The sequence below is a fragment of the Glycomyces sp. MUSA5-2 genome, assembly GCF_037034145.1.
Classification (GTDB): Bacteria; Actinomycetota; Actinomycetes; order Mycobacteriales; family Micromonosporaceae; genus Glycomyces; species Glycomyces artemisiae.
In genome coordinates this window covers 341,489-399,159 of record NZ_JBAGKG010000004.1, presented here as the reverse complement: position 1 = coordinate 399,159, position 57,671 = coordinate 341,489, and the positions used below count along the sequence as shown (strand labels likewise).

The following is a 57,671-nucleotide window of genomic DNA, read 5'->3' as shown; positions in this document are numbered from 1 at the left end:
CACGACGGTAGGCTCACCCCAATCCACAAGCGGCACAAAAGGAGTCAACCCGGATGGAGCGCGTCGCGCCCTGGCTCAGAGCCGTCAACACGGTACTCACCCCCGCCATCGCAGGCCGCCGCAAGAAGGTCGACCGCCTCATCGAGCGCGCCGTCCGCGACGCCGAGAGCCGCACCGGCTCCACCGCCCGCGGCGACGACGAGTTCACCGACGACATGCGCACCCTCCTCCACGCCTACGCCGAGGTCCCCGGCCTCACCCCCGTCGGCTGGCTCGGCGCCGTCCAGGAGGTCACCGACCGCATCGAGAACCGCCTGCGCATCCGCAAGCTCCACGCCCTCAACCCCGAGATCGCCGACGAGCGGATCGACCGCCCCATCGTCGTCACCGGCGTCCCCCGCACCGGCACCACGCTCCTCCAGCGCCTCCTCGCCGTCCCCGCCGGCAACCGCTCGCCCCTGCTCCACCAGCTCATGCACCCCGACCTCCCCGGCGCCCCCGACCACGACCACCGCCGCCGCACCGAACGCACCGTCGACGCCATGCACAAGGCCGTCCCCACCTTCGGCGCCCTCTACGACATGCACCCCGACAAGCCCGACTCGTGCATCTGGGTCCTCCCGCACGGCGTCGGCCACCTCGTGCGCATCCACCCGCCCGGCTACGTCCAGTGGATGCTCGACCGCGACGCCGCCCCCGACTACCGCTACCTCAAGCAGACCCTCCAGGTCCTCCAGCACGGCGGCCCCAAGCGCCGCTGGGTCCTGCGCGCCCCCGCCCACCTGTGGAGCCTCGGGCCCCTCATGAAGGCCTTCCCCGACGCGCAGATCGTGTGGACCCACCGCGAGCCCGCCGACGCCCTCGCCTCGCTGTGCTCCATGACCGAGACCGCCATGGCCGTCAACACCACCGAGGCCGACCCCGGCGACATCGGGCGCCTGTGGCTCGGCCTCCTCGCCACCGGCACCGACCGGGCCCGCACCGAGCGCGCCCGCCTCCCCGCCTACACCGTCATCGACGTCCCCTACCGCCACCTCACGACCGAGGCGCCCCGCCAGGTCCCCGCGCTCTTCCAGCGCCTCGGCCTCCCCTGGGGCCTCGCCGAGCAGGCCGCCCTCGACGCGGCGCTCGCCACCCGCCCCCGCGGCCACCGCTACGACCTCGCCCGCTACGGCCTCGGCCAGGCGGAGGTCGACTACGCGCTGGCCGACTACAAGCGGATCTACGGGGCGTTCCTCTAGCGGCGGGGCTCCGGGGCCTCTAGAGCCGCAGGGAGAACGCCCACAGCCGCACGTCCGGCAGCGGCGACCAGTCGAGCGCGGGCTCGCGTTCGAACCCGAGCTTCCGGTAGATCCGGTGCGCCGTGGTCATCGTCTGCTGCGAGCACAGCACCATGCGCTTCGTGCCGGCCTCCCGCGCGAGTTCGACGCACGCCGCCGCCAGCGCCGACCCGACCCCGCGCCCGCCCGCGGCCGGGTCGACGGCGAGCATCCGGATCTCGGCCTCGCCGTCGCCGCCCAGCTCCATGAGCGGGCTTCCGGGGAACGCGAGGGTCACGCCGCCGAGCAGCCGCTCCCCGTCGACGGCGACGAGCACGGTGGCGTTGGCGGCCCGGTGCGCGACGTCGCGCAGGTGCGGTGTGTAGCCGTCGTCGAGCCCTCCGATGAGGAAGCCGCCCTTGAGGTAGGAGTCGACGGTGAGGTCGCCGAGGGCGTCGTGCTCGCTCGGGAGCACCGGCCGGATCTGGAACGCGCTGTCAGAAGTCACCCGGGAATTCTGCCCCGCCGGGCCGGTATCCGCCATCGGGAATCCGACGGGGGTTCCGGCCGGTGGCGCACCTGGTCACAGCGCCGATGCATGATCCGCGTCCGAAAGGGTATCCGTTCGTATGACCGCACCGAAGGGGGTACGGAAACCATGGGCGCTTTCGACAAAGCGAAGGACCAGGCCGAGCAGATGAAGGGCCGCGCCAAGGAGAAGTTCGGTGACGCCACCGACAATGAGAGCCTCGAAAACGAGGGTCGCGCGGACGAGCTCAAGGGCAAGGCGAAGGAGAAGTGGCACGACCTCAAGGAAGAGGCCGGCGACAAGCTCCACGACGCCAAGGAGCGCATAGCCGGCAGGGACCGGGACGAGCGCTGACCGAGACGCTGAAGGGGCCGGGGCGAACACGTCCCGGCCCCTCGCGTGCGTCTACTTGCGGCGCGGGGGCGCCACGGTCTCGCGGACCACGATGTGGGTGCCGAGGACGACCCGGTCCTCCACTTCGGGTCCCCTGTGGAGGGCGAGGCGCACGGCCTCGCGACCCAGCTGCTCGTGGGGGACGTGCACCGTCGTCAGCGCAGGCGTCAGGTCCGAGGCCAGGGGGATGTCGTCGAAGCCGACGACGGACATGTCCTCGGGGACGCTCACGCCCGCTTCGCGCAGGGCCTTGAGGACCCCGGCGGCGACCATGTCGGTGGCGGCGAAGACCGCGGTGACGTCGTCGCGTTCGGCGATGAGCTTCCGGGTCAGCTCGTGCCCGCTGGCCTTGGAGAACGACCCGGGGAGGATGAGCGACTCGTCCACTTCCACGCCGTGGTCGGCATGGGCGCGTTTGAATCCGCGGATGCGCTCGTCGGTGGTGGTCAGGCCCTCGCCGAAGCCCATGTAGCAGATGCGGCGGTGCCCGGCCGACAGCAGGTGCGAGGCCATGGCGTACGCGCCGCCCTCGTTGTCGTAGTGGACGACCGTGGCGGGCACGTCGTCGCCGGGGGAGGGCCGCCCGCACAGGACGAGGCGCGAGCCGGAGCGGTCGAGCGCGGTCGCGAAGTACCGCATGCGCTCCTGGTAGTGCTCGTTGTCCCAGGCGCCGCCGACGACGATGACGGCCTCGGCGTGCTGCTCGCGCATGAGCTCGACGACGGCGAGCTCCCGCTCGGGGTCGCCGTGGGTGGTGCACAGGAGGCACAGGCGGCCTTCGGAGGCGGCCTGCTGCTCGACGCCGCGCGCGATGTAGGCGTAGAAGGGCCCGGTGACGTCGTCGACGACGAACGCGACGGTCTTGGTGGTCGCGCCCGCGAGGGCCCGGGCGTGGGCGTTCACCACGTAGTCGAGGTCCCGCATGGCGCGCAGGACCTTCGAGCGGGTCGCGGGCGCCACCGGGTAGTTCCCGGCGAGGACCCGCGAGACCGTCGGCACCGACACGCCCGCGCGGGCGGCGACGTCCCTGATGGTGGGGCGCTTCGCGGTGTCGGCATTCGACTTCTTGGGCACAGGGGTCCTTCTCTCACCGGTTGGGATGCGACGGGTCCGCACTCAGGGTAGTTCACACGGTGGACGACCGCGGAGCGCGAACCCGCCGCATCGTGTTTACTCGCCCGCTCGGAAGCCCAGCGTGAACGCGGTGGCGCGCGGCAGGAGGCGGTGCTCGGGGAGCACGCCGGGGCCGCACGCGGCCGAGCCCATGCCCTGGAGGTCCGCGTCCAGGTTCACGTAGACGCGGTCGCGTTCGACCAGGTCGGTGCGGTGGCGCGCCGCCTCCAGGTCCTCGCTCGTCCACGGCCGCACCGTGAGCGCGAACTGCGGCGCGCCGTAGACGGTGAGCGCGGGGCCGTCGGCGGCGGCCAGGCGGGCCCAGCGCACGTCGATGCGGGAGCCGTTCTCCTGCGGGAACACGTACGGCGTCTGGAGTCCGGCCACGGTGGACCGGAACCGGCCGACCCGGGCGGCGTCCCTCGTGTCCGTGTAGGCTTCCCCGGGGCCGCCGCCGAACCACGTGACGTCGTCGAACGCCTTCGGCAGCGAGGCGCGCACGCCCAGGCGCGGCAGCGGGAAGTCCCACTCGCCTTCGGGGTCGACTTCGACGGTGAGCCACAGGACGCCGCCGGTGCGGGTCCACCGGTAGACGGCGCCCATGCCGATCTCGGCGCCCCCGGCGGCGACGCGGGTGGTGACGGCGAGGCCGTCGTCCCCGGCGTCGATCCCGAGGACCTTGTGCTCCAGGCGGTGCAGGCCCACGGCGTTGTCGCGCCACTTGTCGGCGAGGGGCGCGTGCCAGGACCGGAGGTCGTTGTCGGTGGGCGCGCGCCACAGGTCCAGGCGCGGCCCTTCGATCTCCAGGCCGCCGAGCGCGGTGAGGCGCCCGTACGCGTCGAACTCGGCGTCCCCGAGCAGGTACCCGCGGTCGGCGGCGGACGCCGCGAGCGTGGCGGATCCAGGCGCGGGCGCGGGCGCGGCCGCGAGTTGCCCTTGGCCCCAGGCGATCTCGTGCCCGGCGGCGGCCCACGGCTCGTCCTTCGCGAGGACGGCCCGCACGGTCAGCCACCGCTCGCCGCGCGGGTCGGCGAGCTCGCCGACGCCCGCCGGGAACGGCACGATCGCGGCGTTCCCGGGCGCGAGCGCCGGAAGGTCGAGGCGCCCTTCGTGCTCGGGCTCCCCGCCGTCCTCGACGGCCCACGTGAACTCCAGGTCGCCGGTGTCGGCGAAGTCGCGGAGGTTCTCCACGGTGATCCGCCGCGAGCCGGCGTCCACGGTGATGCGGACGGGCTCGACGACCTTCTTGAACTCGACGAGGCCGGGGGAGGGCTCGCGGTCGGGGAAGACGAGGCCGTCGACGACGAAGTTCCCGTCGTGGAGCGGCTCGCCGAAGTCGCCGCCGTACGCGAACCACTCGCGGCCGTCCGCGGTGCGCATGCGCACGCCGTGGTCGATCCACTCCCAGATGAACCCGCCCTGGCAGCGCTCGTGCTGCTCGAACAGGCGCTGGTACTCGGTCATGCCGCCGGGGCCGTTGCCCATGGCGTGCGCGTACTCGCAGAGGATGAACGGGATGTTCCGGCGGTGCTCGTCGAGCGCGGGGTCCTTCGTGGGCGCCTCGGTCTTCTGCCCGATGCGGTCGGTCTCGGCGTGGTCGGCGTACATGCGGGAGTAGACGTCGACGTACCCGGAGTCCCAGTCGCCCTCGTAGTGGATGGGCCGGGACGGGTCGCGGTCCTTGGCCCACGCGGACATCGCGGCGAGGTTCTGCCCGGTGTGGGACTCGTTGCCGAGCGACCACATGATGACCGACGGGTGGTTCTTGTCGCGCTCGACCATGCGCGCCATGCGGTCGAGGTACGCCTCGCGCCACATCGGCACGTCGCTGGGGTTGTCGCGCCAGTCGTAGAAGAAGAACCCGTGGGTCTCCAGGTCGCACTCGTCGACGACCCACACGCCGATCTCGTCGCACAGGTCGAGGAACCGGCGGTCCGGCGGGTAGTGGCTGGTGCGCACGGCGTTCACGTTGTGCCGCTTCATGACCTCCAGGTCGCGGCGCATCGTCTCGACCGAGAGGGTCCGGCCGTGGTCGGGGTCCCATTCGTGGCGGTTGACGCCGCGCAGGAGGATCCGCTTGCCGTTGACCTTGAGGAGGCCGTCCTCGATCTTCACGGTGCGGAACCCGATCCGCAGCGAGACGCGCTCACTGGCGGTCGCGACCTCGGCGTCGTACAGGCGGGGCGTCTCGGCCGTCCACGGCTCCACCGCCAGCGAGACGGTCTCCCCTGCGGCGATGTCGATCCCCAGCTCCGGGACCGTGACCCGCGCGCCCTCGGGGGCCTCGACGCGGAGCGTCCCCTGGCCGGTGCGGTGGTCGTAGTCGGCGTGCGCGAACACGTCCTCGATGCCGCCTTCGGGGCGGTGCACGAGCGACACGGGCCGGAAGATCCCCGACAGCCACCACATGTCCTGGTCCTCCAGGTACGAGGCGGCCGACCACTGGTGGACGCGGACGGCGACGGTGTTCTCGCCCGCGCGCACGTGCTCGGTGGCGTCGAACTCGGTGGGCAGGCGCGAGCCCTTGCCGTCGCCGAGGCGGACCCCGTTGACCCACACCGCGAACGCCGAGTCCACGCCCTCGAAGCGCAGCACGGTGCGGCCGGTGGAGGGCCAGTCGGCGGGGAGGGTGAAGACGCGGCGGTACTCGCCGGTGGGGTTCGCGTCCGGGACCCGCGGCGGGTCGACCGGGAACGGGTAGACCACGTTCGTGTAAGCGGGCTTCCCGTACGGCGCATCGCCGTCGAGGTCGTGCATCTGCCACATCGACGGGACCGCGAGGACGTCCCACGCCCCCGCGTCGAACCCGGGGTCCTCGAACCCCTCGGCGACGTCGTGGAGCCCCGCGGCCAGGCGGAACCGCCAGTCGCCGTCGAGGCTCAGCGCGGCGGCGTCGGAGGCCAGCGCCGCCCGGGGACCGCGCCGCCCGCTGCCGGGGCTAACGCTTTCCACGTAGGTGAAACCGGTCTGACTCATGAAATCAGCTTCCCTCTCCAGTAAATGGGCCGTTCCCGTCGGGCTGCCGCGCTCCAGCACGGCCGCCTCGTCTCGGTCCGACGGGAGGAGTCCGACCATTGTCCGCCATGATCCGGCCGACCGCATCCGCCCTGGCCCCGGCGCTGCCGCACCCGTAGATACCGTTTTCCATCCTAGGGTCCCCGCCCCCGGCCGCCGCAACCCGGGGTCCCGCGCCCAGTCGATCGACGGATACGGAAGTCGGCCGCCGGTGCTACCTTGACGCAGGCGCGAACCGCGCCACGCCCGCACCCGCAGCACACCCCGCCTGCGCCCGTCCGCCCGAGGAGCCCGCCCATGAGCGAGCGTTTCAACACCCGCGCCGCACTCGCCGTCGTCGTCACCGTCTTCTGCTGGGCCTCCGCGTTCGTCTCCATCCGCGACGCCGGACAGCACCTCGACGCCGGCCCCCTCGCCCTCGGCCGCGCCGCCACCGCCGCCGTCGTCCTCCTCGCCGTCTGGGCCCTCCGCCGCGAAGGACTCCCCAGCCGCAAGGCCTGGCCCGGCATCGCCACCGCCGGCGTCCTCTGGTTCGGCGTCTACATGGTCGCCCTCAACTGGGGCGAGCAGCTCGTCGACGCCGGCACCGCCGCCCTCATCGTCAACATCGGGCCCATCCTCATGGCCCTCCTCGGCGGATGGATCCTCAAAGAAGGGTTCCCGCCCCGCCTCTTCCTCGGCATCGCCGTCGCCTTCGCGGGCGTCGCCGTCGTCAGCCTCTCCATGAGCCGGCACGGCACCACCTCCGTCCTCGGCGTCCTCCTGTGCCTCGTCTCCGCAATCGCCTACGCCGTCAGCGTCGTCGTGCAGAAGCCCACCCTCAAGCACTGCACCTCGCTCCAGTTCACCGCCTTCGGCAACGCCATCGCCGCGGTCCTGTGCCTCCCCTTCGCGCCGCTCCTGTTCCGCCAGCTCGGCGACGCCCCGGCCTCCGCGACCCTCCACGTCCTCTACCTCGGCCTGTTCCCCACCGCGCTCGCCTTCCTCACCTGGGGCTACGCGCTGCGGTTCACCACCGCCGGGAAAATGGGCGCGACCACGTACGTCGTCCCCGCGATCGTCGTCCTCATGTCCTGGGCGCTCCTCGGCGAGATCCCCACCTGGCTCACCCTCACCGGCGGCGCGCTCGCCCTCGTCGGCGTCGCCATCTCCCGCTCCGGCGGCCGCGCCGACAAGAAGGCCGCGCCCCCCGCCGCACCCGCCGAAGAGGTCACGACCACCTAGGGGCCCTTCCCTACTCGAACCGCTCCGCCAAGCGGCCGAGGCGCTCCTTCCAGGCCGCCTTGGCCGCCGCGGCCGCCTCCGCCGACGCCAGCTTCGCGACCTCCACCTGCACCGCCGTCCGGTCGCCCTTCGCCGTCAGGTTCGCGTGCACCCGGCTCCCGTCCGACGCGTCGAACCGCACCGACTTCGGCGGCGACGCGCTCCGCTGTGTCAGCTCCACGTCCCCCAGCCACACCGCCTGCGCCTCCGGGTCGGCCAACTGCTCGAACGCCGCCCCGATCGGACCCGCCACGGTCTTCGACGCCGACGCGCTGAACGTCCCGTCCGGCCGCTGCCCCGGCTCCCGCAGCCCCCGCTCCTGCTCGTACCCCACGGTGATCGACTGCGCCCACCACCCGTCGATCTCGAACTCGCCCACCAGGAGCCGCGCGATCGCCGCATGCTCCAGGTCCGCCGCGCCCCGCTCGTCGAGCAGCCGCAGCCACGTCTGCCAGTCCGCGCCCGTCGCCTCGATCAGGGCCTGGTCGGACATCGAATCCCGCCGCCGCGCCGTCGAATCACCCATGCGCCCAGCCTAAAACCGACCGCGCCCACAGACGCCCGAAAACGTGATTCCTCCGCATAACAAGGGTTCCATCCCTATTCGCGAATGAAGGGCAATAAAGTTCCGTCTCATACCGACTCGGAACGGAGCCCGAATGAACCCTGCGCGCCTCGCGGCCGCGGCGCTGGCCGCCACCGCCGCCCTCGTCCTCCTCCCGGCCGCCGCCCAGGCCGAGCCCTGGCCCGCCGACTATGCGGCCCTCGGCGACTCGTACTCCTCCGGGACCGGCGCGGGGGACTACTTCGACGAGGAGTGCCTGCGCTCCGACCTCGCCTACCCGCGACTGCTCGCCAACGGCCTCGGCGCGGACCTCCAGTTCGCCGCGTGCTCGGGCGCGACGGCCGCCGACCTCCTCGCCGAGCAGCTCGGCGCGCTCGACGCCGGGACCGACCTCGTCACGGTCACCATCGGCGGCAACGACATCGGCTGGACCGAGGCCGTCGCCGCGTGCCTGACGCCGCTCATGGACTGCACCGGCAAGATCGAGGCCTCCGAGACGCTCATGCGCGGCGAGCTGCCGGGCCTGCTCGACGGCGTCTACGGCGCCATCGCCGACCGCGCCCCGCGCGCCGAGGTCCTCGTGCTGGGCTACCCGCGGCTGTTCAACGCGCGCACCACGTGCGGCGCGCTCCACCAGCCGTCGGTCGCCGAGCAGGCCCGGATGAACGAGGCCGCCGACGTCCTCGCCGAGGTGCTCGGCGCCGCCGCCGCGGACCACGGGTTCACCTACGTCGACGTGCGCGAGTCCTTCGCCGACCACGCGGTCTGCGACGACGTGCCCTACCTGCACGGACTGCGCTACCCGGCCGCGGAGTCGTTCCACCCCAACGCCCTCGGCCACGCCAACGGCTACTACCCGGCCGTCGCCAGGGCCCTGTGAGCGAGCGGCGGGGTGGTTCGCCCGCCCCGCCGCACCCACCGCTAGAACGATAAGTGTAAATTTCCCGATTTGTTGGCGTCCGAGGGTTCCCCGCAAGTTACCGGTGAGTTCACAATATGGGCACGTCTTCCCCCGACTCGCGAAGGACCTCCCATGGACCGACTCAGACGATCAACGGTGACCGTCGCCGCCGCCCTCGCCGCCCTCCTCCTCGCCCCCGCCGCCGCGGCGCAGGCGCAGCAGACCGAGTACGTGGCCCTCGGCGACTCCTACTCCTCCGGTTCGGGCGCCGGGCCCTACACCGACGCGGCCTGCCAGCGCTCGAACAAGGCCCATCCCGCGCTCCTCGCCGCCGACCTCGGCGCCGAGTTCACCTTCGTCGCCTGCGGCGGCGCCACCACCGACGACGTGCTCGCGAACCAGGTCCAGGCCCTCGACTCAGGGACCGACCTCGTCACGATCGGCATCGGCGGCAACGACATCGGCTGGACCGACGCCGTCATCGCGTGCATCACCCCGTTCAAGAACTGCACCCCCGCGATCGAGGAGTCCGAGCGCCAGGCCACCCAGGAGCTCCCCGCGAAGCTCGACGCGGTCTACTCGGAGATCGAGTCGCGCGCCCCCGACGCGGAAGTGCTCGTCACCGGCTACCCGCGGCTGTTCGCCGCCCGCAACACCTGCGACGCGCTCGGGTCGATCAGCATCGCCGAGCAGGCCCGCATGAACCAGGGCGCCGACCTGCTCTCGGGGGTCATCCAGGCCGCCGCCGAGGACCACGGGTTCACCTATGTGGACGTGCGCGACGAGTTCACCGGCCACGAGATCTGCTCGCGCACGCCGTGGCTGCACGGGTTCACGATCCTCGACGTCCCCTACCACCCGAACGCCGCCGGGCACGCCTCCGGCTACTACCCGGCGCTCCTCGGCGCACTCTAGAGGCGCTCCTCGAACCGGCGCCTCCCAGACTGCGCCTCCCAGACCGCGCCTCCTCGAACCTGTCTCCTCCTCCGAAAAAGCGGGCCCGGACGCTTCGGCGTCCGGGCCCGCGATCGTCTACGCCTGCAACGCGAGCGTCAGCGGATGCACGGCCGCCGCCCCCGCCTCCCGCAGCCGCATCGCCGCCACGGTCGCCGTCCACCCGGAGTCGCGCACGTCGTCGACGAGCAGGAGGCTCGCCGCCGGGACCGGGAAGTCCACGGTGAACGCGTCGAGCACCTGGTGCAGCCGCTGCGCGCTGTTCGCGCGGTGCTGCCCGGACATCGCGCCCGGCGTGCGGCCCAGCGCCCCGAGGTACTCCATGCGGCCCAGCTTCGCGATCCGCTCCGCGAGTCCGTTCACCAGGCGCGGGCGCGACAGCGACCCGGTCGAGACGACCGCGGAGGGCCGGTCGGCCCAGTCCCACGCGGCGAGGACCTTGACGACCGCGCCGAACACGTCGTCGGGCACGTCCCGGTCCGCGCCGTCGCCCAGCAGCGCCCGCAGCGGCCCGCCCCAGCCGATGTCCGACAGCCGCGCGAGCGCCCGCCCCGGCTCGGCCCCCAGCTCCGGCGCGATCTTCCCCTTCAGGTCGACCCCCATCGCCTGCATCCCCGTGGGCCACATGCGCTTCGGCTCCACCGCGACACCGGGCTTCGACAGCGCCGCCGCCGCGCCCTCGGCGGCCTCCGACGACACCGCCGCGGTCGCGCGCTCGCCCGTGCAGTTGTCGCACCGCCCGCACGGCGCCGCCTCCGCGTCGTCGAGCTCGGCCCGCAGGAACTCCAGGCGGCACCGGTCCGTGGCCTCGTACGCGAGCATCCGCTGCTGCTCGTGGCGCCGCGCGGCGGCGACCTTCGCGTACCGCTCGCCGTCATAGGTCCACGGCATGCCCGTGGCCTCCCAGCCGCCCTTGACGCGCCGCACCGCCCCGTCCACGTCGAGGACCTTGAGCATCATCTCCAGCCTGGTGCGCCGCAGGTCGACCCGCGTCTCCAGGGCCGCGGTGGACAGCGCGCGGCCCTCGGCTTCGAGCACGTCGAGCGTGCGCCGCACCGCGTCCTCCGCGGGGAACGACAGCGACCCGAAGTAGTCCCAGATCGCGCGGTCCTCGGCACCCGGCAGGAGCACCACCTCGGCGCGGTCGCGGGCGCGGCCCGCGCGGCCGATCTGCTGGTAGTACGCCACGGGCGACGACGGCGCTCCCAAGTGGACGACGAACCCGAGGTCGGGCTTGTCGAAGCCCATGCCGAGCGCGCTGGTGGCGACGAGGGCCTTGATGCGGTCGTTGAGGAGGTCGTCCTCGCGGGCGAGGCGCTCGGCGTTGTCGGTGCGGCCGGTGTAGGAGGCGACGGCGTGGCCGCGGCTGCCGAGGTAGTCGCTCACTTCCTCTGCGGCGGCGACGGTGAGCGTGTAGACGATCCCGGACCCGGCGAAGCGGGGGAGGGCCTCGTCGAGCCAGGCGAGGCGGTGCGCGTTGTCGGGGAGGTCGGCGACGGCCAGGTGGAGCGACTCGCGGTCGAGGGTGCCGCGCAGCACGAGCGTGGGCGTGCCGGGCCGGTCGAGCTGCTCGGCGATGTCGTCGGAGACGCGGGCGTTCGCGGTCGCGGTGGTCGCCAGGACCGGGACGCGCTCGGGGAGGTCCTCGATGAACGTCGCGATGCGCCGGTAGTCGGGCCGGAAGTCGTGGCCCCAGTCGGAGATGCAGTGGGCCTCGTCGACGACGAGCATCCCGCACCCGGCCGCGAGCTTGGGGAGCTGGTGGTCGCGGAACGCCGGGTTGTTGAGGCGCTCGGGGCTGATGAGGAGCACGTCCACGGCGTCCTCGGCGATGGCATCGGCGATGGCGTCCCAGTCCTCGGGGTTCGCGGAGTTGATGGTGCGGGCGCGGATGCCCGCGCGCTCGGCGGCCTCGATCTGGTTGCGCATGAGCGCGAGGAGCGGCGAGACGATGACGGTGGGGCCGGCGCCGCGGCGGCGCAGCAGCGCGGTCGAGGTGAAGTAGACCGCGGACTTGCCGAACCCGGTGCGCTGCACGAGGAGCACGCGGCGACCGGGGTCGTCGGGCCCGCCCGTGCAGAGCGATTCGATCGCCCTCCACTGGTCGTCGCGCAGGCGCGCGTGCTCGCCCGCGAGCGCGCGGAGCAGCGCTTCGGCTTCGTCTCTGAGTGTCTCCGTGGTGCTTCCCGCCATGGCCACTGTTCTACAGCACTGGTACGACGGCGGTGGGACCCGCTAGGCTCGGGCCGATGCACATCGACGCACCGATCGAAGTCCCGTGGAAGTCCGGCGCCTGGACGTCGCTGCCGGTGTCGGCCGAGGAGGCCGGGGGGCGGCTGCGGGTGACCGCGGCCGAGGGCAGCGACGCGTGGCGGCACACCGGCTACGGGTTCGTCCACGACAACGAGCACGCGCTCCTGGAGGAGTGGGACCGGGAACGGGCCGTGGAGGTCTCATTTCTGGCCGACTACGACGCGCAGTTCGACCAGGCGGGCCTGATGGTCCGCATCGACGCCGAGCGGTGGATCAAGACCGGCGTCGAGTACGCCGACGGCGCCCTCCAGCTCGGCGCGGTCGTCACCGACGGCCGCTCCGACTGGTCCACCGCGCCGGTCCCCGAATGGGCGGGCCGCGAAGTCACGATGCGCGCCACGCGCTTCGGCGACGCGGTCGTCGTCCGCGCCCGCGCCGCGGGCCCCGACGGCGCCCCCGAGCCCTGGCGCCTGGTCCGCCTCGCCCCGCTCGACCCGGGCGCCACCGCCTCGGCGGGCCCGTACTGCGCCGCGCCCACCCGAGCGGGCCTCACGGTCTCGTTCACCTCATGGCGCCTCACCGAACCCGACGCCGACCTGCACTGACGCGCGGCCGCTCTGCGCGGCCCGCCGCCTCGCCGGGCGGGCGCCATCGCCGCTCCGCGCGATCCGCGTCGCCGCATCGGGCGGCCCGCCGCGGCTCCGCGCGGCGCGGCCGCCCGCATGGCACTGCGCAGCCTCGCTCGCCTCGCTGCGAGCGCGGCTCGCGTTTTCGCCTGCGGCGCTTGATGTCGGACCCCTGGGGTACTTTTGCGCCAGGGGTCCCTTAGACCGGGCAAATCATGATTTATCGGGTTATGTCTGGTCTTCTGTGTCGGCGGGTGCCTCGTCGTCCAGTTCGGCGGCGAGGAGCTTGAGGTCGTAGACCGACATGCGCTGCGACTTGTCGGCCCGGCCGCGGGTGTTCACCGTCACGCCGTCCTCGCGGAGGAGGTCGGGGACATTCCTGCCCGTGCGGCCGTCGGCCCAGCGGAAGCCGTCCGAGACCGTGCCGCCCGCCGTCAGCACCCGGTAGGCCCGGGTCACGTCGCCGTCGCGCATGTACGCCCCCACCTGCCGTGGCCCCGTGCCGATGAGCTCGGCGAGGTCGCCGTACGAGGTCCAGGTGCCGTCCGGCAGCGCTTCGACGACCCGCTTCACCAGGTCCCAATCCTGCTCGCTCGTCATGCCCGCGAGCCTAACGGCCCGCGGCGACACGCCCGCCGGGGCCGCACCCGGCCCCGCCGGGCAGCGGTCCGCGAGGCCGCCCATCTGCGCCCCGCGCGGCCGACCGCCCGCCCCTTCGCGACCCACCGGCCGCGCTCCGCGCGACCGGCCCGCCGCGCCCGGGGCCACTGGTCCGACCGCGGCCCGCTACCGGCGGCCCACGTGGTGTTAACGTCGATGCAGACAGGGGAGCCGAATGGCTGAGAGTGCGGAACCGACCGCAGACCCTCACACCTGATCCGGGTAATACCGGCGGAGGAAGTCGTCGTGTGCCGCTGTCGCGCTGTGTACCCATCACTTGAAAGGCAAAGCCCATGCCTGCTGACAGCACCCTCCACGCCCCCGGACGCTGGCGCACCGTCGACATCCTCACCTGCGCCGTCCTCGCCGTCGCCTTCGGCGTCGTCTTCTGGGCCTGGAACTTCGTCTGGGCCGGCGTCGACCCCGCGCTGACCTTCTTCCCGCCGCTCGCGGGCATCCTCTACGGCGTCTGGCTCATCCCCGCCGTCCTCGCCCCGCTCATCGTCCGCCGCGCCGGCGCCGGCCTGCTCACCGAAGCCCTCGCCGCCACCGTCTCCGCCCTCCTCGGCTCCGTCTGGGGCCTCCTCGTCGTCTACCAGGGCCTCGTGCAGGGCCTCGGCGGCGAACTCGCCTTCGCCGCGGGACGCTACCGCCGCTTCGGCACCGCCGCCGCCGTCGCCGCGGGCGCCCTCGCCTGCTTCGCCGCCACCCTCTGGGACGTCTTCGTCTACTACCCCACCTACGACCTCTGGGCCTACAAGGTCCCCTACATCGCCTTCGCCATGCTCTCCGGCGCGATCGTCGCCGGGCTCGGCTCCAGGGCCCTCGTCAAGGCCATGCTCCCCACCGGCGTCCTCGACCGCTTCCCCGCCGGGCGCGAACGGGCCCGCATCTGACGTGATCCCCGTCGAGTTCCGCGGCTTCGCCTGGCGCCACGCCGGACGCCGCGCCCAGGCCGTCACGGACGTCGACCTCCGCGTCGAGCCCGGCGAGCGGGTGCTCCTGCTCGGCCCCTCCGGGTCGGGCAAGTCCACCCTGCTCGCCGCGCTCGCCGGACTCCTCACCGACGACGCGGGCGACCAGGACGGCGACGTCCTCCTCGACGGCAAGCCCGCCGCCGACCAGCGCGGCCGCGTCGGCATCCTTTTCCAGGACCCCGAGACGCAGCTCGTCATGGCCCGCGCCGGAGACGACGTGGCCTTCGGCCTGGAGAACCAGGCCGTCCCCCGCGGCGAGATCTGGCCCCGCGTCCACGACGCGCTCCGCGCCGTCGGCTTCCCCTACGGCCCCGACCGCGACACCCACGCCCTCTCCGGCGGCGAGCAGCAGCGCCTGGCCCTCGCCGGGGTCCTCGCCCGCCGCCCCGAGCTGATCCTCCTCGACGAACCCACCGCGAACCTCGACCCCCAAGGCGCCCAAGACGTCCGCGACGCCCTCCGCACCGCCCTCGCCGACTCCGGCGCCACGCTCATCGTCGTCGAGCACCGCGTCGCCGACATCCTCGACCTCGTCGACCGCGTCATCGCCCTCGGACCCGGCGGACGGCTCCTCGCCGACGGGCCCGCCGCCCGCGTCCTCGCCGAGCACGGCGAGACCCTTGCCGCCCAAGGCGTCTGGGTGCCGAACGCGCCCCTCCCGCACCGGCCGCCGGGCACCCCCGGCGACCTTGCCCTGCGCGCCGACGACCTCGCGCTCACCCACCCCGGCGCCCTGCAGCCCGCCCTCGACGGCGTCTCCTTCGACCTCCGCGCAGGCGAGCTCCTCGCCGTCACCGGCCCCAACGGCGCCGGGAAGTCCACCCTCGCGCTCCTCGCCGGGGGCCTCGCCCGGCCCGACCGCGGCGCCGCCACCGTCCCGGGGGAGCGGCGGCCCCTCCACCGCCTGCCCGCGCGGCGCCTCGCCGTGCGCGTCGGCTCGGTCTTCCAGGACCCCGAGCACCAGTTCGTCGCCCCCACCGTCCGCGACGAACTCGCCTTCGGCCCCAGGCAGGCCGGATGGGCCGCCGACCGCATCGACGCCCGCGTCTCGGAGCTCCTCGAACGCCTGCGCCTCGCGCCCCTCGCCGCCGCCAACCCCCACACGCTCTCCGGCGGCGAGGCCCGCCGCCTCTCCGTCGCCTCCGCGCTGGCCGCCGCGCCCGGCGTGCTCCTGCTCGACGAGCCCACGTTCGGCCAGGACCGCCGCACCTGGGGCGAACTGGTCGACCTCACCGCCGGCATCCGCGACGAGGGAACCGCCCTTCTCGCCGTCACCCACGACCGCGACTTCGCCGCGGCCCTCGGCGCCCGCGAACTCGTCCTCAAGGACGGCAGGGAGGCCCCGTGCTGACCCTCGCGCCCGTCTGCGGCCCCGAAGCGCCCATCGCCCGCGCCAACCCCGTCGCGAAACTCGCCGCCGTCGCCCTGCTCACCACCGTCGCGCTCGTCGCGGCGGACTGGCTCACCCCGCTGCTCCTGCTCGCGTTCGTGGCGGCGGTCCTGCCGTTCACCGGCATCCGCCCCGGCCCGCTCGCGGTGCGGCTGCGCTGGCTGTGGGCCGCGGCGGGCACGGTCGTGCTCGTGAACGCGGTCTTCGCGGCCGAGCAGACCGGCCGCACCCTGGTCGCGTTCGGGCCCGTCGAGATCAGTACCGGGGCGCTTCTGGACGGCACCGCGATCGGCCTGCGCGTGTGCGTCGCCGCCACCGCGGGCGTCCTCGTCTTCGCGACCACCGACCCCACCGACCTCGCCGACGCCCTCACCCAGCAGCTCAAGGCCCCGGCCCGGTTCACGATCGGGTCGCTCGCGGCCCTGCGGCTCCTGCCGCTCCTCGCCGCCGAATGGCGCCAGATCACCACGGCCCGCCGCGCCCGCGGCCTCGAAGGCGGCTGGAACCCGCTGCGGCGCACCAGGCTGTTCGCCTCCACGATGTTCGCGCTCCTCGTCGGCGCGATCCGCCGCGCCGGACGCCTCGCCGCCGCCATGGACGCCCGCGGCTTCGACACCGAGATCCCCCGCACCCACGCCCGCGAGCAGCGGATGCGCCCCGCCGACTGGGCCCTCATCGGCCTCGCCGCCGCGGCCGGGGCCGCGGCCGTCGCCATCAGCGCCGCCACCGGCACGTTCACCGTCTAGCCCATTGCCGGAACGGCCCGCCGCGGCCCGGCCCCGAGTCATACTGTGTGACCATGCGACTCACCAAGTTCGGCCACTCCTGCGTCAGGCTCGACACCGGCCAGGGCCTCATCGTCATCGACCCGGGCGCCTACTCCGACCCGGCGGCCCTCGACGACGCCGACGCCGTCTTCATCACCCACGAGCACGCCGACCACGTCGACGAGGCCCGCCTCCGCGACTTCCACGCCGCCCGCCCCGACGTCCCCGTCTTCGGCCCCGAGGCGCTCGCCGCGACCCTGGGGGACCTGAAGTTCACATGCGTCAGCCCGGGCGACGCGATCCCCGTGGCGGGCACCGAGGTCAAGGTCTTCGGCGGGCGCCATGCGGTCATTCATCCTGACATCCCGCTCGTCGCGAACGTCTGCTACCTCGTCGACGGCGTCTACCACCCGGGCGACTCGCTCACCGTCCCCGACATGCCCGTGCGGACCCTCCTCGTCCCGGTCGCCGCGCCCTGGCTCAAGCTCTCCGAGGCGATCGACTTCGCCCGCGCCGTCGACGCCCCCGCCGTCCACCCCATCCACGACGCGATCCTCAGCGACATCGGCCTGGGCCTGCCCGACCGCCTCTTCCCGCTCCTCGTCGGCGACTCGTACCGGCGCATCGCGAACGGCGAGACCGCGACCGTCTGACCCCGGCCGACTGACCCGCGACCACATAGGATATATCCTATAGGATATAGGATTCCGCGACTGAATCGTACATCCTATATCCTATAGGATGCACGATTTCCCGGCCTTGGACGCGCGGCGGCGCCCGGAGCCTGAAGGCTCCGGGCGCCGCCGTCGTTCGGGCCCTGGTTTCCGTTGCAGTGCACCGAGTCTTATGCGCGGGCCGGCGTCGCGACGACGTCCTCCTCCTCGACCGCGGGCTGCGCGAACTGGGCCTCGTAGAGCCGCGCGTACGCGCCGCCCGAGGCGAGCAGCTTCTCGTGCGGGCCCTGCTCGACCACCGTGCCGTGCTCCATCACCACGATCACGTCGGCGTCGCGGATCGTCGACAGCCGGTGCGCGATCACGAAGCTCGTGCGCCCCTGCCGCAGCGCCACCATGCCCTGCTGCACGAGCATCTCGGTGCGGGTGTCCACCGAGGACGTCGCCTCGTCGAGGATCAGGATCGACGGGTCGATCAGGAACGCCCGCGCGATCGTCACGAGCTGCCGCTCTCCCGCGCTCAGCCCGCCCTCGTCGGCGCCCACGATCGTGTCGTAGCCGTCCGGGAGCGTCCGGATGAAGTGGTCGGCGTGCGCCGCCTGCGCGGCCCGCTCGACCTCCTCGCGGGTCGCCTCGGGCTTGCCGTAGGCGATGTTCTCCGCGATCGTCCCCTCGAACAGCCATGTGTCCTGGAGGACCATGCCGATCCGCCGCCGCAGCCGCTCGCGCTCCACCGTGGACACGTCGACGCCGTCGACGGTGATCCGGCCCGCGTCCAGGTCGTAGAAGCGCATCAGCAGGTTCACGAGCGTGGTCTTCCCCGCGCCCGTCGGCCCCACGATCGCCACCGTCTGCCCCGGCTCGGCCTCCAGCCACAGGTGCTCGATGAGCGGCTCGTCCGGCAGGTACCGGAACGACACGTCCTCGAACGCCACCCGGCCCTCCACCGCCGCCAGCGCGTCGCCCGCGCCCTGCGGCTCCGGGGACTGCTCCTCGGCGTCGAGCAGCTCGAACACCCGCTCGCCGGAGGCGACGGCGGACTGGATCTGCCCGAACATCGCCGCGAGCATGTTCAGCGGGTTCGAGAACTGGTTGGTGTACTGGATGAACGCCTGGATCTGCCCGAAGCTGAGCAGCCCGGCGGCGACCTGGAGGCCGCCGACGACGGCCACGAGCACGTACGTGACGAGCCCGAGGAAGGCCATCGCCGGGCCGAGGAGCGCCGAGACCCACTGGGCCCGCACGGTGTTCTCGTACAGGTCGTCGTTGTACCGCTTGAACACGGCCGCGCCCTCGGCGCGGCGCCCGAACAGGGTCACCAGCTGGTGGCCGGTGATCATCTCCTCGACGTGCCCGTTGAGCTTCCCGGTGGTGGCCCACTGCTGCACGAACCGCGGCTGGCTGCGCTTGCCGATGAGGCGCGCGGCGAGCACCGTGAGCGGCAGGGTGAGGACCACGACGAGCGTGAGCAGCGGCGAGATGGTGAGCATCATGATCGGCACGCCGATGAGGAACAGCAGGCCCTGCACGACCCGCTGGGTCACCTGGCCGACGGTCTGCGTCAGGTTGTCGATGTCGTTGGTGACGCGGGAGAGGACCTCGCCGCGCGGCCGGGAGTCGAAGTAGGACAGCGGGAGCGCCGCGACCTTCCGGTCGGCCTCCTTGCGGAGGTCGTACGCCATGTACTGGGCCATCTTGGCGATGGTGCGGCCGTTGGAGACCGTGATCCCGAAGGTGGCGACGGCGATCGCGATGGCGAGGCCGAGGATCTTCGCGAGGCCCGCGAAGTCGACGTCTCCGGCGGCGGCGCCCGCGATGACGTGGTCGGTGGCGCGGCCGAGGACCGTGGGGACGGCGAGCATCCCGAGGACCATGAGCACGCCGAAGCCGATCACGGAGGTGAGGCGGAGCTTGTCGCGCCACAGGAGCCCGACGATGCGGCGCACGGTGCCGCGGAAGTCGTCGGCCTTCTTCAGGGCCGGGCCGGCGAGGCCGGCGGGTCCGCGCATGGTCACAGCGCCTCCTGAAGGGTGAGTTGGGAGTTGACGATCTCGGCGTACACCGGGTTGTGTTCGAGGAGTTCATCGTGGGTGCCGGTGCCCACGACGCGGCCGTTGTCGAGGACGACGATGCGGTCGGCGTCGCGGATGGTCGAGACGCGCTGGGCGACGATGACCTGCGCGGCGTCGGCGATGTCGCGGGCGAGCGCGGCGCGCAGGGCCGCGTCGGTGGCGGTGTCGAGCGCGGAGAACGAGTCGTCGAAGAGGTAGATCCTGGGGGCGGCGACGATGGTGCGGGCGATGGCGAGGCGCTGGCGCTGGCCGCCGGAGACGGTGGTGCCGCCCTGGCCGAGGAGGGTCTCCAGGCCGTCGGGCATGTCGCGGACGAAGTCGGCGGCCTGCGCGGTTTCGAGTGCGCGCCAGAGGGTCTCGTCGTCGGCGTCGGGGTTGCCGTAGCGGAGGTTCGCGGCGATGGTGCCGGAGAACAGGTAGGCGCGCTGGGGGACGAGGCCGACGGTGCGGGCGATGAGGGCCCGGTCCATGCTCCTGACGTCGACGCCGTCGATGCGGACGGCGCCTTCGCCGACGTCGAACAGGCGGGGGATGAGGTTGAGGAGCGTGGTCTTCCCGGCGCCGGTGGAGCCGATGACGGCGGTGGTCTGGCCGGGCCGGGCGACGAGGTCGACGCCGCGGAGGACGGGCTCTTCGGCGCCGGTGTACCGGAAGGTGACGGCGTCGACGTCGAGTTCGCCGCGGCCGGGGAGCTCATGGACGGCGTCGGCGGGGTCGGTGATGGTCGGCTCGGTGCCGAGGACCTCGCGGATGCGCCCGGCGGCGACCTTCGCGCGCGGGGCCATCATGAACACGCCCATGGACATCATCACGGAGCCGAGGATGAGCCCGGCGTAGGTGAGGAACGCGATGAGGTCGCCGATCTGGAGGCTGCCGTCGGCGATGCGCCCGGCGCCGATCCACACGATGACGATCGAGGTGATGTTGCTGCTGGCCATGGCGGTGGCGCCGAAGAACGCCTGGACGCGGCCGACGCGCAGCGAGGCGTCGGTGAGCTTGTCGTTGGCCTCGTTGAAGCGGTGCTGCTCGTGGTCGTCGCGCACGAACGCGCGGATGACGCGGATGCCGGTGATGTGCTCGCGCATGACCTGGTTGATGCCGTCGATGGAGCGCTGCATGGCGCGTCCGGCGGGGACCATCGAGACCACGATGAAGTAGATGATCAGGGCCATGACGGGGATGGCGGCCAGGAGGATGCCGGTCATGGGCACGTCGAGGGTGAGCGCCAGGGTGAGGCCGCCGATCGCGGTGATCGGGGCGACCATGAACAGGGTGAGCCCCATGACGAGCATGGTGACGACCTGCGTGACGTCGTTGGTGGTGCGGGTGATGAGCGAGGGCGCGCCGAAGCGGTCCATCTCGGTGGTGGAGAAGCGCTGCACCTGCGCGAAGAGGTCGGCGCGGAGGTCGCGGCCGAGGCCCATGGCGGCGCGGGCGCCGAAGTAGACGCCGAACGCGGCGGCGGCGAGCTGGACGACGGTGACGGCGAGCATGAAGCCGCCGTGGCGGAGCACGTAGCCGGTGTCCCCGGCGGCGACGCCGTTGTTGATGAGGTCGGCGTTGAGGGTGGGCACGTAGAGCGACGCGACCGTCTGGACGAGCTGGAAGACGATCGCGAGGGTCAGCGGCCTGCGGTGGGGGCGGAGGTAGTCGGCGAGGAGGCGGAGGATCGAGGCCTCGGGTGCCGCCTCCCCGCCGGCGTCCGGCGCCGGCTTGCGGGGCCGGTCGGCGGGTGGGTTTCCTGTCATGTCGGCGAGCGTAGCACCCGATTTTGACCGGGTACAACTTTTTTCCGGGAAGAATTTTTGGCCGGGTCAACGATGAACTGGTACAGTGGCGGGATGGAACGACACCGAGGCCTGCGCGAGCGCAAGAAGAACGCCACGTGGGGACTGCTGAAGACCACGGCCCTCCAGATGTTCCTGGAGCGCGGGTACGAGAACGTGTCCGTCGCCGAGATCGCCGCCGCCGCGAACGTGTCGAAGGCCACGGTGTTCAACTACTTCCCGACCAAGGAAGACCTCGTCATCGGCGGCATGCGCCACCACATCGAGGACGCCGCCCGCGTCGTCCGCGAGCGCCCCCGCGGCACCACCCCGCACGCGGTCCTGCGCGACCGGTTCCTGGAGCTGCTGGAACACCGCGCCCCCCAGACCGGCCTCAGCGACAAGCCGATGTTCCTCAAGGTCCAGCAGCTCATCCAGGCCACGCCCTCGCTCGTGGTCAGCGCCATGGACTACCGCCGCCGCTCGGGCGCGATGCTCGCCGAGGTCCTCATGGACGAGGGCCACCCGAAGCTCACCTCGCGCCTGGTCTCCTCGCAGCTCCTGCACACCCAGCACATCCTCGTCGAGGCCAACGTCCACCTGATCCTGGAAGGCCGCCCGATCTACGAGGTCGCGGCCATGGCCTACTCCGCCGCGCACCACGCGTTCGGGCTCCTGGAGAACGGCATCGGCGACGTCATGCGCCGCGAGACCGAGCCGCCCGCCGCCGACCCGGCGTTCACGCCCGAAGGCTGCCGCGTCGGCTACGACCCCGGCCAGGGCGAGGCCGAACGCGTCCTCGAACAGGCCGCCGAGCGCGTGCTCGCCGAACCGGGCGACGAGATCCTCGAAGCCCTCGTCGACCCCCGCCGCGCCTGACCGGGGCGGTGCGGTTTCAGGACGGCCGTTACGGCTGTGGCGCTTCGTGACTAGACTCCGGCCCATGTCCTCACTCGACCACCTCGTCCTCGCCACGCCCGACCTCGCCGCCACCGTGAACGAAGTCGCCCGCCTGACCGGGACGCGACCCGTCCCCGGCGGCGTCCACCAGGGCCTGGGCACCCGGAACTTCCTGCTCGGCGTCGGCGAGGGGGCCTACCTGGAGATCATCGGACCCGACCCCGAGCAGCCGTCCCCCGACAAGTGGCGGCCCTTCGGCATCGACACCCTCACCGAGGCCCGCCTCGTCACCTGGGCCGTGCGCACCGAGGACATCGACGGCGCGGTCGCCGCCTCCCGCGCCGCCGGGTACGACCCCGGCGAGCCGTGGGAGATGACCCGCCGGACCCCCGAAGGCGCCGACCTCGCGTGGCGCCTCACCCTTGACAAGGAGGGCCGCCACCGCGGCCCCGTCCCGTTCCTCATCGACTGGGGGAGTACCCCGCACCCCGCCGCCGGCCTGCCGATCGTCCCGCTCGTGAGCATCGAGGCCGTGCACCCGCACCCCGAGCGCGTCGAGCCGCACATCGAGGCCGTCGGCGCGAAGCTCCCCATGAAGGCCGCCAACCGCGGCGCGCTGGCCGCCACCCTCTTCGGCGAGGCCGGGCTCGTCGTCCTCATCTGAGGCGCAAAGAGGCCCGCGACCATTGCGGTCGCGGGCCTTTCCCCTGCTCCTAGCTGTCGCTCGACGACTCTTCACTGCCCGGCGGGGTCCCGCCGGGGCCGCCCTCGCCACCGCCTTCGGGCATGCCCCCGCCGCCCGAGACCGAGCCGCCGCCCGCCTCGGTGGACGTGTCGACGCCGACGGGCAGCGTGATCGCGAATCCGCCGTCCACGTCGCCGGAGACGGATGGGAGCTGCGAGGCCCCGCCGTCGTCGCTGAAGATCCCGTCGGTCTCCAGGGAGACCTTCGAGAGGTTCTCCACGGACTGCTCGTAGCCCTCCTCGGCGTACACGGTGTCGCACGTGTCCTGCGGGAGCGCGATCTGCGACGTGGCGATCGCGTTCGCCGAGTCGGTGATCGAGTCGACGTCCGGGTAGACCTCGAAGTGGATGTGCGGCCAGCGGCCGTCGTAGCAGGCCGGGAAGATGCTCGTGAACTTCACGACCCCGTCGGCGTCGGCGACCTGCACGCCCCGCAGGTAGTTCTCGTTCACGATGGCCTCGGAGTACATCGAGTACTCGCCGTCGCGGTTGCAGTGCCACAGGTACACGGCCGCGCCCTCGAAGCGCGCGTTGTCGTTCGCCATGTCGTAGAGCGTCAGCTCGATGTCGAGCCCCACGCCCTCGGCGGCGGTGGTGCTGTCGCCGAAGCTGGAGCGGATGTCGCTGCGGACCACCCCGCTCTGCTCCAGGATGTCCGGCCCGTTCGACCCGTCGCCCGGGTACGGCCCGGCCGTCTCCTCGGGGATCTCCGTGAGGTCCTCCGCGGAGGCCGCGGTGGTCGTGCCACTCCCGGAGGAGTCGCCGCTGTTCGAGCACGCCGCCAGGCCCAGGGCCGCGGCCCCCGCCCCGGCGAAGAGCACGCCGCGGCGGCTCAAGAGCGTCCCGATGTCGAACTGGAGTCCCTGGTCGACCAGTTCCTCCTCCGGCTTCGCGTACGGGCGGCCCTCGTAGCTCGGCGTCTGCTGCTTCGTCTTCACGGCTTTCCTCCTTGGCGGTTCGTCCTCCACATTCTTCGGGGACGGACCCGGCTTCCGGTGAAGGAAAGGTCAGAGGAAGATCGGAAAACTAGCGCGCGACAGCCGTCACACCCGGGACGCCTTGAGCGAGTACATCAGCGGCGTGCGCGGCGCCCCCTCCGGCCACCGGTAGCGGCCTTCGCGCTGCTCAAGGGGGCCGAGGTGCTGGAACAGCGTCCAGTCGAACTCGTGCACGAACTCGATGCGCAGGCCGTTGCGGGCCAGCGCCGAGACGACCTCGCTCACCGGGTGGGTCCACTGGAAGTTCAGATTGCTCTGAGTTTCGGCGTCGCCGTCGGTGTAGGTGCCCGGCTCGTCGAAGACCATCGGCTCGCCGTCGAGGTAGCCGCGCTCGATGCGCCTGCCGGTCTCCCAGTCGAGGACGTCGACCAGGGGGTGGAACTCGGCGAGGTACAGGAACCCGCCTGGCGCGACCAGGGACGCGGCCACGTCGGCCCAGCGCTCGGCGTCCGGGAGCCAGCAGAGGGCGCCGAGCCCGGTGTAGACGATGTCGAAGGTCCGCCCGCCGAGCGCTTCGCGCGCGTCGTAGACGTCGGCAGCGACGAACGAGGCCCGGTCGTCCAGGTCCAGGTCCTTCGCGAGGCCGCGCGCGACCGCGACGGCCGGTTCGGAGAAGTCGAGGCCCACGACCTCGGCGGCCCCGCGCCGCGCCCACGACAGCGTGTCCTGCCCCATGTGGCACTGGAGGTGGACGAGGCGCTTGCCGGTGACGTCGCCGACCTCCTCGGCCTCGAACGCGTTGACGTCGCCGCTTCCGGCCCGGAAGCCGTCCTGGTCGTAGAAGCGGCTGGCGGCGTGGATCGGGACGCGCTCGTCCCACATGGCCCGGTTGGCGTCGCGCCAGGCGGATTCGGAGGTCATGCGGCCACTCTCGCAGCGGTCCGCATGACCGGCAAGCGATTTACGCCGCTTTGGAGCGGGCGCCGGGGAAGTCGGAGACGAACGTCCAGCCGAGGTGCTCGTACAGGGCGCGGCCCTCGTCGCTGGCGACGAGGAGCCCGTACCGCATGCCGAGCGCGTACGCGTTGAGCGACAGGGCCCGCATGAGGGTCGAGCCGAGGCCGCGGCGCTGGTGGTTCGGCGCGGTGACGACCTTGTCGAACACGCCGAAGTCGCCGTCGCGGCCCAGGCGCGCGGAGGCGGCGTGGTCGCCGTTGGCGTGGAACGCGCGGGCGACGGTGAGCGGGCCCTCGGTCTCCACGACGAGCCGGTAGTCGGCGGGGACGGTGTACGGGTCCTGCGCGAACACGACGGTCATGAGGTGCCCGCCCTGGTCCATGGTCCAGGTCGCGGGGATGGCGGACCGCAGGAGCGCGTCGGGTCCGGCGATCATGAGCTGGTGGCCGGGAGTGTCGAGCGCGGCGGCAGTCTCGGCGAGGAACTCGGGCGTGTAGGTGTGGTAGACCTTGCGGACCTCGGTGCTGGGCGGGCCGACGGCGACCTCGTAGCCGCCGTCGATCGGCTCGGGCTGGGCGGTGATGCGCGAGTGGGCGCGGCCGCGGCCCCAGGCCATGACCAGTTCGGGGAGGGTGTGGCCGGTGGGATCTGCGTTCACGGGTGCTCCTTCGGGGGACGTGGGGACTCTATTGCAACTATCTTGCAACAAGCCACCGACATCCCGGTCCGCGGGACGTGTCGGACCCGGCGCGTAGGCTCGCGACGGTTCAGGAGGGGGAGCGAAGTTGAGCGATGCGGTGACGTCGGCCGAGGACGGCCTGGCGCGGTGCCCGTGGGGCGTCGATCCGGAGATCTACCGGAACTACCACGACACCGAGTGGGGCCGCCCGGTGCGCGGCGACGACGCGCTGTTCGAGCGGGTCAGCCTGGAGGCGTTCCAGTCGGGCCTGTCGTGGCTGGTGATCCTGCGCAAGCGCGAGGCGTTCCGGAAGGCGTTCGGCGGCTTCAGGATCGAGAAGGTCGCGAAGTTCACCGAGCAGGACGCGGAGCGGCTGCTCGCCGACGAGGGGATCGTCCGCAACCGCATGAAGATCGAGGCGACCATCGCGAACGCGAAGGCCGCCGCCCGGTTGGACGGCGGCCTCAGCGACCTGGTGTGGTCCTTCGCGCCCGTGCCGCGGGAGCGCCCGAAGGCCCTCGCCGACATCCCCGCGGTCACGCCCGAGTCGACGGCCTTGTCGAAGGCCCTGAAGAAGCAGGGCTTCAAGTTCGTCGGGCCGACCACGGCGTACGCGATGATGCAGGCCGTCGGGATGGTCGACGACCACCTGGCCGACTGCCACGTTCCCGAGAAGGAGGTCAGGCCCTTATCGGATGGCGACGGTGTCGGTGGCGGCGACGCCGTTGACGGTGGCGGTCAGCTCGACCGTGCCGCGGCGCCACGCGGTGAGCTCGCGCGTCTCGGGGTCGAACCACGCGGCGTACCGCAGCCACGCGAGCGGGCCCGGCCGGTCGCCGATGTAGACGTTCGCGCCGGTCCACTCGACGCCCATCGGGTAGACCACCGGGATCGTCGCACCGCCTTGGGCCAGTTCGGCTTCCACCGTGACCGTGGCCCCGGGCGCGAGGTCGTCGGCGGCGACCGCGAGCGAGTCGACCTGCGGGCGCACGAGCGCGTTGAGCCACTCGTCGCCACCTCCGACGCCGAACTGGGTCCAGCCGACGAAGCCCCCGTCCTCGGGCGTCGTGGACGGCGCCTTCCCGGAGTTGCCGTTCACCCAGTAGTTCACGCCGTCCACGCGGGACGCGTCGAAGTACCCGGCGTGCGCGCCGATGTAGGCCGCGTCCTTGCCGCTGTCGGCCTCGAACCCGGTGAGCCACTCCTCGACCACCTCGGCTTCGAGCCGGTCGCCGAGCTGCGAGGCCGCCTGCGGGCTCTTGTCGTTCGTCGGCACGTGCGCCACGACCGCCACCGAGTCCACTTCGGGGTCCGCGGCGGCCTCGTCAAGGGCATTGCGCAGCATGAGGATCTGGTCCCAGCCGCCCTTCCCGATGGTCAGGCCGGACGTGTCGAGCGTGATGAACCGCGTGCCGCCGCGGTCGAAGGTCTGGTAGGCGGGCCCGAAGACCGCCGACCAGTCGGCGACGCTGCACCCCATGGCCTCGTGGTTGCCCGGCACGTACACCCAGTCGAGCTCGTCGCCGAGCTCCTCGTCGAGCACCCGTTCGGCCAGGGCCAGGTCGTCGGGCTCGCACTCGTCCAGCAGGTCGCCATTGACGATCACGAACTCCGCGTCCGAGGCCTTGATCTCCTGGAGGGTCCGGCGCGCGGAGGCGACGATCGCGCTGTCGGGGTTCTCGGCCGTGAACTGCGCGTCGGACATGACCGCGAACGTCCAGTCCGCGCCGTCGAGGTCGGAGGCGACCATCGTGTCGAAGCGCGGCTCCGCGACGGGGATGTCCACATCGGGCGCCGTGTACGCGGTGAGGCCCGAAATGGTGACCGACCCGTGATAAACCGCGGACGGCCGGGTCTCGGCGACGTAGAAGCGGTACACCGACACCGGGTAGCTCGTGCCCTGCGGCACGTCGAACTCGACCCAGGTCCAGCCCGGCTCGGTCAGGTAGTCGCCGCGCAGGACCACGTCGGTCCCGTTGGCGTCCTTCAGTTGCAGCGACGGCCACTCGCCGAAGCCCTCGGCCTCGATCCACATGCCGAACCGCTGCGGCTGCCCGTCCACGTGGATGAGCGCCGGGGGCCGCGCGTACGCGGCGCGGGTCGCGGTCGACTGCGTGAAGTCGTACGTGAGCGTCAGCCCGGCGTCGCCGTCGTGGCCCTCGCCGGGCGCCATCGAGCCGGTGGCGCGGGCCGTGGAGAAGATCCACTGCGCGCCGTCGCTGAAGTCGCTGACGGCCTGCTCGTCGAGGCCCACGGTGATCGCGAGCGCCGTGGTCTTCCCGGCCACGGTGACTTCGACCGTGCCGGAGCCGCTCGCCGCCTCGGCCGCGACGGTGTAGCCGCCGAGCCCGTCCGGCTCGATCGCGAACAGGTCGCCGTCGTACGACAGGTCCACGTCCGCGGGGTCGATCGGGGCGGTGAACCCGTCCGCATCCGTGCCGATGACCTGGAACCCGGTCGTCGTGCCGGCGTCCGGCAGCGACAGCAGCCGCTGCGACGGCGCGATCGCGTCCAGGGCGCCGAGGACGGTCAGCTCGGTCGACCCGGAGGCCCGTCCGTCCTTGGCGGTCACCACGACCTCGCCGGAGCGGTTGCGGGCGTGGAAGACCGCGTCGCCGTCCACCCAGCCGAGGCGGGACGGGTCGGTCTTCCAGCGCGGGTCGGCGTCGGCGGGCCCGTACGCGTCGTCGTAGGCGGCCACGGCCAGGGGCCGGGTGAGGCCGGGGAAGACCCGGTCGTAGTCGGCGCCTTCGACGGCACCGGGGTCGAACGGGGCCTGCGGGGCGACCGCGAAGCCGTCGACCTCGCCGTCGCCGTCCGGGACGGTGAACGCGAGCGCGTTGCCCACGGACCGCTCCGAGCCGTCAGAAGGACTGTTGACGGTGACGAGGTCCTCGGTGCCGGGCGCGCGGGCGATGAGGGTGGAGGAGCCGCCGCCGTCGAGGTTGAGGGCGCTGTACGCGCCCATGGCGAGGAGCTGCTCGGCGGTCTCGCGGAGCGTGTAGCCGCCGCTCGCCGCCTGCCGTCCGTCCACAGTAAGCACGTACAGTTCGGTGCCGTCCTCGGAGACGCCGACGGCGGTGCGCGGGTGGCGGGCCTGGTCGGTCTGGTTCACGAGCTCCCCGTCGGTGATGAGGAGCTGGTTGCCCGAGACGGCGGTCTGCGGGAGGTCCCCTTCGGTCTCGGCGGCGTACTCGACCGCGACGGCGTCGCCGACCTGGAGCGCGGCCAGTGCCGCGGCGCCGGTCTCGCGGCCGACCAGCGTGAGCGCGCCGTCGGCGATGGGCCCGGCCTGCGGGTCGTCGGTGACCGCGGTGACGGTCCCGTCGACCACGGTTACCTCGACGACCGCCGCGCCGTCCGCGACGCGGGCCCGCGAGGCCTCGCCCCAGCGCGCGTCGTACACGCCGATCCCGTTCGCCGGGAGCGCGGTCGTGTTGAGGCCGTGGAGGTCCAGAGTCCCGTCAGGCGTGGTCGCGGTGCCTTCGAAGCCGATGCGCTGCACGGAGGCCGTGCCGTCGGCGTCGAAGGCGATGACGTTGGAGGACCCGGCCGCGGCGGACTTGACGAGCTCGCCGTCCGCGATGGCGACGCCCTCGGCGCCGCCGGTGTCGTTGATGTCGAAGAAGTCAGCGTTGAACGCGAGCACGACGTCCTCGACGCCGTCGAGCTGCTCGCGGACCGGCTCGGAGGCGGCGACGACACCCGGGTCGAGGTAGCGGGGGACCGCGCCGCCGGTGAGGTCCACGGTGGCCGCGTCGCCGCGGATCCAGCCCTGGTCCTCCCAGCGGTCGAAGGACTCCAGCTCGATGCCAGGGCCGATGGGGCGGCTGTCGCCGTCGACGGGGACGGCGGTGTCCTCCCCGGTCTGGGCGGCGGCGGGCGGCGGGACGAACAGCGCGGCGAGGGCTGCGGCCGCGAGGATCCAGGGAGCGGTGGTGCGCACGGTGGGACCTGGCCTTCGGGGGAGTGCGGGTTACAGAGGTCCTCCAGAAGATCCCATGAAAATCCCCTTCATGGGTAGATCAAGTCCCGAAAATTTGTGCCGAATTCTGGATGGCCCCCTCATGCCGCCGAGGTTGCCGTGCGGCGCAGGAAGTAGAGCGCGAGCGCGCCCGTCGAGGCCGCCAGGACGAGGACGGTGAACACCGCCGCGACCTGGGAGCCGAAGGCCGCCACGGCGATCGGGGCCGCGAGGATCGCGAGGCACCACCACGCCCGGTGGGCGGCGGCGCACAGGCCGAGGCACACCGCGAGCGCGACGCACAGGAGCCAGCGGTGGAGGTCCGGGAGCGGCGCGGTGGCGTGCTCGGCGGCCGTGCCGATGCCGAACGCGACGAGCGTCACCGACACGGCGACGACGAGGTGCGCGGGCAGCAGGAACCGCGGCGCCGTCTGGTTCTCCTCGTCGAACCCGAACCGGAAGTTCAGCCACCACAGTCCGATGAGGAGCCCGAACCCGGCGAGCCCGATGCCGACCTGGGCCCAGCCCCACTCGACCTCGCCGATGGCGGTGACGAGCTGGAGCACGGCCTCGCCGAGGACGATCATGATGAACAGGCCCAGCCGCTCGCCGAGGTGCGAGCCCTGCACGTCCCACAGCTCGAACTCCTGCGTCCCTCGCCTGCTCCGCTCGCTGCGCTCGCGCAGGCGGTCCCGGAACTCCCGCATGCGGTCCTCGTCGTCGCCCACGAGCAGGGCCCCGGCGAGCGTCATCGCCACGCCCAGCGCCCACAGCCCGAGCTTCCACCGCGGGTCGTCGACCCAGAACGCGATGATCCACGGCAGCAGGCCCGCGTTCCGCTGCGCCGCAGACCAGCTCATGACCATGCGGCCCGAGCGCGCGAGCCCCTGCGAGGCGATCCCGGTGGTGTACAGGTACGCGGCGGCGAACACCGCCGAGTGCGCGCCGGTCGCCTCCGGGACGGCCGCGGCCATCACGGCGAGGCCGAGCATGCCCAGCAGCATCGTCCGGGTGCGGGTCCGCTCCGAGGCGACGTTGGCGTACACCGTGAACGAGGTCCAGACCAGCCAGATCGCCGTGTACAGCGTGAAGAACGCCGCCACGTGCAGCCCGCTGGGGTGCACCAGCAGGTGCGTCAACTGGGCGACCGCGGCGACGACGACGAGGTCGAAGAACAGTTCGAGCCAGGTCGCGTGGCGGTCGGAGGTCATCTGTTCGGTCACGACGGGAGAAGATACTCCCCCCGCCCGGCGCGCTAGGCCTCGGCGGCCGTCGAACCGCGCACCACGACCCGGCACTGGACGGTCCGCACGCCTCTGCCGTGCTCGGCGTCGATGGCCTCGAAGAGTGCGCGGGCCGCGCTGCGCCCCAGCTCCTCCAGGTTCATGTCCACACTGGTCAGTTTGGGCCGGGCGCCGGTGGTCATGACCTGCCAGTCGTCGAAGCCCATGACGGCCACGTCCTCGGGGACGCGGCGGCCCCGCTCGCGCAGCGTGTCGAGCACGCCGCGGGCCACCTGGTCCGAGCCGCACAGTACGGCGTCCACATCGGGCTCCCGGTCGAGGAGCATCCCGGCCGCCGCGCGGCCCCAGCCCTCTTCCCACGTGCCGTAGGCGACGTCGCCGACCGGCGACAGCCCGGCCTCATTGAGCGCGGCGAGCGCGCCGGTGACGCGGTCGCGCGCCGCCGAGTAGGCGCCGTCGCCGGAGATGTGCGCGATCCTGGTGCGCCCGCAGGCGATCAGGTGCTCCACTGCCATGCGGCCCGCGCCCACGTTGTCGGGCACGATCGACAGGTCCTCGGGGTCTTCGGACGGCGCGTAGGCGTACACGACCGGCACGTCGACGGCCGCCGCGAGCGGCGGGCGCGGGTCGGTCGAGGAGCCCACCACGATGAGGCCGTCCACGCGGCGGCTGAGCAGCGCCTGCACGTGGTGGCGCTCGCGGATCGCGTCCCCGCGGGCGTCGCACAGGAACACCGACATCTCGCCCGCGCCGAACGCGTCCTCCGCGCCCATGAGGATCGGGAGGCTGAAGCGGCCCACCAGGTCCGAGGTCAAGAGCCCGACGGTGCCGGTGCGCCCGGCGAGGAGCCCGCGCGCGAGCGAGTTGGGGGAGAACGAGAGCTGCGCGGCCGCCTCGGCGACGCGCTCGCGGGTGGCGGCGCTGACGTGGTTGCGCCCGTTCAGCGCCTTCGAGGCGGTGGCGACCGAGACGCCCGCCAGCTTGGCGACGTCGGTCAGCGTCGCGGCGCGCGCGCCGCGCGGTGCCGGGGTTCGGGCCACCTCGTCCTCCTTCGGTCCGGCCGCCTCGCGCGCCGGAACGGATCGACTGTAGCCGACGGAGGGAAATCCTGCGAATCAGGCTTTCGGTCACATCACCGCAGGCCACCGCCCCTGGCATCGATTCTCCTCGATCCATGCATTGACAGGGCCACGATGAGACCCCTAACATCGTCTCGACGGCGTTCCGAAAAGGTTTTCGGAGGCTTTCGGTCCTCGGTCCCTCTCCCCACTCGGCACACCCTCACGCGCACGGAGGCACGCGATGCAGCTACGCCCCCCGCTCACCCTGTCCGCCGCCGCAGCGGCCGCGGCCCTCGCCGCCGGCCTCCTTGTCGTCGGCGCGACCCCCGCCGCCGCCCAGCAGACCATCGGCTACCCCGAGTTCACCGGCGGCGACGCCGTCCCCGACGAGCCCGTCCCCTACGACGTCGACGGCATGATGGCCGCGATGTACGAGGAGGAGCTCGACGGCGGCGACGGCACCGACTTCTGGATGGACCGCCTCCTCGCCCGCGAAGGCGCCGACCCCGCCGGCGACCAGTGGCTCATGACCCGCGGCCGGGCCCTCCTCATGCGCGTCCACGACCCCGACGTGATCGGCTTCGGCGGCCAGTTCGCCTACTACGACCCCACCTTCGACCGCGCCTCGAACACCGACGGCTTCACCGTGGACATCGGCGACGGGGACTTCACCGAGGACGTCGCGCAGCGCCGCCAGACCCCCAGCTACTGGACCTCCGTGCACGAGAACGGCACCCTCACCGCCGAAGTCCAGAAGTTCATCACCCAGAACAACACCGCCGTCGCCAACATCACGATCACCAACGGCGGCAGCGACACCACCGTCCCCGTCAAGGTCGAGTCCGACTTCGCCTGGACCGCCGACGGCGACGAGCTCACCGGCGTCCTCGACGTCCAGAACTCCCGGCTCGAACGCCTCACCACCGTCTTCCCGCGCCTCTCCGGCACCGGCCTCACCCCGGACGACGGCGCCCTCACCGGCGAACTCGAACTCGCCCAAGGCGAATCGACCACCATCAAGGTCCAGCTCGGCATAATCGCCGAGGAGATCCCCGAGTCCGCGACCGAGTACGCCGCCTACCGCGACGCCACCCCCGCCGACGCCTTCACCACCCAGGTCCAGACCTACAACAAGTGGTGGGCCGACAACGTCCCCTACTTCGACGTCCCCGACGAGGCCCACAAGAAGTTCATCTACTACCGCTGGTGGCTGATGCGCTACAACTACCTCGACGCGGACATCCCCGGCAACGACTTCCAGTTCCCCACCTCCATCGAAGGCGTCACCGGCTACAACAACGCCATCGCGCTCACCGTCCCGATGTTCATCGACGACCTCAAGTACCTGCGCGACCCCGCCTATTCCTACGGCCCCTGGGTCTCCACCGGCGAGTCCTCCCAGGGCGGGCGCTTCATGGACAACCCCGGCGACCCCGAGAACTGGTCGAACTCCTACACCCAGTACATCGCCGAAGCCGCCTGGCGCTCCTACCAGGTCCACGGCGGGCCCGTCGACATCGCCGAGAACCTCGCCCGCTACGCCGAAGGCGACGTCAAAGGCCAGCTCGACACCTTCGACTCGAACAACAACTACTTGATCGAGTACGACTGGGGCGCGATGACCGGCAACGACGCCGACGCCGTCTCCTTCCACTGGCGGGACGGCGACCTCGACCGCGCCGAATCCGCCTACCAGTACTCCGGCGCCCTCGCCGCCGCCGAAGCCTACGACCTCGCCGGGAACACCGCCAAGGCCGACGAGATGCGCGCCCTCGCAGAGGACATCAAGAACGCCATCACCGACGTCCTGTGGAACCCCGACACGCAGCTGTTCGAGCACGTCCACGTCGCCTCCGGGGACCACGTGCCCTGGAAGGAGATCAACAACTACTACCCCTTCAGCGTCGGCGCCGTCCCGAACGAGGAGCCCTACACCGACGCGCTCCGCCTCTTCGCCGACCCCGACGAGTACCCCGTCTTCCCCTTCTACACCGCCAACCAGGCCGACAAGGAGGAAGCGGCCGAGCAGGGGAACCCCGGCTCCAACAACTTCTCCCAGATCAACTCCACCGTCCAGTTCAGACTCTTCTCCTCCGTGCTCCGCGACTACGACCAGGACGCGATCACCACCGAGGACTACAAGAAGCTGCTCTACTGGAACGCCTGGTCCACCTACATCGGCGGCGACACCGCCTGGCCCGACTCCAACGAGTTCTGGGCCGACTGGGACCCCGCGAGCCAGGAGATCGACTACCGCTCCTGGATCCACCACACCACCCTCGGCTCCAGCATCTGGACCTATGTGGAGGACGTCGCGGGCCTGCGCCCCCGCACCGACGACCAGATCGAGCTGTCTCCCATCGACATCGGCTGGGACCACTTCACCGTCAACGACCTGCGCTGGCGCGACTCCGACCTCACCGTCGTGTGGGACGAGCCCGACGACGGCACCGACCACTACCCCGGCGTCCCCGAGGGCTACTCCGTCTACATCGACGGCACCCGCGCCTTCACCCTCGACAGCCTCGCCCCCGCCGTCTGGGACCCGGACACCGGCCGCGTCGACACCGAAGCCGACGTCGTCAAGAGCCGCAAGATGAAGCACCTCTCCGCACCCGAGGACGTCGAACTCGACGGCCGCGTGGTCGACGTCTTCGCCAAGGCCGGCGCCGACCTCACCTCCGACGCCGAGAACCTCGCCGAAGGCCGGACCGCCACCGCCTCCTACACCGCCGAAGGCACCACCACCGCGGGCGCCGTCGACGGCACCACCATCAACGCGCCCATCTGGTCCAGCGAAGGCTCCGGCAATGAAACCGACTGGTACGAAGTGGACCTCGGCGAGACCGTGGACATCGACGAGCTGCGGCTCTACTTCTACCGCGACAGAACCGCCGACGGCCTCGCCGAACCCGCCGTCTACCAGGTCCAGTACCACGACGGCACCGACTGGGTGACCGTAGAGGACCAGACCAAGACCCCCGCCATACCGCGCGCCAACTACAACCAGGTCCAGTTCCCCCAGGTCGAGACCAACCGCGTCCGCGTCCTCCTCGACCACCAGGACGGGCACGCCACCGGGCTCAAGGAAGTCCAAGTCCTGCGGACGGACCACGACGCCGACCCGCCGGAGAACACCGCGCCCTACGCCCTCGCCAGGCAGGACCTCGCGTTCCGCCAGCCGATGCAGGCGCGACTCACCGGCACGGTCAAAGACGACGGCCTCCCCCTCGACGGGGCGCTCAGCGCCTCGTGGGCGGCCGTCGACGGGCCCGGCGCGGTCGTATTCGAGGACCCGACCGCGTCGAGCACCGTCGCCACCTTCACCGAACCCGGCACGTACACGCTCGAACTCACCGCCGGAGACGGCAGCGCCACAACTGAATCCAGAGTGGACGTCTCGATCGAGGCGCCCGACGACCGTGTCAACGCCGCGCTCTTCGCGACCCCCACGGCCTCCTACACCTCGCCCTGGGAGAACACCACCGCCATCAACGACGGCATCGACCCGCCCCGCTCCAACGACGGCGCCAACCCCCGCTGGGGCACCTGGCCCGAAGAAGGCGAGCAGTGGGTCCAGCTGACCTGGGACGACCCGGTCCGCCTCGACGCCTCCGACATGTACTTCTTCGACGACGGCGGCGGCGTCCTCGCCCCCGCCTCCTGGAAGATCCAGTACCTGAACGGCGACGAGTGGACCGACGTGGACGCCGACGCCTACGGCACCGAGACCGACCAGTACAACGAGACCGCCTTCGACCCCGTGACCACCACGGCCGTCCGCGCGGTCCTCCAGAGCGGCGGCGCCTCCGTGGGCGTCCTCGAATGGAAGGTCTTCGCCGAAGCGCCCGAACAGGTCCGGGCCGTCCACCAGCCGACCACCGTCGGCACCGTCCCTGACCTCCCCGACACCGTCACGTGCGTCTACGGCGACGGCACCCGCCTCGACCTCCCCGTCGTGTGGGGCCCGCTCACCGCCGACGACGTCGACCAGCCCGCCACCGCGGTCCCGGTCGCCGGACTCGTCACCGGCCTCGCCCTCCCCGCGAGCGCCACCGTCCACGTCAGACTCACCGACGCCGTGGAGATCACCGCGCTCGAAGCTGAGGAGGCCGTCACCAGGGCCGGCTCCGCGCCGCAGCTCCCGTCCACCGTCACCGCCGTCTACAACGACGGCTCCAAGGACAACGTGACCACCGCGGTCACCTGGGACGCGATCGATCCGGCCGACTACGCCGCGCCCGGCACGTTCACCGTCCGCGGCACCATCGGCGGCACCTCGCTGCGCGCAGAAGTCACCGTCACCGTCCTCTGATCTCCAACCGGCACAAGGAGAGAGCAACCATGAACCGCACCGTCATCCGAAGAACACTGTCGGCCGCGCTCGCCGCGGCCCTGGCCTGGACCTGCCTCCAGTTCGCGAGCCCCGCCCAGGCGCAGGCCGTGAACGTGGCCCGCTCGGCCGTCGCCTCGGCCTCCTACACCTCCTCGTGGGAGTCCGTCGCGGCCGTCAACGACGGGATCGAGCCGCCGAGCTCGAACGACACCGTCAACCCGCGCTGGGGCACCTGGCCCCAGACCGGGTCCCAATGGGTGCAGCTCACCTGGAACAGCCCCGTCACAGTGTCCTCTTCGGACCTCTACTTCTTCGACGACTCCTACAACTCCGGCCCCGGCGGCGTCCGCGTCCCCGCGAGCTGGCGCATCGAGTACCTGAACAACGGCGCCTGGACCGCCGTGAGCGGCGCCAGCGCCTACGGCGTCAACGCGAACGCCTACAACCACACGAACTTCAACGCCGTCACCACCACGGCCCTGCGCGCGGTCCTCCAGAGCGGCGCCGCGTCCGTAGGCGTGCTCGAATGGAAGGTCTGGGGCTCCGGCTCTGCGACCCAGGCTGGCAACCCGATCGTCACGAACATCTACACTGCCGACCCGGCCACGCTCGTCGTCGGCGACACCATGTACATCTTCTCCGGCCGCGACGAGGCCGCCGCGGGCCAGCAGTCGTTCGTCATGGACGAGTGGCACGCCTTCTCCTCCAAGGCGCCGGACAACGACCCGGCCGCGTGGACCGCGCACGGCGCCCGGCTCTCCCTGTCCACCTTCGCGTGGGCCGGGGCGAACGCGTGGGCGTCCGAAGTGGTCAGAGGCCCTGACGGCCGCTACTACTGGTTCGTCTCGGTCGACGGCGCCACCGACAACGGCTGGATGAACATCGGAGTGGCCGTCTCGGACAACCCGCTCGGCCCGTACGTGGACGCGATCGGCGGCCCGCTCATCTCCGACTCGACCCCGAACTCCTCGGCGCTCAACATCGACCCGACCGTGTTCATCGACGACGACGGCCAGATCTACCTCTACTGGGGCTCGTACTGGCAGCCGCGCATGGCGAAGCTGAACCAGAACATGACGTCCCTCGCGAGCGCGGTCACGACCCCGACGGGCCTGACCGACTTCTGGGAGGCGCCGTGGATGTTCAAGCGGAACGGCGTCTACTACATGGCCTACGCCTCGAACGGCGGCTCGGGTTGCGTCACCAGCTCCTCCTACGCGTGCATCCGCTACGCGACCGCCTCGAACCCGGCCGGGCCGTGGACGCACCGCGGCGTGGTCCTCGGGCAGGTCACCTCCACCACGAACCACCCGGCGATCGAGCAGTTCAACGGCCAGTGGTGGATGGTCTACCACACCGCCGACGCACCGGGCGGCGGGAACTTCCGCCGCTCCGTCGCCATCGACCCGCTGTACTTCAACGCCGACGGCACGATGCAGCAGGTCGTGCAGACCAGGGGAGGCGCCTGATGCACCTGAACCGCCGCAACGCACTTCGCCTGGGCGCCTTGGCGTCCGTGGCCCCCGTCGGGATCGCGCACCAGATCCCGGCGGGGGCCGCCCCCGCGGCCTCCCTCGTGGAGCCCTTCGGGCTCGACGCGGTCGCCCTGGGGGACGGCATCTTCGCCGACAAGCGGGACCGGATGCTCCGCTACGCGAGCGGCTACGAGGCCGCGCGCGGCGAGCTCGCGGGCCCGGACCGGATGCTCTACAACTTCCGCGCGAACGCCGGCCTCGCCAACCCCGCGGGCATCCGCCCGCCCGGGAGCTGGGACGACGCCAACGGATACCTGCGCGGGCACTACTCCGGGCACTTCCTGTCGATGCTCGCCCAGGCGTACGCGGGCACCGGCGACGACCTGTACCGCCGCAAGCTGGATCACCTCGTGGCCGGGCTCGGCGAGTCCCGCGACGCCCTCGCCGCGGCCGCCGCGCAGGCCACGCCGCGTGTGGCGGGCCGCACCGGCACCGCCTTGCACCTCACCGGCTCCCCGCTCGGGCACGCCGAGCACGTCGCGCTCCCCAGTGGACTTGTCGACGGCCTCACCGAACTCACCGTCGCCGTGTGGATCAACCTCGCCGCGATCGACGCGTCCCGCCTGCCCGACCCGAACGCGGACCCGGCGCCGCTGCGCAACGGTGTCAAGGTCTTCGACTTCGGCGCCGACGCCGATCACCACCTGTACCTGACGGTGCGGGCCGACAACGCGAACCCGTTCCCGCGCTTCGGCATCACCACCTCCGGCACGGCGGGGGAGCAGCGCGTCACCGCCGCTTCCGCCATCCCCGAAGGCCAGTGGACGCACCTCGCGGTGACCCTCGGCGGCGGCACCGCCGTCCTCTATGTCAACGGCACGGCCGCGGCCTCGGGCCCGGTCGCGCTCACGCCCGCCGACCTCGGCTCGACCGCAGCGAACTGGATCGGCCGCGGCCAGTTCCCGCAGGGGAGCGTCCAGTACCTCGGCGCCGACGTCGACGAGTTCCACGTCTTCAGCACTTCACTGGGAGCAGATGAGGTCGCCGCCCTGGCCGCGGGAGCAGGGCCGGGCGGCGACCTCGCCCGCTACCGGTTCGACGAGGCCCCCGGCGCGGTCTGCGCCGACACCTCCGGAAACGGCGCCGACGCGCGCGTCGTCGCCCCCACCGACGGCCGCCGCCACCCCGGTTTCCTTGCGGCCTACCCGGAAACGCAGTTCCTGCGCCTGGAGGAGTTCGCCACGTACGGCGGCAACGCCGGGATCTGGGCCCCGTACTACACGACCCACAAGATCCTCGCGGGCCTGCTCGACGCGCACCGCCTCGGCGGCAACGGCGACGCCCTTGAGATCGCCACCGGCATCGGCGAGTGGATCCACTCCCGACTGTCCGTCCTCGACCGCGCCCGCCTCGACCGGATGTGGTCCATCTACATCGCGGGCGAGTACGGCGGCGTCAACGAGTCCCTCGCGAACCTCGCCGCGCTCCACCCCGACCGCCCCGAGTTCCTCCAGACCGCGAAGCTGTTCGACAACACGGCGCTCCTCGCCGCCACCGTCGCGGGCCAGGACCTCCTCGACGGCAAGCACGCCAACCAGCACATCCCGCAGTTCACCGGCTACCTGCGGATGTACGAGCAGGGCGCCGGAGACGACTACTTCACGGCCGCGGAGCAGTTCTGGGACATGGCGATCCCGCACCGCGCCTACGCCCACGGCGGCACCGGCGTCGGCGAGATCTTCCGCGCCCGCGACGCCATTGCCGCCTCCTTGTGGCAGTACCCGAACGACCCGAACCACGCCGAGACCTGCTGCGTCTACAACCTCATCAAGCTCGCCCGCAACCTCTTCTTCCACACCCGCGACCCGAAGTACATGGAGTACGTCGAGCGGGCCCTGTACAACCAGATCCTCGCCTCCCGCCGCGACGCCGACTCCACCACCGACCCGCAGGTCACCTACTTCGTGCCCGTCCGCCCCGGCCAGGCCCGCGGCTACGGCAACACCGGCACCTGCTGCGGCGGCACCGGCATGGAGAACCACACCAAGCACCAGGAGTCCGTCTACTTCGCCGACCGCGACGGCCTGTACGTGAACCTCTACATGCCGTCCACACTCGACTGGACCGCCCGCCGCACCGAGGTCGTGCAGACCACCGACTACCCCTTCGAAGGCGCGAGCCGCATCGAGATCGGCGGCCGCGGCGGCCGCTTCGACCTGCGCCTGCGCGTCCCGTCCTGGGCGACGACCTTCACCGTCGAGGTGAACGGCCGCCGACAGTCGATCACCGCCGAGCCCGGCACCTACGCCGTCGTCTCCCGCCGCTGGAGGGACGGCGACACCGTCGACATCGCGATGCCGCTGCGCCTCCACACCGAAGCGGCCCTGGACGACGACACGGTCCAGTCCGTCTACTACGGACCGACCGTTCTCGCCATCAAGCACGACCCCGTCGGCACCGACCTCGCCACCGGCCTCATCTCCATCGCCGTCGGCGACGACCTCGACGAAGCCTTCGAACCCGCGGGCGACCCCCTCCACTTCACCGCCGACGGCTACACCTTCGCCCCCCTCCACCTGGGCGACGAAGACCCGTACCACCTCTACTGGCGGCGGCAGCAGCCGTCCGCCGAAACCCTTCACACCTATTCACCGAGGAGTAGGCAATGAGATTCCCAGCCCGAGTGAAAGGGGCGGCGGCGCTCGCCGCCGCCACCGCCTTGCTCGCCTCCGCGTGCAGCGGCGGGGGCGGCGGCTCCGACGACGAGGTCGTCCTCGAAGGCGTCGACGACGGCACGACCCTGACGATGTGGACCCGCGCCGCCACCGAGGCGCAGTCGCAGGCCCTCGTGGACGCCTACAACGCGAGCCATGAGAACCAGATCGAGCTCACCGTCATCCCCACCGACGACTACCAGACCCGCGTCGGCACCGCCGCGGGCAACCAGGAGCTGCCCGACCTGTTCGCGCTCGACGTGGTGTTCGCCCCGAACTTCACCACCGCGGGCGCCTACCTCGACATCACCGACCGGATCGACGCGCTCGACTTCGCCGACTCCCTCGCCCCGTCCCACATCGACGTCGGCACCGTGGACGGCGCGAAGTACCTCGTGCCGCACACCCTCGACCTCTCCGTCCTGTTCTGGAACAAGGACCTCTACGCGCAGGCGGGCCTCGACCCCGAGACCCCGCCGGCCACGCTCGCCGAGTTCGCAGAGCAGGCCCGCGCCGTGGATGCCCTCGGCGGGGACGTCAGCGGCACGTTCTTCGGCGGCAACTGCGGCGGCTGCTACGTCTTCACCTGGTGGCCCAGCATCTGGGCCTCCGGCGCCGAGGTCATGAACGAGGACGGCACCGAGTCCCTGCTCGACTCCGAGGAGGCCCGCGAGGTGTACTCGACCTACCGCGGCCTCGTCGAAGACGACGTCGTCGCCCCCGGCCACGCCGAGGAGACCGGCGCGACCTGGACCGGGTTCTTCCCCGAGGGGAACATCGGTGTCATGCCCATGCCCTCTACCATGCTCGGCCTCATGCCCGAGGACATGAACATCGGCGTCGCGCCCATCCCGGGCATCGACGGCGGCGAGTCCACGTTCGTCGGCGGCGACTCCATCGGCATCGCCGCGAACTCCGAGCACCCGAACCAGGCGTGGGACTTCCTGCGCTGGAGCCTGGAAGAGGAGCAGCAGGTCGAGATCCTCGCCGCGAACGGCGACGTCATGGCCCGCACCGACCTCGCCGACAACGAGTACTACGCCGCCAACCCGAACGCGGTCATCATGAACGACCTCGTGCAGGTCGGCCGCACCCCCTACTCGCTCAACTTCGGGCAGACCTTCAACGACCCGCAGGGCCCGTGGCTCCCGCTGGTCCGCGAGGCGGTCTACGGCGACCCGAACGCCGACCTCGGCGCCCTCAATGACGACGTCACGGCCTCCCTCGCGAGCTAGAAGGAACCCGATGCGACACTCGCGCAAGCTGGCCGGCACCCTGTACGCCGCCCCCGTGGCGGCCTTCGTGCTGGTCTTCTTCGTCGCGCCGCTGCTGCTGGTCGGACGCATGTCAGCGTCCGACTGGCCGCTGCTGGCCGGCGACCGGGGGATCAACCTGCCCGACAACTACGCCGGGATCACCGCCAACCCGCTGTTCTGGCCCGCCGTCGGCTTCACCCTCAAGTACACCGGCATCGTCGTGGTCATCCTCATCGGACTCTCGCTGCTGCTGGCGCTCATCGTCGCCGACCGCCGCAAGGGCACCGGGTTCTTCCGCTCCGCGTACTTCCTGCCGACCACGCTCGGGCTCGCCTCGGCCTCGCTCCTGTTCTACGGCTTCTACAGCCACGCGATCGGCCCGCTCGACCCGCTGCTCGAAGCCCTCGGCATGGAGCCGGTCTCGTGGCTCGGCACGCCCACCGCCGCCCTCTGGTCCACAGTGGTGCTCATCGTGTGGAAGTTCGCCGGGTTCTTCATGATCATCCTGCTCGTCGGGCTCCAGTCGATCCCGCCGGAGGTCTACGAGGCCGCGCGCCTCGACGGCGCGAACCGCTGGCAGTCCTTCTGGCACGTCACGATCCCGCTCCTGCGCCCCGCGCTCGGCCTCGTCCTCATCCTCTCCGTGACCGGCTCGCTCCTGGCCTTCGACCAGTTCTTCATCCTCACCAAGGGCGGCCCCGACAACTCCACCGTCACCGTCGTCCAGCTCATCTACCGGGAGGCGTTCCAGCGCTTCGACCTCGGCGCCGCGGCCGCGATCTCCGTGGTCGTCCTGGCCGCGCTCCTGGTCCTCAACATCGTCCAGTTCCGGGCCCTCAGAAGGGACGCGTGATGAGCACCAAGCTCTGGAGCACCTCCTACTACGTCCTCGCCGGTGCCCTGGCCGTCCTCTTCCTGCTCCCGCTGATCTGGACCGGCTACGCCTCGGTCGCGCCCCACGGCGCCACCAACCAGCAGGTCGGCTACGGCTTCGGCAACTACGTCAGCCTCCTCGAATACGACGCCGGGCTCGTGCGGTACCTGTGGAACTCGACGTACACGTCCGTCCTCACCGTCGCCTTCACCCTGGCCCTGTCGATCGCCGGGGGCTACGCCTTCGCGCGCTTCTCCTTCCGCGGCAAGGACACCCTGTTCCTGCTCACCCTCGCGATCCTCATGGTCCCGTACTCGACCCTGCTGATCCCGCTCTACTCGATGCTCGGCGACCTCGGCCTGCGCGACTCCCTCACCGGACTCGCGCTGGTCCTCACCCTCTACCAGCTCCCGTTCGCGGTCTTCATGATGCGCATCTCCTTCGAGGCCGTCCCCAAGGAGATCGAGGAGTCGGCGATGGTCGACGGCGCCGGCACCTTCGGCGTCCTCACCCGCATCATGCTGTTCAGCGTGTGGCCCGGCCTCATCACCGTGGGCCTCTTCTCGTTCCTGGCCGCCTGGAACGACTTCATCGCCCCGCTCATTCTCGTCAGCTCGGCCGACAAGGCCGTGCTGCCGGTGGCGATCGCGAACCTCCGCCAGCAGTCGATGGGAGCCGTCGACTTCGGCGCGACCCAGGCGGGCGTGGTCGTCATGGCGCTGCCGTGCCTGGTGCTCTTCGCACTGCTCCAGCGCCACTACGTCCGAGGATTCATGTCCGGAGCTATTAAAGGATGAATATGAGAACACCCGTAATGCCCTCCACCGGCGAACTCCGTCCCCTGGGGACGGACGAGGTCCGCATCACCGGCGGCCACTGGTTCGAGCGGCAGGCGGTGAACGCCGCGGCGACGATCCGCCACTGCCTGCACTGGCTCGAAGCGCTCGACTGGATCGGCAACTTCGACCGCGTCGCCGCGGGGGAGGCGCCCGGGCGGCCGTTCCAGCGCGCCGGGCGCGAGTTCTCCGACTCGGAGGTCTACAAGCTGGCCGAGGCGATGGCGTGGGAGATCGGCCGGACCGGCGACCCCGGCCTGGAGGAGGAGTTCCAGAAGCTGACCGCCCGCATCGGCGCCGCGCAGCACGAGGACGGCTACCTCAACACCGCGTTCGGCAACCCCGGGCAGGAACCCCGCTACTCGAATCTCGAATGGGGCCACGAGCTCTACTGCGCGGGGCACCTCATCCAGGCCGCGGTCGCGCGGCTTCGCAACCACGGCGAAGACGAGTTCACCCGCATCGCCCGCCGCGTCGCCGACCACGTCTGTGACACCTTCGGGCCCGGCGGCATCGAGCGGATCTGCGGCCACGCCGAGATCGAAGTGGCCCTCGCCGAACTGTCTCGCGAGACCGGCGAGTCCCGCTACCTGGAGCAGGCCCGCCTGTTCATCGAGCGGCACGGCCGGAAGACGTTGAAGGAGAACGGCTTCTACTACCAGGACGACACCGCCGTCCGCGACGCCGAGGTCCTGCGCGGCCACGCGGTTCGCGCGCTCTACCTGTCCTCCGGCGCCATCGACGTCGCCGTCGAGACCGGCGACGACGAGCTCCTGGAAGCCGTCCGCGCCCAGTGGGAACGCACCGTCGCCCGCCGCACGCACCTGACCGGCGGGATGGGCTCCCAGTACGCCGACGAGGCGTTCGGCCGCGACTTCGCGCTCAACCCGGACCGCGCCTACGCCGAGTCCTGCGCGGGGATCGCCGCGATCATGACCGCGTGGCGCCTCACCCTCGCCACCGGCGACTCCCGCTACGGCGACATGATCGAGCGGATCGCCTGGAACGTGCTGTCCGGCGCGGTCGCCCCCGACGGCAAGTCGTTCTTCTACGCCAACCCGCTCCACCAGCGCACCGCCGACCCCGAACCGCCCGCGGACGGGGCCCTCCCGCACACCCGGGCGGGCGGGAACCGCGCCCACTGGTTCGACGTGTCCTGTTGCCCCACCAACCTCGCCCGCACGTTCGCCCAGTTCGCCGCGTACATCGCCACCACCAGCGAGCACGGCCTCCAGATCCACCAGTTCACGCCCTGCACCATCGACACCGTCGTCGACGGCGCCCGCCTCGCGCTCACCGTCGAGACGGACTACCCGGAGGAAGGCCGCGTCACCGTCCGCGTCGACGCCAACGAGGGCGGCACCCGCGAGATCACCTTCCGCGTCCCCGCCTGGGCGGAGGACGTGCGGCTGATCCACCCCGACGGCTCGGTGCACGAGGTCGACCCCGCCGCGGTCTCGGTGGGCCGCATCGGGGAGTTCAGCCCCGGCGACGAGCTCCACCTCGAATTCTCGGTCGCCCCGCGCTGGACCTTCCCCGACCCGCGCGTCGACGCCGTCCGCGGCTGCGCCGCCGTCGAACGCGGCCCGGTCGTCCTCTGCGCCGAGTCCCTGGACCTCCCCGGCGGCGACCTCGACGAACTCACCGTCGACACGACGGTCGCCCCCGTCGAGCGCGACGGCGCCGTCCACGTCGCGGCCCGCATCCACGACCGCCCCGACGCCTGGCCCTACGGCCCCGCCGCGGCCGACGACGACGGCAAGGCCGCGGAGATCCCGCTCCTGCCGTTTAGACTCCGCGCCACGCGGGGACCCGCCGCGATGCGGGTGTGGCTGCCCGTCAACTGAGTGATTTGACCGGTGCGCCCTGCTTTGCGGGCGCACCGGTCGGATATTCGCGGCGATTGTCGGAAAAATCGCACCGGGAGTCCAAGTGGCGCTTGGTCTTGCACGTCTAGGATGTGGTCCGTCGGGTGGGTTTGACGAGACGAGGAACCGAATAATGAGCGATCTGCTGGATTTCCTGGGCACGGCCGAACAGGCGGTCGCGACCGCATCCGAGGTCATCCGCACCGGTCTCGGGCGCGAGCGCTCCATCAGCGGCAAAGGCGACCGCGACTTCGCCACCGACCTCGACTACGCGGTCGAGGACGCCGTCCGCGACTTCCTCGCCGACGAGACCCCCGACATCCCGCTCCTCGGCGAAGAACGCGGCCGCACCGGCAACACCGAGTCCCACTACGAGTGGGTCCTCGACCCGATCGACGGCACCGTCAACTTCGCCCACGGCTCCCCGCTCTACGCCGTGTCCCTGGCTCTCACCCGCAACGGCATCTCCGTGGTCGGCGTCGTCGAGGCCCCCGCCAGCGAGGAGCGCTTCACCGCCGCCCTCGGCCACGGCGCCGCCCTGAACAAGCACCCGCTCGCCGTGCACGGCCCCGCCGCGCTCTCCGACGCCGTGGTCGCCTTCGGCGACTTCGGCGTCCGCCCCGAATCGGAGCGCCGCAACGCGCAGCGCCTGGAGCTGTTCCGCCGCCTCGTCCCCAAGATCCAGCGGGTGCGCATGCTCGGCACCGCCGCGCTCGACATGTGCTGGACCGCCGCCGGACGCGTCGACGCGACCTATCACTCGTTCATCAACCCGTGGGACGTCGCCGCGGGGGTCGTCATCGCCCGCGAAGCCGGAGCGCTCGTCACCGACCTCGACGGCGTCGACTACGACACCAGCGCCACTTCGATCCTCGCCTGTAACCCCGACCTGCACCGCGCCCTCATGGCCGAGATCGCCTGATGCACCTCCTCTCGTCGGGCAGGGCCTCGAAGGTATACGCCCTGTCCGACAATCTGGTCCTTCGCCGCTGCTCCTGGAACCCCGAACCTGAAGCCCGCCTCATGGCCCACCTCCGCGACCAGGGATATCCCGTCCCCGAGGTCTTCAGGATCGACGGCACCGACATGACCATGGAACGCCTCCACGGCCCCACCCTCGCCGAGGGCATGACCTCCGGCCGCGTGGCTCCGCTCGCGGCGGCGGCGATTATGCTCGACCTCCTCGAACGACTCCACCAGATCTCTGCGCCCGATTGGCTCCCCGGCGAGTCGCGCGGCCTCAACCTCAACGGCCGCAAGGTGCTCCACCTGGATCTGCATCCGGAGAACATCATCGAGACCCCGGCTGGCCCGGCGGTCATCGACTGGACCAACGCGGCTGCCGGCGACCCGGCTGTGGACCGCGCGGTGAGCTGGGCGATCCTGGCCGAACTCGACCCGGCGGCGCTCCCACTCGACCCGGCCCCGCTTCTCGACGCCCTTGCCCGGGACCTCCCGGCGACGGCCCTCGACACGGCCCTCCGCTTCCGGGAGGCGGATACGAACATTACGACGGCGGAACACGCCAGAGCCCGCGCGCTGGCGGCCCACCTCATTCCGTAGGCGCCTGCCCCTCGGGCAAGTTCGTGAGCCGGCCCCATCCGGGATCGTCGCGACTCGGCTCCAGACGCCATCCTTCGGGCAGGCGGTGGTAGATGCCCTCCTTCAAGAACACGCTCTGGCTTTCGATGAGACCGGTGAGGTCGGCTCTGTCTGCGAAGAGCGCCTGATTGAATCTCACCGAACGGAGGATCCTGCCGATTCGGATACCAGCGTTGGTGACGTGTGCCGCCCTGCTGAAGGCCACTCCCGTGAAGTGAGCGTCCTTCTTGAAGATTGCGTTATCGAGGATGAGAACGGCGTTGAAAGTTGCCAGCACGAAGAAGACGAAATCGCTGAATGACGCCTGTGCGAAGTCAGCTCTGCCGCTGAAGGTCGCGCGGCTGAAGTTCGTGAACCCACTGAATACCGCACGGTAGAACCGCGTGTGGCCGGAGAAGGTCGCCTCTGTGAAATCGGCGGACACCAAACGGCATTCGCTGAAGTCGATCGAGTCCAGGTGAGCGTTTCGGAGGTTGATGCGGGTGTGGGTCCAGTAGCGGTCCTGGCCGAGTTTGGGGTTGAGGTGGCGTAGCAGGATCTCTTGTGCGATCAGGCGGACTTCGCGCTCGGCGTCGTCGTGTCGGGGTTCGGCCGGAGCGGGGCCGATTGGTTCGAATTGGGTTGTGGGGAGGCGGGTCTCGGAAGCCTCCGGGGCTGGGTTGAAAGGCAGGCGGAGGTAGGAGCAGATTTCGTCCAAGACGATCTGGCGTAGGTGCTCGTGTTGTTCGCCGATGCGTTCGAGGTTGTGGAGGCCGCCGATTCGGACCGATGGGCTGTCGGAGCCGAGTTGTTCGACGGCGCGTATGCGGGCGTCGGTGATCCTGCGTTGGAGGGCGTCGTCTTCGGCGTTGGCGGTGGCGATTTCGTGGACTCGTTGCTGGCGTTCGGCGTGGTTTTGGCGGCGGAGAGCCAGCAATAGCGCGCCGATTGCCACGAATCCGGCTCCGGTGGCGAGGGCGTTGCGGCGGGCTTCGGCGCGGAGGCGGGCGAGTTCGAGTTGGGTGGTCACCGATTGGTGGGCGGTGTCCTGCGGGATCGGGGCGGAAAGGATGAGGTAGCTGGTGAAGATGGCCGCGAGGATGACCGCCACGGCGACGACCGCGGTCCACTTGGGGATCGGCTTCAGCGGTTCGGGAGGGTCGGCCGGAAGGACCTGAGGGGGCATCGTTCCAGGATAGGTCCCGGAGGCGCTGCGAGCGGACCGGGCGAGAGACGACGGAAGGGCGACCGCGCAGCGGTCGCCCTTCCCGTTCAGGTCTGTATTTGCTTAGCCAGCGGCCTTCGCCAGGGCGGTGAAGTCGGCGGCGGTCAGATCGAACACCGGGGATTCGGTATCGAGCTTCGAGTCCCGCAGGTGGAAACCGGCGTCGTCGGCGCAGAAGGCGACTTCGACGCAGTCGGAGTTGTTCCCGCCACCGCTACGGGTGCTCTTGCGCCAGGCCCGGCGAACTTCGACGCAGCTTGAGTTGTTGCCAGAACCGCTGCGGGTGCTCTTACGCCAGACGGTAACGCCAGTCGTCATCGTTGTAGACCTCGATCCGGATCGCCTGTTTCCAAAGGATCTTGCGGAGCCCATCGTAACTTGCGATGCGCTTGGGGTCATCGATGAGCCAGCTGGAGTCGACGATCTCCGAGTAAGCGATGTCGGGACCGGCCAGCTTGCTCTTGCCGACATGGTAGATCTCGAAATTGCTCCGCTGAGCGAGGACCGGCCCCCGGAGGATGCGGATGAGGACTCCGGGCTTCTTGGCCCAGCGACGCAGGTGCGCCAGCTGCTCCTGGTAGAGCTCCTCGTCCATCATCCGCAGTTGGATCAGCGCGGCCTCCCCGATGAGGAACTGGAACATCGGTCGGTCGGTCCGGGCCTCGATATCGGCGATGCGCATCTCCTTGAAGTCCCAGCCGTTGTCCACCCACTCATCGCTTCCGGGCTCGGCCAGGCGGACGACGAGGTAGTGGTATCCCTGGAGCTGGAGGATTCCGGGGATCATGAGCGCGTCGAACTTGAAGATCTCGCCGTAGAAGCGTTCGGCGAGTGCGATGTACAGCGCGTTGAACCGCTGGTCAGCCTCCAGTGCCTCCCACTCCTCCGCGCGGGCGTCGGCGGCCTTGACCATGTACTCGGCCAGCTCCGCGTCGTAGCCGCAGGCTTTGGCCAGGTTCTCCATGATCGAGGCGTGCGGGCTGGATCGTCCCGCCTCGTACGCGCGGTAGGTATCGGTAGACACGTGGCAGAGGCGCGCGATCTGCTCCTGCGTCTTCCCCACACGGTCGCGTCCGGTCTTCAGCATCATGCGGATGAACCAGGCTCCCGATTCCGTTTTCGCCATCGCAGCTCCCAAGGTCGGTGGTCCTTGACGTGTTCGGATCGTCACTATGACACACGCCGGTCCTGTTGCGCCTCTGTGAGAAACGCCGCGGGGTGTCACAACCGTGCAAATTCCACCGTGCGTTCTCCACGGTCATCTGTCCATAGTTCCACTGTGCCGCAAGGGATTCCATGTTGTGACCTGCGACTTTACCGTCTAGAGTCATGGAAGTCGAGAGGGAATGCGGCGCGAGATTCGGTTCATTTCTCTCGTCATGGTGCCCGCTCCGGAAAACGTGCGCGAGCAAGTGTCAGGAACCCGACAGTCCGAAAAGGAGCTACGATGAGAGCAGTCCCTCTAACGAGTGAAGACCCCGATCCGCAGAACCTCGTGCGCGGGACCTTCTCCGACGACTACCGGACCTACACGGTCAGGGCCGCCGGACCGGTCGCGCCCGACTCGTTCCAGGTGCTGACCGGCCCCGGCAACGACGACGTCGTGCTCGTCGTCTCCGGCCTCAACTCCGGCGACCTCAAAGCGACCTGGGGCCGCTTCTGGAACGGCCTCAAGCCCCACGCGAAGATCTGGGTCGAGGAGCAGGCGTTCCGGATCTTCTACCGCCGCGCCGTGAGGTTCTGCAATGGTTAGCAAGGGCGACTACAACCTTCGCTCCGACGGCAAGCCCGGCATAGACGGCTACCTCGGCGACTTCCAGCGCGGCCCAGCGGTGTTCACGCTCTACTCGCTCGGTTCCCAACCGGCCCAGTCGCCTCGGGTCACCGAATACCTTCTCGACGTCGAAGACGGCGCCGGCCCGCGCCAATGCTGCCGCTTCACCGACGACCCGGAGGACAGCCCCGAATGGTCCCCGGCCTGGGCAGGCGACGAATGGAACCTCTGGATCATCGCCCAGTGCCTCACGCTCATCGCCGAACCCGACACCACATGACCTGATTCGCACTCCCACGGGGCCGGGCGGACTTTGGTGGAAGCCGCCCGGCCCCACTCCTGCTCATTCCGCAACGGGCTCCTCGGCTTCCGCTTCGGCCTCGGCGCGGTCTGCCTCCCACCATTCGAGGTGCTCCCTGGCGCGGACCGCCTCCGCATGCTGCGGACCGAGGACGCGCTCGATTTCGAGGAGCAGCGGTCGCAGCGACGCGATCGCGGCCTCGGCGCCGTCGACGACACCTTCGAAGGAGGTAATGTCGATGAGAATGCCCATCGTGTAGGGATGGTCGGACTCGAAGATTCGGGCCATGTCGGCGTGGAGTTCCCGCAGGTCGGCGACTGCGCCGCTCGGATCTCCGGCATCGCCGCGAATCTTGATGAGCGCCAGTCGGGTCGCCAGTGTCTGAGGGGCGTCGGGTCCGAGGACGCTCAACTGGTCTGGGAGCAGTGCCTCCAGCGCTTCGCGCTGCTCCTCGATATCACCGATCGCACCCGCCCAATAGGCCCGGTTTGCGCTGACTTCGAGCGTGCGTGAGTCGTCGGCCCCGAACACCCGAACTGCATCGGTGAGCAGCGTTTCGAGATCGCTCATGGCGCGCACTGGTTCACCGGCCATGCCTCGCGCGAAGGCCAGGGAATCGCGGGTTCGGAGCGTCTCGGGGTCGTCCGGGCCGAGCACACGCACATGATCATCGAGTACCGCTTCGAGCGCCGCGACAGCCTGCTCGGCTTCGCCGCGAAGCGCCTCAATGCGGTGGAGGTTGTGGCGCATCATGAGCGTCTGCCTGTTGTCCGGGCCGAAACGCGACTCGCATTCTTCGCGCAGGTGCTGGTAGTAGTTCTCGGCCTCCGCCAGGCGGCCGAGCTCCTCGAAGCCTTCGCCGAGGTACACGAGCACAAGGTGCATGCCGTCCTTGAACATGGCGTCGAGGTCGAAGCCGCCCAGGTGGGATATGTTGTCCCGCAAGGAGGCGAAGGCCTCCGGGGTGAGCCGGGAGTACGGCCAGATCTCGGCCAGCGCCTCGGCGGACACCCACGTGAACGACCGGATGGCCATTTCGGGGAGCCGGTCGCGCGCGAAGCGCTGGACGAGCGCGTGGGTGCGTACGGTGCGGCCGTCGTACTCGATCAGGCTAAGCTTGTGGAGCCGCGCGAGCAGGGCGAGGGCTGCGTCGCGTTCCATTGGTTTCTGCTTGCGCCAAGGGAACGGGTACCGCGCTCCGAGCGCGAACAGGGCGGCCTCGGTGGTGAAGAACTCGGCGGGAACCCCGGCAGGGTCCAGCAGGCTCAGGAAGTTCAGCACCTTGATCGCGCCCTGTTTGGGCTGCTGGCTGTTGGCGGCATAGATCGACATGGCCCAGCACGCGCCCACCGCGAGCGGGTACTCGTCAGGCAGGTGCTCGGGGCGCAGCGAGTGCAGCGCCTGTTCGTCGAGTTTCACGAGATAGGAGCGGCACGACGTGCCGGGCTGGTCGAGGATGTACGCGGCGGCCTGCGCGAGGGCGATCGGGAGGCGGCCGAGCGCTTCGATGAGCTCGTCGGCGCCGTCGTGGGCGTGGGAGTGCGCGCCGAGGCGCCGGGCGAGGAAGGCGCGGGCCTCGTCCTCGGTGAAGAGGCCGAGGTCGATGCGCTGGCGGCCTTGGGCTTCGAGAGCGGCGTCGCGGCGGCGGGTGGTGACGACGGTGCGTCCGCGCGGTGCGTCAGGCGGCCAGAGGCCGGCGAGGTGCTCGGGGTCGTCCAGGTCGTCGAGCACGATGAGCCAGCGGGGCGCGTCGGGGCGGTCGAGCCAGGACAGGAACTCCTGGGCGGCCCGGACGCTGTCGGTCGGGTCCGCGCCGCAGACCTGAACGGCCGCATTGGCGTAGGCCGCGACGATCGATGCGCGTTCGGCGGCCCTGACCCACACGAGCAGGTCGGTCCCGCCCGAATCCCATGCGGCGCGGGCGTACGCGGCTGCGGTCTGGGTCTTGCCGACCCCGCCGAGGCCCGAGACGATCTGGCAGCGCACGGCGGCTTCGTCGGCGCCGAGGGTCTCGGCCAGGTGCCGGTCGCTCTCCCGGTCCTGCCTGTTCGCGGCGAGTCCGGGGATGCGCCCGATCATGAGGCGGGCTTTTGCGAAGTCGTGCACGGGGTTCGGGGCCTGGTGGTACTCGACGGTGCCGGCCTGGATGAGGGTGTGGACGGGCGCGTGGAACTCGTTCCGGTACGTGCGGGGCTTCGTCGGCTTCGGCTTGGTCAAGGGGCACCCTCCACTGAGAGCGGGATTCGGCTTCAGGATAACCGCCGTGAGCCGCAGCCGAGGCGCGCCGAGGTCGCGGTGTAGTCGGACGGGAGCCCTAGGATCGGCGGCATGTCTGAATCCGAAGATCGCTCCTCTGAAGGCATCGAGAGCGCCTGGGCCCGAGTCGAAGCGGCCTTGAGGCGTGTCCTGCCCGATTCGCTGCCGCGGCTGGAGGGACCGGCCCCGGCATCGGAGATCGACGCGATCGAGGCGGCGTTGGGGGTGGTCCTGCCGCCGGATTTCCGGGCAAGCCTCGGCATCCACAACGGGTCGACCTTCGGCGGCCCCGCCCCGGTGCCGCTCGACCACTTGTTCAGCGCGGGGGAAATCGTCGCGATGACGCAGGCATGGGACTCCGAGGAGGACTCGGACCTCGACAGTCCTCCCGTCATGGCCTGCCTGATCGATAGAGGCATGCTCCACGTGAGCGGGCCGGTGCGGCCGACGTCGAGCCTCAGGAACAGGGTGGTCGTGGGGACGATGAACGGCGATGTCAACTGGTTCATCGACCTCGACCCGCCCGAGGGAGGGACGCCCGGGCAGGTGGTGCGCCTCGACATCGAGTGCAGTCAGTGGGACGTCCTGGCCCCGTCGTGGACCGCGCTGCTGGTCCGCTACGCCGAGGACCTGGAACGGTTCGCCGATGACCCCGAGCGTTCCACGCTCGTCATCGATGAGCTCGGCCCAGCGTGCGAATGGGGCATCGATCCGGTCGACAAGCCGCCGCGTCCGGCATGGCTGCGAGACGTGCAGGCGCGCCCGCCGAGGACTTGGACCTGGTGACAGCGGACGGCGGACCTTGCCGCGACGGCATGGCCGGGTCTCGGGCTCTCAAGCACGTTGATATTCCGCTCGACAGGGCTGCGGGCCTGGGGAATCCTGGGGCGATGGAATCGAACGACATCTGGGACGCCGAGACCGCCAGCCGGTATGACACTCCTGGTGAGGGCATGTTCGCGCCGGAGGTGCTCGACCCCACGGTCGATCGCCTCGCCGAACTCGCCGAAGGCGGCCGCGCCCTCGAATTCGCGATCGGGACCGGCCGCGTGGGCGTGCCGCTCGCCGAGCGCGGGGTGCCGGTGACCGGGATCGAGCTGTCGCCCGACATGATCGCGCAGCTGCGCACCAAAGTGGACGAATCCGCGCTCCCAGTGCTCGAAGGCGACATGACCACCGTCCGCGTCCCCGGCGAATTCCGCTTGGCCTACCTGGTGTTCAACACCATCTCGAACCTGCTCACCCAGGACCTGCAGGTCGAGTGCTTCCGCAACGCGGCCCGCCATCTCGTCCCCGGCGGCCGTTTCGTGATCGAGCTGTGGGTCCCCGAACTGCGCGCGCTGACGCCGGGCCGCAAGGCGACCGTCGGCATCGTCGAGGACGGCTACATCCTCCTCGACACCTACGACCCCCTCAATCAGCGCGTCGTCTCCCACCACTTCACCTTCGACGACACCCGCCAGGCCCGCCTCGGACGCTCCCCGCACCGCTACATCTGGCCCTCCGAACTCGACCTCATGGCCCGCCTCGCGGGCTTCGAACTCGAATCCCGCCACGCCGACTGGCAGGGCGGCGAGTTCACCGCCGAGTCCCCGTCCCACGTCTCCGTCTACCGGCTGCCCGCGGCATGATCGACGACGAACTGGCGAAAGCCGACCTGCACGGGCGGCTCCGGCAGGACCGCCGGGCGCTGCTGTGGAAACTCGACGGCCTGTCCGAATACGACTCCCGCCGTCCTCTGACCGCCACGGGCACCAGCCTCCTCGGCCTGGTCAAGCATGTCGCCACCGTCGAAGCCTGGTACTTCGGCGCGGTCTTCGACCGCCCGTCACCCGAGCCGCTCGGCCGCTGGCAGGACTCCGACGGCGGCGACCACTGGGCTCACGAGCACGAGACCCGCGACCAGATCACCGCCTTCTACCGGCGCACCTGGGAGCACTCCGACGCCACGATCGACGCCCTCCCGCTCGACGCCCCCGGCCGCGTCCCCTGGTGGACCGAGCCCCACGCCGACACCAACCTCTTTCTCGTCCTGCTCCACGTCCTCGGCGAGACCATCCGCCACGCCGGCCACGCCGACATCCTCCGAGAATCCCTCGACGGCCGAACCGGCCTCCGCCCCGAACACGAACAACCCATCAACGAACCGGCCCGCGCCGCCCACCGTGCAGAAATCGAACGGGCCGCCAGGTCTGCGAGTGGACTCTAGGGCGGAACGATCGTCACCGTAAGCGCCCCGCAGCGGTCCTTCGCTGCGCTGCGAGCCTCCAAATGGATGATCGGCGGCTTCCTGGTCTCCTTCACCGGGAGCATGTTCGCCGAAAGCGCGCTTCCCGCGCTGATCGCGGTCGGGGTCCCGCCGGTCGTCTGGCTGACCGTCTTCCGCACCGCGGGCATGGTGCTCGACATGGGCACGCCCTTCGCGATGCGCTTCCTGGCCCGCTTCAGCCCGGGGAGACTGCTCCAGGCGTGCGAGCTGGTCGACATCGCGCTGTGCCTGACCGCGCTGGCCCTCATCGCCGTCCTCGATGTCCCGCTCGCGGCGGTCATCGTCGCCTACCTGCTCGCCACAACGATCCTCCCGCTGGTCATCGATGTCGCCGAAGAGCTCTACATCGCCCAGGTCTCCATGGCCAGCGAGGACGCCGCCGTCCGCTACAACTCGGCCGTCTCCTCCTCGACCGCACTCCTCGGCTTCGTCATCGCCCAGCCGCTCGGCGCCTTCATCGCAGAGCAGTCGGTCGTGCTGCTGCTCGTCGCCAACACGGTGCTGTCCGCAGTGGCGCTCACGGCGCGGACGGTCTCCAATCGGATGCTGCCGACCGCCCCGTTCGCGCAGACCGAAGCGGGGGATCCGCGCCGCAAGTCCGCGCGGCGATCCCTATGGCGGAAGGCGACGTTCGCGTTCAGCCTCGGCGTGATCTCCCCGATCATCTCCGGCTCACTCGCGCTGGCGAACGGGATTATCGGCGGCTACATCGTGATCTGGACGGCGAGCAACGGTTCGAACCTATTGGCGCAGACCGGTATCGGCCTGTTCTGCGTCGGGGTCGGCGCGGTCGTCGGGCCGCTGACGGCACGACGTGTGATCCGCCGAGTCGAGTACTCGGCCGCGATGGTCACAGGCGCATCAATGCTGTTGGCTAGTCTTGCCGTCGGCCTCCTCGCGGCCGTCGCGCTCCCGGCGCAATCCGCGGTGACGACGACACTGACCTGGCTGGCACTCCTCGGCGCCTCGTTCTCCCGCTCGGGGGCGATGGTGCTCTACGCGTCGGCACGGCAGGCTCGCCTCAAAGGGGAGACGCTCCTGGGCGCCATAGGCATCAGCCGCTCCTTCTCGGCCGGAGGCACTCTCGCGGGAGTCTGGCTCGGTCTCGCCCTGGGCGTCGCCGACAACCCATTCCTCGGCCTCATCTTTGCGATCGCGGTCATCGCCGCGATGCTCGTGTTCATGGTCTTTCGCAGAGGCGACACGCCCCAACTGAAGGCCGCCGCCTCGCAAGGCTGAGACGGGTTGAAAGGTTGTTAGCCAGCAGGGTGAATCCGCAGGGCTTCGTCGAGCCATGCGCGCTGGTCCGGGGTGAGGATCGGTAGGGCTGCTTGGAAGTCGAGTTCGTCTTTTGGGCGGGGGGCTTTGGATTTGTAGAAGAGTTGTATCTCGGGGGCGAGGTAGGGGAGGTTGTCGTCGGTGGTGCGGCCGATGTCGGCGATGGGGCGGCGGATTCGGGGGTCTCGGCGGGAGACCCAGTGGTCGCCGTCGGCGTTGTCGAGCATGAACTGGAAGGACCAGGGGTGGTCGGCGGTGGGGCGGCACCAGATGTCGTGGACGTGGTGGGGGAGGAGTTCGCCTGGGAGCCAAGGGCGGAGGGTGCCGGGCGGGTCGGCGGCCCACCATTCCCAGTCGGGGAGGACCGCTTGGATGGCGGAGTGGTCGCGGTGGAGCATGAGGACGTCGACGTCGTTGTGAGGGCGGACGGGGCGGCCGACGGCGAGTTCGATCGCCCAGCCGCCTGCGATCCACCAAGGGGAGTCGAGGGGCGCGAGGAGGGCGTGGATCTCGTTGAGGGGCGGCGGGTCCCAAGCTCCTGCCGGGTCGGCGAACGGGACGGTCATGCTTCCGGGCCTCCCTTGGCGGTCCACCAGTCGCGGACGAGGCAGAACGGGTGGCCCGCCGGGTCGGCGTAGACGCGCCAGCCCTGCTGGTCGTCGAGGAGCGTGGCGCCGTTGGTGAGGACTTCCGCTTCGGCCTCGTCGAGGTCGGGGACGGCGAAGTCGAGGTGCATCTGCTGCGGGCGCTCGGGATCGGGCCACTGGGGCGGGCGGTAGTCCTCGACCGGTTGGAAGAGGAGCGCGAACCCGGATTCGAGGTGGAGCGTCGCGCTGCCGTCGGTCAGGGACCAGCGCTTGTCGGGCCTGTTGACGTCGCCGCCGAGGATCGACCGGTAGAAATCGGCGAGTGCCCTGGGATCGGGGCAGTCGAGGACCACGCATTCGAAGTGTGCCTTCATCGCAGCATCGTAGGTGCTGCCGGGCTGCGGGGAAACGGTTTATTCGGGGCGCAGGTGGAAGCTCAGTTGGGCGCCAAGTTGTCGGAAGCCGAGGGCTTTGGCGACGCGGCGGGAGGCTTCCGGGCGGGCTCTCCATTGGGGGAGAAGGCCGGCGGTGAGCGCATGGTCGACTGCGGCCGCCGCAGCCCGTTTCGCGAGGCCGCGGCCGCGCGCCGCCTCGGCGGTCAGGATGCACATGTGCGCCGTCGCGCCCGGCCATTCCCGGTAGCCCGCCACCGCCGCGAGCTCCCCCTCCTCGCGCACGATGAACGCCGCAGAGGTGATCTCGCCGATCCCGCTCTCGTCAGCGTCGCCCATGCTCACTTCCTGAAGCAGCGCTTGGACTTCCGGGTCATCGAGGGCGACCTGTTCGATGACCCCGGGTCGCGCCGGGACGAAGTGCTCCCGCGAGACGTACGCCAGCGTCGCCGGGCCCAGCACCGCCTGGATCGGCAGCACCGATTTCAGGACGTCCGCCCGGGTGAGCGACTCGACTGCGATACTGCTCAGTGCCTCCTGCACCGGCTTGCGCGCGTCCTCAGTGGGGACGGTCGCGATCGCCGCATCGCCGAGCACCACGATCCCGGCCCACCCCGGCGGGCACATCTTCGATCCAGGTGAAGCGACCACCTGCGCCCCCGGGCCCGACGGGAACGCCACGGGCGCAGCGGCGAGCAGCTCCCAGAGGGCTTTAGCGCGGGGCGTCAGCGAGTCGTCGGTCATGACGCGATCCTTCCATCCGGCGAGCCGATTCCGAAACGGTCAAGGGCGGTGGAGCCAGGCCGAGAGGTCGGCAGGGATCATGTCGGCCACGCGGGCCTCGTACGCGGCGAGCTCCTCGGAGGTGAGGAGTTCGGCGGCCGCACCTGAAGTTCCGCGGCGGAAGAAGGCGTCCTTGCTTCGCATGAGGCCCTTGGGATCCGGGGCGCGGTGCTCCGCGTTGGCCTTCATCTCGGCGAAGCTC

General features: G+C 71.0%; 49 protein-coding genes, 1 pseudogene and 1 riboswitch (1 of these 51 cut by a window edge). Of the genes and pseudogenes, 28 read left to right on the top strand and 22 right to left on the bottom strand.

All coding sequences use genetic code 11. From position 1 onward, the window contains the following. Positions 1-53: 53 nt before the first annotated feature. On the top strand, positions 54-1,241 hold the full coding sequence (locus WA640_RS15515; protein WP_335988779.1) for a sulfotransferase family protein: 1,188 nt from the start codon (positions 54-56) through the stop codon (positions 1,239-1,241). Positions 1,242-1,260: 19 nt separating this feature from the next. Here WA640_RS15515 and WA640_RS15510 read toward each other — a convergent pair whose 3' ends face one another. Next, positions 1,261-1,767: a GNAT family N-acetyltransferase gene (locus WA640_RS15510; RefSeq protein WP_219926853.1), complete on the bottom strand. Its 507-nt coding sequence runs from the start codon at positions 1,765-1,767 to the stop codon at positions 1,261-1,263. A 150-nt stretch (positions 1,768-1,917) separates the two neighbouring features. Between WA640_RS15510 and WA640_RS15505 the strand changes: the two genes are divergently transcribed. Further along, positions 1,918-2,142: a CsbD family protein gene (locus WA640_RS15505; protein ID WP_335988778.1), complete on the top strand. Its 225-nt coding sequence runs from the start codon at positions 1,918-1,920 to the stop codon at positions 2,140-2,142. Positions 2,143-2,193: 51 nt separating this feature from the next. Here the strand turns inward: WA640_RS15505 and WA640_RS15500 are convergent, their stop codons facing one another. Continuing rightward, positions 2,194-3,255 carry a LacI family DNA-binding transcriptional regulator gene (locus tag WA640_RS15500; protein ID WP_335988777.1) on the bottom strand — a complete coding sequence of 354 codons (1,062 nt, stop codon included), beginning with the start codon at positions 3,253-3,255 and terminating at the stop codon, positions 2,194-2,196. A 96-nt stretch (positions 3,256-3,351) separates the two neighbouring features. Further along, complete coding sequence (locus WA640_RS15495; protein ID WP_335988776.1) at positions 3,352-6,270, bottom strand: glycoside hydrolase family 2 TIM barrel-domain containing protein; 2,919 nt, start codon at positions 6,268-6,270, stop codon at positions 3,352-3,354. Between the two features lie 336 nt (positions 6,271-6,606). Between WA640_RS15495 and WA640_RS15490 the strand changes: the two genes are divergently transcribed. After that, positions 6,607-7,533 (top strand): DMT family transporter, encoded by a 927-nt coding sequence (locus WA640_RS15490; RefSeq protein WP_335988775.1) that lies wholly within the window; start codon positions 6,607-6,609, stop codon positions 7,531-7,533. 10 nt (positions 7,534-7,543) lie between these two features. On the opposite strand, the gene WA640_RS15485 is transcribed toward WA640_RS15490, so the two are convergent. Beyond that, positions 7,544-8,098: a hypothetical protein gene (locus WA640_RS15485; protein ID WP_335988773.1), complete on the bottom strand. Its 555-nt coding sequence runs from the start codon at positions 8,096-8,098 to the stop codon at positions 7,544-7,546. Positions 8,099-8,231: 133 nt separating this feature from the next. On the opposite strand from WA640_RS15485, the gene WA640_RS15480 reads away from it, so the two are divergent. Next, a complete protein-coding gene (locus WA640_RS15480; RefSeq protein WP_335988772.1) occupies positions 8,232-9,017 on the top strand; it encodes an SGNH/GDSL hydrolase family protein in 786 nt (261 codons plus the stop codon). A 153-nt stretch (positions 9,018-9,170) separates the two neighbouring features. Then, positions 9,171-9,953: an SGNH/GDSL hydrolase family protein gene (locus WA640_RS15475; RefSeq protein ID WP_335988770.1), complete on the top strand. Its 783-nt coding sequence runs from the start codon at positions 9,171-9,173 to the stop codon at positions 9,951-9,953. A gap of 117 nt (positions 9,954-10,070) precedes the next feature. Here WA640_RS15475 and WA640_RS15470 read toward each other — a convergent pair whose 3' ends face one another. After that, positions 10,071-12,185, bottom strand: a complete 2,115-nt coding sequence (locus WA640_RS15470; RefSeq protein WP_335988769.1) for a RecQ family ATP-dependent DNA helicase — start codon at positions 12,183-12,185, stop codon at positions 10,071-10,073. A gap of 56 nt (positions 12,186-12,241) precedes the next feature. Between WA640_RS15470 and WA640_RS15465 the strand changes: the two genes are divergently transcribed. Beyond that, positions 12,242-12,850, top strand: a complete 609-nt coding sequence (locus tag WA640_RS15465) for a DUF1349 domain-containing protein (protein ID WP_335988767.1) — start codon at positions 12,242-12,244, stop codon at positions 12,848-12,850. Positions 12,851-13,099: 249 nt separating this feature from the next. Here WA640_RS15465 and WA640_RS15460 read toward each other — a convergent pair whose 3' ends face one another. Beyond that, complete coding sequence (locus tag WA640_RS15460) at positions 13,100-13,471, bottom strand: MGMT family protein (RefSeq protein WP_335988766.1); 372 nt, start codon at positions 13,469-13,471, stop codon at positions 13,100-13,102. Positions 13,472-13,685: 214 nt separating this feature from the next. Continuing rightward, positions 13,686-13,788, top strand: a riboswitch (TPP riboswitch). A gap of 36 nt (positions 13,789-13,824) precedes the next feature. On the opposite strand from WA640_RS15460, the gene WA640_RS15455 reads away from it, so the two are divergent. Genes WA640_RS15455 through WA640_RS15440 form a run of 4 tightly spaced genes read left to right on the top strand, consistent with a single transcriptional unit; the run spans position 13,825 to position 17,318 of the window. Further along, entirely contained in the window at positions 13,825-14,427 is a 603-nt protein-coding gene (locus WA640_RS15455; RefSeq protein WP_335988765.1) for an ECF transporter S component, read from the top strand. Position 14,428: 1 nt separating this feature from the next. Beyond that, positions 14,429-15,859 (top strand): ABC transporter ATP-binding protein, encoded by a 1,431-nt coding sequence (locus WA640_RS15450; protein ID WP_335988763.1) that lies wholly within the window; start codon positions 14,429-14,431, stop codon positions 15,857-15,859. Further along, the gene (locus WA640_RS15445) at positions 15,853-16,644 is read left to right on the top strand and encodes an energy-coupling factor transporter transmembrane component T family protein (protein WP_335988761.1); all 792 of its coding nucleotides are present in this window, start codon (positions 15,853-15,855) and stop codon (positions 16,642-16,644) included. The genes WA640_RS15450 and WA640_RS15445 overlap by 7 nt, the downstream gene beginning before the upstream one ends. A 53-nt stretch (positions 16,645-16,697) precedes the next feature. Next, positions 16,698-17,318, top strand: coding sequence for an MBL fold metallo-hydrolase (locus tag WA640_RS15440; protein WP_335988760.1), 621 nt, complete (start codon positions 16,698-16,700; stop codon positions 17,316-17,318). A gap of 191 nt (positions 17,319-17,509) precedes the next feature. Here WA640_RS15440 and WA640_RS15435 read toward each other — a convergent pair whose 3' ends face one another. Further along, positions 17,510-19,348: an ABC transporter ATP-binding protein gene (locus tag WA640_RS15435; RefSeq protein ID WP_335988759.1), complete on the bottom strand. Its 1,839-nt coding sequence runs from the start codon at positions 19,346-19,348 to the stop codon at positions 17,510-17,512. Positions 19,349-19,350: 2 nt separating this feature from the next. Next, positions 19,351-21,159 (bottom strand): ABC transporter ATP-binding protein, encoded by a 1,809-nt coding sequence (locus WA640_RS15430; protein ID WP_335988758.1) that lies wholly within the window; start codon positions 21,157-21,159, stop codon positions 19,351-19,353. Positions 21,160-21,252: 93 nt separating this feature from the next. Here WA640_RS15430 and WA640_RS15425 point away from each other — a divergent pair, with 93 nt between their 5' ends. After that, positions 21,253-22,056 carry a TetR/AcrR family transcriptional regulator gene (locus WA640_RS15425; RefSeq protein ID WP_335988756.1) on the top strand — a complete coding sequence of 268 codons (804 nt, stop codon included), beginning with the start codon at positions 21,253-21,255 and terminating at the stop codon, positions 22,054-22,056. Positions 22,057-22,120: 64 nt separating this feature from the next. Further along, on the top strand, positions 22,121-22,741 hold the full coding sequence (locus tag WA640_RS15420; RefSeq protein WP_335988754.1) for a VOC family protein: 621 nt from the start codon (positions 22,121-22,123) through the stop codon (positions 22,739-22,741). A gap of 49 nt (positions 22,742-22,790) precedes the next feature. On the opposite strand, the gene WA640_RS15415 is transcribed toward WA640_RS15420, so the two are convergent. The 3 genes from WA640_RS15415 to WA640_RS15405 form a co-directional block, all read right to left on the bottom strand. Then, the gene (locus WA640_RS15415) at positions 22,791-23,759 is read right to left on the bottom strand and encodes an intradiol ring-cleavage dioxygenase (RefSeq protein ID WP_335988752.1); all 969 of its coding nucleotides are present in this window, start codon (positions 23,757-23,759) and stop codon (positions 22,791-22,793) included. Between the two features lie 105 nt (positions 23,760-23,864). Then, complete coding sequence (locus WA640_RS15410; RefSeq protein ID WP_335988750.1) at positions 23,865-24,680, bottom strand: class I SAM-dependent methyltransferase; 816 nt, start codon at positions 24,678-24,680, stop codon at positions 23,865-23,867. 40 nt (positions 24,681-24,720) lie between these two features. Beyond that, a complete protein-coding gene (locus tag WA640_RS15405; RefSeq protein ID WP_335988748.1) occupies positions 24,721-25,374 on the bottom strand; it encodes a GNAT family N-acetyltransferase in 654 nt (217 codons plus the stop codon). 127 nt (positions 25,375-25,501) lie between these two features. Here WA640_RS15405 and WA640_RS15400 point away from each other — a divergent pair. After that, positions 25,502-26,124, top strand: a pseudogene (locus WA640_RS15400) (DNA-3-methyladenine glycosylase I). Here the strand turns inward: WA640_RS15400 and WA640_RS15395 are convergent. From WA640_RS15395 to WA640_RS15385, 3 genes are all read right to left on the bottom strand, one after another. After that, positions 26,084-29,341, bottom strand: a complete 3,258-nt coding sequence (locus WA640_RS15395) for a phosphodiester glycosidase family protein (RefSeq protein ID WP_335988746.1) — start codon at positions 29,339-29,341, stop codon at positions 26,084-26,086. The pseudogene WA640_RS15400 and the gene WA640_RS15395 sit on opposite strands and share 41 nt — an antisense overlap. A gap of 119 nt (positions 29,342-29,460) precedes the next feature. Next, positions 29,461-30,582 carry a low temperature requirement protein A gene (locus WA640_RS15390; protein WP_335988744.1) on the bottom strand — a complete coding sequence of 374 codons (1,122 nt, stop codon included), beginning with the start codon at positions 30,580-30,582 and terminating at the stop codon, positions 29,461-29,463. A 32-nt stretch (positions 30,583-30,614) separates the two neighbouring features. Next, positions 30,615-31,643, bottom strand: coding sequence for a LacI family DNA-binding transcriptional regulator (locus WA640_RS15385; protein WP_106365383.1), 1,029 nt, complete (start codon positions 31,641-31,643; stop codon positions 30,615-30,617). Positions 31,644-31,905: 262 nt separating this feature from the next. Between WA640_RS15385 and WA640_RS15380 the strand changes: the two genes are divergently transcribed. From WA640_RS15380 to WA640_RS15340, 9 genes are all read left to right on the top strand, one after another. Beyond that, on the top strand, positions 31,906-35,979 hold the full coding sequence (locus WA640_RS15380; protein ID WP_335988742.1) for a galactose-binding domain-containing protein: 4,074 nt from the start codon (positions 31,906-31,908) through the stop codon (positions 35,977-35,979). Positions 35,980-36,008: 29 nt separating this feature from the next. Then, the gene (locus tag WA640_RS15375; RefSeq protein WP_335988740.1) at positions 36,009-37,469 is read left to right on the top strand and encodes a family 43 glycosylhydrolase; all 1,461 of its coding nucleotides are present in this window, start codon (positions 36,009-36,011) and stop codon (positions 37,467-37,469) included. Further along, on the top strand, positions 37,469-40,144 hold the full coding sequence (locus WA640_RS15370; protein ID WP_335988738.1) for a beta-L-arabinofuranosidase domain-containing protein: 2,676 nt from the start codon (positions 37,469-37,471) through the stop codon (positions 40,142-40,144). Before WA640_RS15375 ends, WA640_RS15370 begins: the two co-directional genes overlap by 1 nt. Beyond that, positions 40,141-41,424, top strand: a complete 1,284-nt coding sequence (locus WA640_RS15365) for an ABC transporter substrate-binding protein (RefSeq protein WP_335988737.1) — start codon at positions 40,141-40,143, stop codon at positions 41,422-41,424. The genes WA640_RS15370 and WA640_RS15365 overlap by 4 nt, the downstream gene beginning before the upstream one ends. A gap of 10 nt (positions 41,425-41,434) precedes the next feature. Next, positions 41,435-42,298, top strand: coding sequence for a carbohydrate ABC transporter permease (locus WA640_RS15360; RefSeq protein WP_335988736.1), 864 nt, complete (start codon positions 41,435-41,437; stop codon positions 42,296-42,298). Then, the gene (locus WA640_RS15355; protein WP_335988735.1) at positions 42,298-43,116 is read left to right on the top strand and encodes a carbohydrate ABC transporter permease; all 819 of its coding nucleotides are present in this window, start codon (positions 42,298-42,300) and stop codon (positions 43,114-43,116) included. Before WA640_RS15360 ends, WA640_RS15355 begins: the two co-directional genes overlap by 1 nt. A gap of 2 nt (positions 43,117-43,118) precedes the next feature. Then, a complete protein-coding gene (locus WA640_RS15350) occupies positions 43,119-45,002 on the top strand; it encodes a glycoside hydrolase family 127 protein (protein ID WP_335988734.1) in 1,884 nt (627 codons plus the stop codon). Positions 45,003-45,156: 154 nt separating this feature from the next. Then, a complete protein-coding gene (locus WA640_RS15345) occupies positions 45,157-45,945 on the top strand; it encodes an inositol monophosphatase family protein (protein WP_335988733.1) in 789 nt (262 codons plus the stop codon). Further along, a complete protein-coding gene (locus WA640_RS15340; RefSeq protein ID WP_335988732.1) occupies positions 45,945-46,586 on the top strand; it encodes a phosphotransferase in 642 nt (213 codons plus the stop codon). The genes WA640_RS15345 and WA640_RS15340 overlap by 1 nt, the downstream gene beginning before the upstream one ends. On the opposite strand, the gene WA640_RS15335 is transcribed toward WA640_RS15340, so the two are convergent. The 3 genes from WA640_RS15335 to WA640_RS15325 form a co-directional block, all read right to left on the bottom strand. Then, positions 46,576-47,790, bottom strand: coding sequence for a pentapeptide repeat-containing protein (locus WA640_RS15335; RefSeq protein ID WP_335988731.1), 1,215 nt, complete (start codon positions 47,788-47,790; stop codon positions 46,576-46,578). The genes WA640_RS15340 and WA640_RS15335 overlap by 11 nt on opposite strands. Before the next feature lie 102 nt (positions 47,791-47,892). Next, complete coding sequence (locus WA640_RS15330; protein WP_335988730.1) at positions 47,893-48,147, bottom strand: DUF397 domain-containing protein; 255 nt, start codon at positions 48,145-48,147, stop codon at positions 47,893-47,895. Next, positions 48,119-48,955 (bottom strand): Scr1 family TA system antitoxin-like transcriptional regulator, encoded by an 837-nt coding sequence (locus WA640_RS15325; protein ID WP_335988729.1) that lies wholly within the window; start codon positions 48,953-48,955, stop codon positions 48,119-48,121. The genes WA640_RS15330 and WA640_RS15325 overlap by 29 nt, the downstream gene beginning before the upstream one ends. Positions 48,956-49,276: 321 nt before the next feature. Between WA640_RS15325 and WA640_RS15320 the strand changes: the two genes are divergently transcribed. After that, a complete protein-coding gene (locus WA640_RS15320; protein ID WP_146148162.1) occupies positions 49,277-49,582 on the top strand; it encodes a hypothetical protein in 306 nt (101 codons plus the stop codon). Beyond that, positions 49,575-49,883: a hypothetical protein gene (locus tag WA640_RS15315; RefSeq protein WP_335988728.1), complete on the top strand. Its 309-nt coding sequence runs from the start codon at positions 49,575-49,577 to the stop codon at positions 49,881-49,883. Before WA640_RS15320 ends, WA640_RS15315 begins: the two co-directional genes overlap by 8 nt. Positions 49,884-49,946: 63 nt before the next feature. On the opposite strand, the gene WA640_RS15310 is transcribed toward WA640_RS15315, so the two are convergent. Next, positions 49,947-52,121, bottom strand: a complete 2,175-nt coding sequence (locus tag WA640_RS15310; RefSeq protein ID WP_335988727.1) for a tetratricopeptide repeat protein — start codon at positions 52,119-52,121, stop codon at positions 49,947-49,949. Between the two features lie 111 nt (positions 52,122-52,232). On the opposite strand from WA640_RS15310, the gene WA640_RS15305 reads away from it, so the two are divergent. The 4 genes from WA640_RS15305 to WA640_RS15290 all read left to right on the top strand — a co-directional run bounded on the left by WA640_RS15305 (position 52,233) and on the right by WA640_RS15290 (position 55,668). Next, complete coding sequence (locus tag WA640_RS15305) at positions 52,233-52,946, top strand: SMI1/KNR4 family protein (protein ID WP_335988726.1); 714 nt, start codon at positions 52,233-52,235, stop codon at positions 52,944-52,946. Between the two features lie 104 nt (positions 52,947-53,050). Then, the gene (locus WA640_RS15300) at positions 53,051-53,791 is read left to right on the top strand and encodes a class I SAM-dependent DNA methyltransferase (protein WP_335988725.1); all 741 of its coding nucleotides are present in this window, start codon (positions 53,051-53,053) and stop codon (positions 53,789-53,791) included. Further along, entirely contained in the window at positions 53,791-54,369 is a 579-nt protein-coding gene (locus WA640_RS15295) for a DinB family protein (protein WP_442904765.1), read from the top strand. Before WA640_RS15300 ends, WA640_RS15295 begins: the two co-directional genes overlap by 1 nt. A gap of 66 nt (positions 54,370-54,435) precedes the next feature. Beyond that, positions 54,436-55,668, top strand: coding sequence for an MFS transporter (locus WA640_RS15290; RefSeq protein ID WP_335988723.1), 1,233 nt, complete (start codon positions 54,436-54,438; stop codon positions 55,666-55,668). Between the two features lie 17 nt (positions 55,669-55,685). On the opposite strand, the gene WA640_RS15285 is transcribed toward WA640_RS15290, so the two are convergent. The 4 genes in view from WA640_RS15285 to WA640_RS15270 are tightly spaced (at most 39 nt apart) and all read right to left on the bottom strand, a layout consistent with a single transcriptional unit that may run on beyond the window. Further along, positions 55,686-56,273: a nucleotidyltransferase domain-containing protein gene (locus WA640_RS15285; protein WP_335988722.1), complete on the bottom strand. Its 588-nt coding sequence runs from the start codon at positions 56,271-56,273 to the stop codon at positions 55,686-55,688. Further along, positions 56,270-56,668, bottom strand: a complete 399-nt coding sequence (locus WA640_RS15280) for a VOC family protein (RefSeq protein ID WP_335988721.1) — start codon at positions 56,666-56,668, stop codon at positions 56,270-56,272. The genes WA640_RS15285 and WA640_RS15280 overlap by 4 nt, the downstream gene beginning before the upstream one ends. A gap of 39 nt (positions 56,669-56,707) precedes the next feature. After that, a complete protein-coding gene (locus tag WA640_RS15275; protein ID WP_335988720.1) occupies positions 56,708-57,430 on the bottom strand; it encodes a GNAT family N-acetyltransferase in 723 nt (240 codons plus the stop codon). A gap of 39 nt (positions 57,431-57,469) precedes the next feature. After that, positions 57,470-57,671, bottom strand: partial view of a sulfotransferase domain-containing protein gene (locus WA640_RS15270; RefSeq protein ID WP_335988719.1) — the final stretch only. It continues 680 nt past the right edge of the window; the window shows 202 of its 882 coding nt (coding positions 681-882); its start codon lies off the right edge, out of view; the stop codon is at positions 57,470-57,472.

Coding starts and splice junctions, on each gene's coding strand:
- WA640_RS15515 (WP_335988779.1), top strand. CDS start 54: ATGGAGCGCGTCGCGCCCTGGCTCAGAGCCGTCAACACGGTACTCACC.
- WA640_RS15505 (WP_335988778.1), top strand. CDS start 1,918: ATGGGCGCTTTCGACAAAGCGAAGGACCAGGCCGAGCAGATGAAGGGC.
- WA640_RS15495 (WP_335988776.1), bottom strand. CDS start 6,270: ATGAGTCAGACCGGTTTCACCTACGTGGAAAGCGTTAGCCCCGGCAGC.
- WA640_RS15490 (WP_335988775.1), top strand. CDS start 6,607: ATGAGCGAGCGTTTCAACACCCGCGCCGCACTCGCCGTCGTCGTCACC.
- WA640_RS15485 (WP_335988773.1), bottom strand. CDS start 8,098: ATGGGTGATTCGACGGCGCGGCGGCGGGATTCGATGTCCGACCAGGCC.
- WA640_RS15480 (WP_335988772.1), top strand. CDS start 8,232: ATGAACCCTGCGCGCCTCGCGGCCGCGGCGCTGGCCGCCACCGCCGCC.
- WA640_RS15475 (WP_335988770.1), top strand. CDS start 9,171: ATGGACCGACTCAGACGATCAACGGTGACCGTCGCCGCCGCCCTCGCC.
- WA640_RS15470 (WP_335988769.1), bottom strand. CDS start 12,185: ATGGCGGGAAGCACCACGGAGACACTCAGAGACGAAGCCGAAGCGCTG.
- WA640_RS15465 (WP_335988767.1), top strand. CDS start 12,242: ATGCACATCGACGCACCGATCGAAGTCCCGTGGAAGTCCGGCGCCTGG.
- WA640_RS15460 (WP_335988766.1), bottom strand. CDS start 13,471: ATGACGAGCGAGCAGGATTGGGACCTGGTGAAGCGGGTCGTCGAAGCG.
- WA640_RS15455 (WP_335988765.1), top strand. CDS start 13,825: ATGCCTGCTGACAGCACCCTCCACGCCCCCGGACGCTGGCGCACCGTC.
- WA640_RS15440 (WP_335988760.1), top strand. CDS start 16,698: ATGCGACTCACCAAGTTCGGCCACTCCTGCGTCAGGCTCGACACCGGC.
- WA640_RS15435 (WP_335988759.1), bottom strand. CDS start 19,348: ATGCGCGGACCCGCCGGCCTCGCCGGCCCGGCCCTGAAGAAGGCCGAC.
- WA640_RS15430 (WP_335988758.1), bottom strand. CDS start 21,159: ATGACAGGAAACCCACCCGCCGACCGGCCCCGCAAGCCGGCGCCGGAC.
- WA640_RS15425 (WP_335988756.1), top strand. CDS start 21,253: ATGGAACGACACCGAGGCCTGCGCGAGCGCAAGAAGAACGCCACGTGG.
- WA640_RS15420 (WP_335988754.1), top strand. CDS start 22,121: ATGTCCTCACTCGACCACCTCGTCCTCGCCACGCCCGACCTCGCCGCC.
- WA640_RS15410 (WP_335988750.1), bottom strand. CDS start 24,680: ATGACCTCCGAATCCGCCTGGCGCGACGCCAACCGGGCCATGTGGGAC.
- WA640_RS15380 (WP_335988742.1), top strand. CDS start 31,906: ATGCAGCTACGCCCCCCGCTCACCCTGTCCGCCGCCGCAGCGGCCGCG.
- WA640_RS15375 (WP_335988740.1), top strand. CDS start 36,009: ATGAACCGCACCGTCATCCGAAGAACACTGTCGGCCGCGCTCGCCGCG.
- WA640_RS15370 (WP_335988738.1), top strand. CDS start 37,469: ATGCACCTGAACCGCCGCAACGCACTTCGCCTGGGCGCCTTGGCGTCC.
- WA640_RS15365 (WP_335988737.1), top strand. CDS start 40,141: ATGAGATTCCCAGCCCGAGTGAAAGGGGCGGCGGCGCTCGCCGCCGCC.
- WA640_RS15360 (WP_335988736.1), top strand. CDS start 41,435: ATGCGACACTCGCGCAAGCTGGCCGGCACCCTGTACGCCGCCCCCGTG.
- WA640_RS15355 (WP_335988735.1), top strand. CDS start 42,298: ATGAGCACCAAGCTCTGGAGCACCTCCTACTACGTCCTCGCCGGTGCC.
- WA640_RS15350 (WP_335988734.1), top strand. CDS start 43,119: ATGAGAACACCCGTAATGCCCTCCACCGGCGAACTCCGTCCCCTGGGG.
- WA640_RS15345 (WP_335988733.1), top strand. CDS start 45,157: ATGAGCGATCTGCTGGATTTCCTGGGCACGGCCGAACAGGCGGTCGCG.
- WA640_RS15340 (WP_335988732.1), top strand. CDS start 45,945: ATGCACCTCCTCTCGTCGGGCAGGGCCTCGAAGGTATACGCCCTGTCC.
- WA640_RS15335 (WP_335988731.1), bottom strand. CDS start 47,790: ATGCCCCCTCAGGTCCTTCCGGCCGACCCTCCCGAACCGCTGAAGCCG.
- WA640_RS15330 (WP_335988730.1), bottom strand. CDS start 48,147: ATGACGACTGGCGTTACCGTCTGGCGTAAGAGCACCCGCAGCGGTTCT.
- WA640_RS15325 (WP_335988729.1), bottom strand. CDS start 48,955: ATGGCGAAAACGGAATCGGGAGCCTGGTTCATCCGCATGATGCTGAAG.
- WA640_RS15320 (WP_146148162.1), top strand. CDS start 49,277: ATGAGAGCAGTCCCTCTAACGAGTGAAGACCCCGATCCGCAGAACCTC.
- WA640_RS15315 (WP_335988728.1), top strand. CDS start 49,575: ATGGTTAGCAAGGGCGACTACAACCTTCGCTCCGACGGCAAGCCCGGC.
- WA640_RS15305 (WP_335988726.1), top strand. CDS start 52,233: ATGTCTGAATCCGAAGATCGCTCCTCTGAAGGCATCGAGAGCGCCTGG.
- WA640_RS15300 (WP_335988725.1), top strand. CDS start 53,051: ATGGAATCGAACGACATCTGGGACGCCGAGACCGCCAGCCGGTATGAC.
- WA640_RS15290 (WP_335988723.1), top strand. CDS start 54,436: ATGATCGGCGGCTTCCTGGTCTCCTTCACCGGGAGCATGTTCGCCGAA.
- WA640_RS15285 (WP_335988722.1), bottom strand. CDS start 56,273: ATGACCGTCCCGTTCGCCGACCCGGCAGGAGCTTGGGACCCGCCGCCC.
- WA640_RS15280 (WP_335988721.1), bottom strand. CDS start 56,668: ATGAAGGCACACTTCGAATGCGTGGTCCTCGACTGCCCCGATCCCAGG.
- WA640_RS15275 (WP_335988720.1), bottom strand. CDS start 57,430: ATGACCGACGACTCGCTGACGCCCCGCGCTAAAGCCCTCTGGGAGCTG.